Here is a 56142-nt window from a genome sequence, read left to right on the forward strand (position 1 = left end):
CACTCCGGCGAAGCACCTCAGTGAGGTGCTCGGCGCTGGCGGCCTGGGGCATTGGGAGCGTCATTGTCCTCCATTGTGCCGGAGCGACCGCAGCCGGTAAATTGCGGCATGAACACATTGAACGGCATGCCCGGTCCCACCTCCCGGGTCTTCTTCTCACAGCGTCTGCGTTTGCATTACATCGATTGGGGCAATCCCGAAGCGCCGCCGCTTCTGCTCGTCCATGGCGGCCGCGATCACTGCAGGAACTGGGACTGGGTCGCTCAGGCGCTGCGCAAGGACTGGCACATCATCTGCCCGGACCTGCGCGGGCACGGCGACAGCCAGTGGTCGCCGGACGGCAACTACTCGATGGCCGCCTACATCTACGATCTGGCCCAGCTCATCCATCAACAGAACCTGGCACCGGTGACGATCGTGGCGCATTCGCTGGGCGGCAACATCTGCCTGCGTTACACCGGTATCCATCCCGACAAGGTGCGCAAACTGGTCGCGATCGAAGGCCTCGGGCCGTCGCCCAAGGTCATCGCCGAGCGCGGTGGCAAGCCGATGAGCGAGCGCATGACCGACTGGATCGACGAGCAGCGCAAACTGTCGGCCCGTGCGCCGCGCAAGTACCCAACCATCGAGGATGCCTTCAAGCGCATGCAGGAGGAGAACAAGCATCTCTCCGCCGCGCAGGCGCGACACCTGACCGAGCAGGGCGTCAACCAGAACGAGGACGGCACCTATAGCTGGAAGTTCGACAACTATGTGAGGGTCAACCAGCCGTACGACATGAGCTATCCCGAGATCGAGACGCTGTGGTCGCAGATCACCTGCCCGACCCTGCTGGTCTACGGCAAGGAGAGCTGGGCCTCGAACCCGGAGAAGGACGGCCGCATCAAGCATTTCAAGACCGCCGAGGTCGTGGAGTTCGAGCGCGCCGGCCACTGGGTGCAGCATGACCGTCTCGACGACTTCGTCGCCACCACACGGGAGTTCATCAAATGAAGGCAGCCGTTCTCCGCGGCGGCGACATCGTCGTCGCCGACGTCCCGGCGCCCGTGCCGGCGGCGGGGCAGGTGCTGGTCAGGACGCTGTGCTGCGGCATCTGCGGCTCGGACCTGCACTATGCCAGGCACGCGCCGCACATGGTCGAGCTGTCCAAGCGCATTCCCGGACGCCAGCCGCTCGACCTGTCGCGCGACGTCGTGTTCGGCCATGAGTTCTGCGGCGAGGTGCTGGACTATGGCCCCGGCACCGAACGCAAGCTGAAGCCCGGCGCGCTGGTCTGCTCGATGCCGGTGATCCCACAGGCGGACGGCCATCGCACGGTCGGCTACTCCAACGACTTTCCCGGTGGCTATGGCGAGCAGATGGTGCTGGCCGCACCGCTGTTGCTCGAAGTGCCCAACGGCCTGTCGGCCGATCATGCGGCACTCACCGAGCCCCTCGCGGTCGGTATCCACGCTGTCGAGAAGGCGGCGCTGCAGGAGAATGACGCGCCGCTGGTCGTGGGCTGCGGGCCGGTCGGCCTCGCGGCCATCGTCGGCCTGCGGCTGAAGGGCATCCATCCGATCATCGCGGCGGACTTCTCTCCGAAGCGGCGCGAGCTGGCGGCAAAGATGGGCGCCGACATCGTGATCGATCCCAAGGTCGAATCGCCCTATGCGAAGCTCGCGCCCGGCAAGCGCGCCGTGATCTTCGAATGCGTCGGCGTGCCGGGCCTGCTGCAGCAGGTCTTCGAGGCAGCACCGCGCGACGCACGCATCGTCGTGGCGGGTGTCTGCATGGAACCGGACCGCATCGAACCGCTGTTCGGAATCGTGAAGGAACTCTCCATCCAGTTCGTGCTGGGCTACACGCCGGAGGAATTCGCGCGCTGCCTTCGCCTGCTGGCCGAAGGCCAGGTCGAGGCCGATGCGCTGATCACCGGCAAGGTCGGGTTGGCCGAAGTGAAGGGTGCGTTCGTGGAGCTGGGCAATCCCGAAAACCACACCAAGATTCTCGTGGAGCCGTGGCGCTGACTTTGATAGCGCTTCAGGTCTTCACGGGAGGAAATGAAAGATGAAGTTCTATAATTCGATCGGCCCCAACCCGCAGATGGTTCGCATCTTCATGGCCGAGAAGGGCTTCGACGTGCCGCGGGTCGAGGTCGACCTGCGCGGCGGCGAGAACCGGCGCGAGCCCTATCTCAAGGTCAATCCGTCGGGCCAATGCCCCGCGCTCGAACTCGACGACGGCACGGTCATCGCCGAGATCACTGCGATCTGCGAGTATGTCGACGAGGCGAAGAAGGACACGCCGTCGCTGATCGGCGACACGCCGGAGGAGCGCGCGAAGACCCGCATGTGGGTGCGCCGCATCGACCTCAACATTCTCGAACCGGCGCTCAACGGCTACCGCTTCTCGCAGGGGCTCAAGTTCTTCCAGGATCGCGTCCACTGCATTCCGGAAGCCGCGGATGGCCTGAAGGAGACGGCGAAGAAGAAGCTGGCCTGGCTCGACGGGCTGCTGGGCTCGAAGCCGTTCATTGCCGGCGACAAGCTCACCATGGCCGACATCCAGCTCTATCCTTTCCTCGAATTCCTGGCCAAGGTCGGCCAGCCGCTCGATCCGGCGAACAAGAACCTGACCGCGTGGATGGAGCGCATGAAGGCCCGCCCGAGCGTGTCGGCCTGATCGGACGCGCGTGAAGGACTGGACCCTCGCGGCGGCCCTCAACAACGCACGCTGGTGCGACGCGGTCTGCCGCGCGCACGGCCATGCCGGCCGCATGCTGCCGCACATATGGGTCAATGCCTCGACGGTGCCGCGTTTCTATCCGAACGCGGTCACCCTGGCGGTCGGCGACGCCGCGCTGGAAGAGCAGCGGACCACCGTCGAGATCCTGCAGAAGTCGAACCTGCCGGGGCGCTGGTCGGTGAAGGACAGTTTCAACACGCTCGACCTGTCGCGCCGCGGTTTCGACCTGCTGTTCGATGCGCAGTGGATCCGTGGCGGCATGCCGGCCGCGGGACCGGAAACGGACATCGTCTGGCAGCGTGAGGAGAAGGGCACCGAGAAGTGGCCGTTCGACGATCCGGGCTTCGCGATGTTCAAGGGGCGGCGGGGCTTCAAGGTCGTGGCGGGCTTCATGCTTTACCGCGCCGAGGATGTGGTCGGTGTTTCGAATGTCGTCGCCGAAACGGCCGATGCAGCAGCCGTATGGCGCTCGCTGACCCTGCTGTCGGCGCAGACGTTCCCGCGCCTGCCGTTGGTCGGCTACGAGTCCGGCCGCGAACTCCAGGCCGCGGTGGATGCCGGCTTCGAGGCCGGCGACACGCTCAGGGTGTGGGTGACGGCTCGGGATTGAAGCCGCAGGCCTTCAAGGCCGCCAGCATATGCGCGGGTGGCGGCGCAGTGACGACGACCGGCGGCTTGCTCTTGGACAGCGGCAGGACGATGCCGTGCGACTGCAGGTGAAGCTGGTTGTTCGGCTCGGCCCGGCCATAGAGCCGGTCGGCGATCACCGGGCAGCCAGCGGCGGCACAGTGCACGCGGATCTGATGGGTGCGGCCGGTCTCGGGCTTCAGTTCCAGCCACGTCATGCCCCCACCTGACATACCCGCCGCGCGGCCCATCACCTTGTAGCGCGTCACCGAAGGCTGGCCCTTGTCGGAGACCTTTACCGACCAGCCGCTGCGCGTGTTCACCTTCAGCAGCGGCATGTCGAACACGCCTTCGTCGGCCGGTGGCGCGCCTTCGACGACGGCCCAGTAGGTCTTCTCGGTGTCGCGGCCGGAGAACAGTCGCCCGAGCTTGGCCAGTGCCTTGGGATGACGCCCCAGCACCAATACGCCCGCCGTGTCGGCATCCAGCCGGTGGGCGAGCGCCGGCGGACGCGGCAGGCCGTAGCGCAGATCGTCGAAGCATTCTTCCAGATTGGGCGCACCGCTGGGGCCGGCATGCACGGCCAGGCCGGCCGGCTTGTCGATCACCAGGATCAGCCCGTCGCGATGAAGGACGCGCGCCTGGATCTGCTCGGCGGTCAGCGGCGGCGGGCGCCTTCTCAAAGGTCCGGCCATCGGTCGAGCCAGCTCTCGCTCGCCTCGTAGAGGGCCGCCACGCGCAGCACCGAGGCCTCGTCGCGGAAGCGGCCGACGATCTGCAGGCTGATCGGCAGGCCTTCAGAATCGTAGCCGTTGCAGATGCTGAGGGCAGGGTGGCCCGTGATGTTGAACGGCATCGTGTAGGGGAACCAGTTGCGCCGGAGCTCGCCCGCCTCGGCGCCGTCGATGGTGATGGGATCGAACAGGTCCTGGTCGATCGGCAGCGCCGTGCGCGAGGTCGTGGGCGTGACCAGGAAGTCGGCCTTCTCGAACCAGCCCTGGACCATGCGGAAGAGATCGGCGCGCTGGAACATGGCGCGCTGATAGTCGGCGCCCGACCAGTCCGCCGCCTCGGCCACCTGACGCACCAGCGAGGGCGTCATGCGATTGCCGTCGCGGCGGATCATCTCGTCGAAGCGCGCCTTCCACGTGGTGTGGTTGATCACCTTCCAGGCCGTTCCCATGTCGGGCAGCGCATCGGTGAGTTCGACCAGCTCGGCGCCCAACTCGCGCAGCCGCACGAGCGACGTCTCGAAAGCGGCGCGCACGTCCTTGGCGACCATCGTGTTGCCCAAGGTGGCGCTGTAGAGGATGCGCTTGCCCTTGAGATCGCCCTCGGCGCGAGCCGCGGTGAGATAGTCCTTCGGCTCGACGCCGATCGACCACGGGTCGGAGGGATGCGGTCCGGCCATGGCCTGCAGCATAAAGGCCGTGTCCATCACCGTGCGGGTCATCGGCGTCACATAGGTGTAGTTGCCGAAGGCGTCGGCCACCTGGCTGTGAGGGATGACGCCGTTGCTCTGCTTCAAGCCGACCATGCCGTTGATCGCGGCGGGAATGCGGGTCGAGCCGCCGCCGTCGGTCGCGATGCCGATGGGTCCGATGCCGGCTGCGACGGCAACCGCCGCGCCTCCGCTCGATCCACCGGACGTATGATTCGCACTCCAGGCGTTGCGCGTGCGTCCAAACAGCGGCGCGTCGGTCAGCGCCTTGTGCCCGAACTCCGGTGTCGTCGTCTTGCCGAACAGGATGCCGCCGGCTGCCTTCACCCGCGCCGCACAGACCGCGTCTTCCTTCGGCACGTTGTTCTCGTAGAGCAGCGAGCCGAAGGTGGTGCGCACGCCGGCCGTGTTCACGAGATCCTTGGCGGCGAACGGAATGCCGTGCAGCAGGCCGAGTGGCTTGCCCTGCATCACGGCGTCTTCAGCGACCTTTGCCGCCGCGCGAGCCTGTTCGGGTATCAGGGTGATGAAGCAATTCAACACCGGCTGCAGCTTCTCGGCGCGTGCCAGTACGGCGTCGGTCAGTTCGACGGGTGAGACTTTCTTTGTCGCAATCAGTTCGGAAAGGTCGGAAGCGGGCAGGCGGGTAAGGTCGGTCATACTCTTTCCGTATCAACGCAAAAGGCCACGCGCAGCAAGGTTACGCATCAGGGCGCCCGCGCCGAATGTCCACGGCGCGATCTTGTCGCAATGGGCCACCTTGTTGGTGAGGGTGCCGAGCTTGGGCGAGCGGATGGAGACGAGGTCGCCCACCATGTGCGTGAAGCCGGTGCCGCCCGGCTTGCGCGGCTCGGTTGGCGCGAACAGCGTGCCGGTCATCAGCACCATGCCGTCGGGATATTGATGCGCGCTCATGGCCTGCGCCACGAGGTCCGTGGGATCACGGCTGATCCTCGAAAGATCGCTCGATCCGCGCAGGCGGAACTGGTCGGGGCCCGTCACTTCGAGATCGACCTTGGCCTTGCGCACGTCGTCCAGCGAGAAGGTGTCGTCGAACAGGCGGATGAAGGGGCCGAGCGCGCAGGAGGCGTTGTTGTCCTTGGCGATGCCCAGCAGGAGGGCGCTGCGGCCTTCGATGTCGCGCAGGTTCACGTCGTTGCCCAGGGTCGCACCGACGATCTTGCCCTTGGCGCTGACGATCAGTGTCACCTCGGGCTCGGGATTGTTCCAGTCGGAGTCCGGCCGGATGCCGATGTCAGCGCCGTACCCGACGGCGGCCATCGGCGGCGCCTTGGTGAAGATCTCGGCATAGGGACCGATGCCGACCTCGAGGTAGGGCGACCAGGCGCCGCGCGCCATCAGCGTCTTCTTCAGCGCCTCGGCCTCGGGCGAGCCCGGCTTGATGGCGCTCACGTCGGCGCCGATGATCGAGTTCAGCTCGCCGCGCACCTGCTCGGCGCGGGCGGGATCGCCCTTGGCATGCTCCTCGATCAGGCGTTCCAGCAGGCTGACGGCAAAGGTGACGCCGGCGGCCTTGAGCGCCTGCAGGTCGACCGGCGCCAGCAGGTCGCGGACGAGGTCCTGCAGCGCGCCGATGCGTTCGCCGGGCGAATTGCGGGCGAGCGCGGCCGGATCGGGCGCATTGCAGAGGTCCGCCATCGTGGGGACGGTCGAGGACAGGTCGAAAACCCCGTCATTCCGCACGGCCACGACCGCGGGGCCGGCCGGGTTTCCCGCACGCCATACGCGGCCGACCAGGGTGCCGGTCGTGCCGTCCTCGGGCAGAATTTCGCTAAGAGATGGTGACACTGGACGTCTCCGGCGCTTCGTTGCAGAAAAGGCGCGCCATTCCCGGGAGAAATAAGATCATGGCCGCAGCACGGATCAAAGGCGTTCTTTCGCCCGTCGTCACGCCCTTCAAGCGCGACCTGTCGCCCGATGTCGGCCGCTTCATCGCGCACTGCAAGTGGCTGATCAGCCAGGATTGCGGCCTCGCGGTCTTCGGCACCAACTCGGAAGCCAACTCGATGTCGGCCAAGGAGCGCATGAGCCTCCTCGAAGCCGTCGTCGCGTCCGGCGTGCCGACCGAGCGCATGATGCCCGGTACCGGCGCCAGCTCGATCAGCGAGGCGGCCGAGGTCAGCGCGCATGCGGTGAAGCTCGGCGTCGGCGGCGTGCTGATGCTGCCGCCGTTCTACTACAAGGGCGTTCCGGAGGAGGGGCTGTTCCGCTTCTTCTCGGAGGTGGTGCAGCGGGTCGGCGACGACCGCCTGCGCGTCTATCTCTATCACATCCCGCCGGTCTCGGCCGTGCCGATCACGCACAAGCTGGTCGAGCGCCTGATGAAGGCCTACCCGAAGCAGATCGCCGGCATGAAGGATTCGTCCGACGACTGGCCCCACACCAAGAGCATGATCGACGCCTTCGCCAAGGACGGCTTCGACGTCTTCTCCGGCAACGAAAAGCCGATCCTGGAGAACCTCAAGGCGGGCGGCGTCGGCTGCATCAGCGCCACGGCCAACATCAATCCGGGCAAGATCGCCGAGACGATCAAGGCCTACGGCACGCCGGAGGGTGACAAGCTCCAAGCCTGGATCAATGAGGTCCGCGGCGTCATGCAGGGCTACGTCATGATCCCGGCGCTGAAGTACGTGATCGCGCACTACGGCGCCGACCCGCAGTGGAACCCGGTGCGCCCGCCGCTCGTCGAGATCGACGAGAAGACGGGCAAGGACATGATCGAGAAGCTCGACAAGCTCGGCTTCACCATGCCCGGCCTCAAGCAGGCGATGGCTGTCGCGGCGGAGTGACGGCCTGAGGCGACCTCTACTGAGAGTTGTTTATTGACCTTGTAGATCGCCGATCTGCTCTTTAGTCTCCCCGCGTCAAGAACGAGAATGACTTGGGGGAATGATGAGTTTCACGCGTATTTTGCGAGCCGCGCTGGTCATTGGCGCGGCCGCGTCGCTTGGCGCTTGTGCGGACGGATGGGCCACGACGCAGGTGACGCCGACGGCAGCGGCGGCGGGACGGACGGCGACCCCCGTCGACAAAATCCAGATCATCGAAGGCGATGTTACGGACCGGCCGTACAAGTCGCTGGGCGATGTCTCGGCGACCGTCAACAAGACCACGCTCTTCAATGCCGATCCGACGCGGGAGATGGTCAACAACAGATTGAAGGCCGAGGCGGCGAAGCTGGGCGCCGATGCGGTGATCCAGGTCCGCTATGGGACGGTCGGCATGGGAGTGGTCAGCTGGGGCTCGCTGGACGGCAAGGGGCGGGCGATTGCCTATGACCAGCAGTAAGGCGGCCGCGCTGGTTTTCGCATTGGCGTTGGCCGGGTGCGCCCGCAATGCGCCGCAGTTGCCACCCGATCTCAGCCACCTTCCGCCGGAGCAACGCCTTCTCGTCGGCGATCAGGAAAGTGCGGAGGGTAAGCTGACCTGTCCGGAGCTGAAGGAAGAGGCCGTAAAGGCAAATGCCGCCAGCCGCCAGCTTGAGGGAATCATCGCCTCGAACAGGGGGTACAATACGGCGATCATCTATGTGAGCGGCTTCCTGCCGCCCCTGGCGCTTGCCGCACGCACGGATGAGGAAGCGAAGACTTCGCTCGACAGTCTCCAGGTGCGCCGCGACCGCATCGACCGACTGGCCAAGGCAAGGAACTGCGGCGCGATGCCGGCCAATTGACAGACCTGCGACCAGAAGCTTATAAAATACCCATGCGCACGACCCTGTCCCACAACGCTTGGTATTTTACGCCCCTGACATAGGCGGCGCGAAGGGTCATGACTCAACGAAGCCGCCGCATCCCGGCGGCTTTCGTGTTCTAGGATCAGGCCTCCGGGCCGCGGCGGAAACCGCAAACCGGAGGACGATATGTCGATCATCGAAGCAGAAGTTGAACCGCATCAGTTGCCCCTCGCCATCCGCGTGAGGCTGGCGGGGCCGCGCGACATCGAGGATCTCACCGATCTTCTCGACAGTGGCGAGAATGGCCGCGAGCAGGTGCTCACATGGCTCGAAACACCCGGCACGACGCTGCTGGTCGCCCAGAGCGAGATAGGCGTGCTGGCGGTCGCCGTGCTGATGACGCGGCTGGTGCCGCTGGAGGGCGGGAGCGTCCACAAGGTCATCGAAGTCGACAATCTCGTCGTGCGCGCCGACCAGCGCGGCCGCCGCATCGGTCGGCGCCTGCTGGCCGCCGCCGTCGAATGGTCGCGCCAGCGCCGCGCGGTGCAGGTCGAGGCCATGGTGGGCGAGGGCGCGGCCAAGCGTTTCTACGAGAATTTCGGCTTCGCGGTCGCCAACGATCGCCTGGTGCTGGCGGCGTGACCGTATCGGTGCGCCCGGCGCGTCTCGACGACTACGAGACGCTGTGCACCCTGTTCGACGAGCTGGACGAATTCCACCGCCAGGCGCGGCCGGATTTCTTCCGCCCGTTCGACGGTCCGGCGCGTACGCGCGAACAGGTCGAGCGATGGTGCCGCGGTCCCGATACCGCGGTTCTGGTGGCGGAAGGAGATGGCGAGGTTGTGGGACTCGCAGTCCTGCTGACGCGCACCCCGTCGGCGTTTGCCGGCGCCGTACCGCGGCACGTCATCGAGCTCGACAATCTGGTGGTGCGTGCGGATTGGCGTAGCCGACAGGTCGGGCACCGCCTTCTGAAGGCGGTGAGACGATGGTCCTGCGAGCAAGGGGCCACGCACGTCGAGGTTGGAGTCCACAGCTTCAACCGGGACGCCCGGCGATTTTACGAGCGTTTAGGGTTCTTTCCTTCGATCGACCGGCTGGTGCTGGCGGTCTGATTTCCGGGTTTCCGCGATGTGAACAATCGGGTTGCAGGTCGAACAATGTGGTATGGTGAATTTTCTTGCACACGCAGTGCCGGACAAATGTGCAGGAGTAACACGTGGCCAAAAATCACAAGCCCGCGCCCGAGAAAGCACCCGTCGCCGTCAAGCAGACGATGACCAAGCCGGTCTCCAGCTACACCGATTCCAGCCAGCTGCGCACATTGATGGAGAACGCCAAACGGATGGGCCGCGAGGACATCTGGCGTGAGGCGTTCGATCGGCTGTGCTCGCTCGAGGGGGCTGACAAAGAGGATCCGCTGGAGCGGGCCTTCTACGGGACGCTGGCGGCCTACGAACAGCTGCTGACGCAGAAGAACCGCCGTGCCACGCGCGCCAGCCGGACGCGCCTCAAGCTGAAGAGCAAGGGCGTGATCGCTTGCCTGGAGGATTGGGCCAGGAGCAAGGAAGCGCCGGAGTCGTTCGACCTGTTGGTCGCCAACGGCATGGTCGAGCTGACGGGCGAGCAGCTCGTGCTGACCTATCCCGACCGGTTCTCGGCCGAAGCGATCGCGGGCGCCACGGCGCGTCTGGCGACGCTGACGAAGGCGGCGCCCGCGAGCTGATCTCTATGCCGGCTCGGCGTCGCGGTCGGCCCACATCTTCTTGAAGGCCGGACGGGCCTGGCAGGCGGCGAGCCAGGCCTTCACCTTGGGCGCGCCCTCGAACAGGTCCGGGGCGGCCAGGGCGTAGCGCACGATTTCGGCGGCGTTGATGTCGGCCACGGTGAAGCGGTCGCCGACCAGCCAGCCGCTCTCGGCCAGCGCCTTTTCGAGCACGGCGAACGGACCCTTGAGCGCTTCGACGGCGGCGTCGGCCACCTTCGGATCCTTCACGCCACTCGGGTTGCCCAGGCGATGATAGAGGACGTTGATGGCGTGCGGCTCGACCTCGGTTGCCGCCCACAGGGACCACATGGCGAGCTGGCCTTCCTCGGCGATGTTCGCGGCGGCCACGGGGCCTCCGTGCTTGCGGGCGAGGTAGAGGTTGATGGCCAGCGATTCGTGCAGTACCAGCCCGTCATCGTCGATCGAGGGGATGTGGCCGTTGGGATTGACCTTCAGGAACGCGGGCGAGCGCGTGTTGATCGGCGCGTCGGGCGCCAGGGCGTCGGGAAGTCGGTAATGCGGGATCACCGGCACGCTCTTGAACGGGATGCCGAGCTCCTCGGCCAGCCAGATGTTGCGCGACGCGCGCGAGCGGTAGACGCCGTAGATCGTAAGCATTGAAAATCCTGGGTTAGCCAACTGTACTCTTGACGAGGTCGGGCCCGTTCTTAAGGCTTGCCGGGTCCAAGGCACAGTAAAAACCGGACCAGGCTCTCCGGCAGGAGGATCGACGATGTCGGCACCCAGGACACTCGAAGCCGTGAAGGATGCCAGCCACCTCTACGAGGTCGAGCGGCGCGCCTACCATCTGCAGCGGCCGGGCTTCCGCATCGCCGAGCTGCAGCTCTCGCCGACGCAGAAAGTGCCGTGGCACTTCCACAACAATATCAGCGACACGTTCTACGTGGTCGAAGGGACGATGCGTCTTTTTCTGCAGAAGCCCAAGCAGGAAGTGATCCTGAAGCCCGGTGACAATTTTGTGGCCGTCGCGGGGAGGCCGCATCTCGTGACCAACGGCGGCGACGTGTCGCTCACCTTCCTGATCATGCAGGGCGTGGGTGAGTACGATTACGTTCCGCTGGTTTGATGCCTAGCTGATCGCCGGCACGTTCTGTCCGACGAACTGCGTGCGCAGTTCGCGTTTCAGCACCTTGCCGGTGGCGTTGCGTGGCAGGGCGTCGACGAAGGTGACGGACTGCGGCACCTTGAACTTGGCGAGCCGCGTGAGGCAGTGCTGGATCACGTCGCCCTCGACAAGGGCCTGGTCGGGTTTGCGCACGATGATCGCCAGGCCGACTTCGCCCCAGCGGTCGCTCGGCACGCCGATGATCGCGGCGTCGGCGACGGCGGGAATCTGGAACAGCACGTTCTCGACCTCGGCGGGATACACGTTCTCCCCGCCGGAGATGTACATGTCCTTCCAGCGGTCGACGATGTAGACGAAGCCTTCCTCGTCCAGCCGCGCAGCATCGCCGGTGTGCAGCCAGCCGTCGGTGAAGCTGCGGTCGGTGGCCTCGGGATTGTTCCAGTAGCCCGGCGTGATGTTGGGACCCTTGATCAGCAGTTCACCGATGCCGTTCGTTGCGACGTCGTTGCCCTCGTCGTCGACCACGCGGATGGACGTGTGCATCATCGCCTTGCCGGCCGAACCCAGCTTGGTGATCGCGTCGGCGGCATCGAGCATGGTGCCCGCCGGGCTGGTCTCGGTCATGCCCCAGCCCTGGACGAGCGGCACGCCGCGGGCGATCCAGGTTTCGAGGATCGCCAGAGCACAAGGTGCCCCGCCGACACCGGCGATCCGCAGGCGCGAGAGGTCCGCGCTCTGGAACTTCGGATGCTGCATCATGAATTGATAGGGCGCGGGAACGGCGAAGACGTGGGTGATGCCCAGCGACACGTCGGAGATGCAGTCGAGCGCCTGGCCGGGATCGAAGGTGCGCATGACCACGATCGTGCCGCCGGCATGGAGCACCGGATTGGCGTAGCAGTTGAGGCCGCCGGTATGGAACAGCGGCAGCACCACGAGCTGGACGGTCTCGGGCGTGATCAGCGCCGGAATGCCGAGGTTCACGCAGTTCCAGAAGACCATGCCGTGCGTGATGATCGCGCCCTTTGGATGCCCGGTGGTGCCCGACGTGTACATCACCATGCCGATGTCGTCGTGAGTCAGCGGCACGGAAGAGGGCGCCGGGCCAGCCTTCGCCAGCGCGATCTCGTAGGTGCTGTCGGCGCGCTCGGGATCGATCTCCAGCCGGGTGGCCGACAGCATCGCGGCCTGGGCCGCAAAGTCCTTGTCGTGAACGAGCAGCTTGGGGCTCGAATCGCTCAGGATGTATTCCAGCTCCGGTACCGTGAGCCGCCAGTTGAGCGGCAGCATGATGGCGCCCAGCCGGCCGCAGGCGAATTGCAGCTCGAAGTATTCCGTGCCGTTGGGAGCCAGCAGGGCGATGCGATCGCCCTTCTTGATGCCTCGAGCCTTGAGGACTGAGGTCAACCGGGCAATGCGCGCGTCGAGCTCGGCGTAGGTGAGCTTCCGCCCCGTATGAAGGTCGTGGATGGCGAGCTTGGTTGGACGCCGGCCTGCATGGTGGGCGATCCAGTCGTAGTGGGGAATGATCGGCATCAGTTCACGGCCCTGGCGAGGCCCTTCCAGTAAGGTTCGCGCAGTTCGCGCTTCAGGACCTTGCCCGCACCGGAGAGCGGCAGGGGCGTGTCGCGGAAATCGACGCTGCGCGGACATTTGTAACCCGCGATCTGGTCGCGGCAATGCTCGATCACGTCCTCCGCGCTGAGGGTCGTTCCCTGCTTCGGGACGACGATGGCATGGACGCGCTCGCCCCATTGGTCGTCAGGAACGCCGATTACTGCCACCTCGGCGACGCCGGGATGCATAGAGATCGCGTTCTCGACCTCGGCGGAATAGACGTTCTCGCCGCCGGAGATGATCATGTCCTTCAGCCGGTCGACGATGAAGACGAAGCCTTCCTCGTCCATGTAGGCGCCGTCGCCGGAATAGTACCAACCGTCCTCAAGCACGGCCTCGGTCTCGGCTGGCTTGTTCCAGTAGCCCTTCATGACATTGGCGCCGCGCACCGCGAGTTCGCCCGTCGTGCGGCGCGGCACTTCCAGCCGGTCGGCATCGACGATCCTGACCTCGCACCCGTGCACCGCCTGGCCGCACGATTTGAGCCGGCCGGCATGGGGACCGTCGAGCACCGTGTAACGCGGGTCAAGCAGGGTGACGATGGGGGCGGCCTCGGTCATGCCGTAGCCGTGCATCAGGCGGACATGCGGCATCATCTCGATCGCCTTGCGCAGTGTTCCCTCGGGCATCGGCGACGCACCATAGAGGATGAAGGCGAGCGTCCCGATGTCGAACTCGCCGAACCGGCTGTGATTGACCAGCATGTTGATCATGGTCGGCACGAACTGGGCGTGCGTGACCTTCTCGGTCTGGATGGTCAGCAGTACTTCCATCGGCTCGAAGCGCGGCACGAAGGCATGGCGGCCGCCGGACAGGGTGACGCCGAAGGTCGAGGCGCCGTCGGCCAGATGGAACATCGCGCCGGAATGGAGGTAGGCCGTGTCCGAGGTGAAGCCCATGCCGGCCACGCCGTTGAGCGCATTCACGACCAGGTTGGTGTGGGTGAGCATCACGCCCTTGGCGCGCCCCGTCGCGCCGCCGGTGTAGAAGAGGCCCGCCAGGTCGTCGTCGCTCGCGCCGACATCGTCCATAGCCTCGTAGCTGGTGAGATCCTCGTAGTGGAGGATGCCTTCAGGACCGGCGAGGTCGTCGAGCCAGATGACCTCGCGGACCGAAGGCGTCCTGCCGTCGAGCGCCGTCAGGTGGTGCGACATGCCGGTGTCGACGAACAGGGCCACGGCGCCGGAATCGTTCAGGACGTACTCGATCTCCGGCGCGGCCAGCCGCGTGTTGACCGGCACCATGACCGCGCCCAGCCAGGGCAGGGCGTACATCAGCTCCAGGTATCGGTCGGAATTCAGGGCCAGGATCGCCACCCGGTCGCCGCGGCGCACGCCCAGTGCGGAAAGGGCGCCGGCGACCCGGCTGATCCGGTCGGCGCTCTGCTGCCAGGTCCGGCGGCGACTGGCGAAGCAGGTGGAAGGACCGTTGGGGCGGGTCTGGACGGCGCGGCGAAGTCCCTGGGTCAGTGCAAACATGGGTCGATGCTAGGGGCTCGTTCGTTCGCGCGGCAAGGGGCTTCGTGGTAAAGGATAAGGATGGATACCATCGCCCCGCCGACCGCACCTGCGAAGGACCTCGCGTTCAACCCGCTCGATCCGGCCTTCATCGCCGATCCCTATCCGTTTTACCGACGGCTGCGCGAGGCGGCGCCGGTCCTGAAGACGCCGCAGGGCTTCTGGCTGATCACGCGCTACGAGGACATCGCGCTCGTCCTGCGCGACAAGCGCTTCGGCAAGGACTTCGCCGGCAACATGCGCCGCCGCTATGGCGAGGACCGCATGAACGAACCCGCCGTCGCCAGCCTGGCCAACACCATGCTGGTGCAGGATCCGCCCGATCACACGCGGCTGCGCGGGCTGGTTACGAAGGCTTTCACCGCCCGTCGCGTCGCCGACATGCGACCGCGCATCAAGGCGCTGGTCGACCAGCAGCTCGACCGCGTCGCCGACAAGGGCGAGATGGATGTGATGCGGGACCTGGCTCATCGCCTGCCGGTCATCGTGATCTGCGACATGCTGGGAATTCCCGAAGAGCATCGCGCGCCGTTCCTGGCCGGCAGCAACGTCAACGGTCGTATCCTCGAACCGGTTCCCATGACGCGGGAAGAGCTCGACCTGGCCAACCGCAACACCCAGATGTCCGGCGTCTATTTCAACCAGCTCTGCGAGCTGCGCCGCCGCGAACCGCAGGACGATCTCACAACCGAGCTGGTGAGGGCCGAGGAAGCGGGCGACAAGCTCTCCGCCGAGGAGCTTCAGGCGAATATCGGACTGCTGTTCGGCGCCGGGCACGAGACGACCACCAACCTGATCGGCAACGGCCTGCTGGCGCTGCAACGCAATCGCGACCAGTGGGAAAAACTGAAGGCCGACCCGTCGCTGATCCCCAACGCGATGGACGAGCTGCTGCGCTACGACTCGTCGGTCCAGCTCACCGGCCGGGTGACCCATGCCGAGGCCGAGCTGAGCGGCGTGAAGCTCGGACCGCAGGAGAGCGTCGTCTGCCTGCTGGGCGCGGCCAACCGTGATCCCGAGCAATATCCCGATCCCGATCGTCTCGACGTCGAGCGGCAGAACATACGGCCGATGTCGTTCGGCGGCGGCATCCACTATTGCCTGGGCGCCCAGCTCGCGCGCCTCGAAGCCGAACTGGTCTTCACCGCCCTGATCGAGCGGATGCCTAATCTCAGGCTGCCCGAGATCGATACGCCCGCCTGGAGGCGCAGCTTCACCCTGCGCGGTCTCAGTAAGCTCCCGGCCGTCTGGCACTAGAAGGTTTGACACTGGACATGGCGACGCGGTGGCGGGGCGAGGGCGGCCAGCATCAGGGCGCCCGCCCTTACCAGGAAGATAGTTGGCGTCTCGCGACGCTGGGCGACGGCTCGCTGCTGGCCGTGGTGGCCGATGGCATGGGGGGTCATGCGGGCGGCGCCGTCGCCAGCCGGCTTGCCGTCGATGCCTTCGTCCATGCAGTCGAGCAGGGTGGTGGCCTCACCGACGGGCTGACCGACGCCAACGCTGCGGTCGGTAAGGGCACGAAGGGCCACCCGGAACTCAACGGCATGGGGGCAACGCTCGTCGCGGTGCATCTGCGCGGCGACGAGGTGCGCTGGATCAGCGTCGGCGATTCGCCCTTCTTCCTGATCGAGGCCGGCCAGATCTCGCGTCTCAATGCTGATCACTCGATGGCGCCGCAGATCGACGCGCTGGTGGCGCGCGGCATGCTGTCGGAAGACGAGGCCGAGCATCATCCCGGCCGCCATACGTTGCGAGAAGCGGTGATGGGCGAGCCGCTGACCCTGATCGACAAGGGCAGCCGCCGGCTGGGGCCGGACGCGCGCCTGCTGGTCTGCAGCGACGGCGTCCACAGCCTGAAGAACGAACAGCTTCTGGCGCAGGCGTCGCTGCCGGTCGATCGCATCATCGCGGCGGTTTTGGCGACCGCCAAGGAACACCAGGACAATATCACCGTGATCAAGCTGGAGCGCGCGCGATGAGCCGGGGCCCTGTCGTCATCGAAGTCACCCGCGGCCCGGTCGTCGAAAGCCGGCACGAGGGCATCGCCGCGGTCGTGAAGGCCGACGGCACCGTCGTCGAATCCTGGGGTGACATCGACGCGGTGATCCTGCCGCGCTCGGCCAACAAGCCGATCCAGGCCATGGCCTTCGTCGAAAGCGGCGCGGTCGAGCGCTTCGGGCTGGGCGACGAGCATGTCGCGCTGTCCTGCGCTTCGCACAGCGGCGAGACACGTCATGTCGAGACGGTTCGTGCGTGGCTCGCCAAAGTGGGACTCAGCGAAGCCGACCTCGAATGCGGCACCCACGCGCCGCGGCTCCAGACGAGTATCGAGGCGCTGGCGCACGAAGGCGCCTTGCCGACGGCTGCGTTCAACAACTGCTCAGGCAAGCACAGCGGCTTCCTGACGACGGCCGTCCAGTATGGCGAGCCGACCAGGGGCTACATCAAGTACGACCATCCGGTGCAGCGCCGCTTGCGCGAGACGATGACCGACCTGTGCGGCCTCGACGCCAACAGCTTTGCCCACGGCACGGACGGATGTGGCATCCCGACCCTCGCGACGCCGCTGAAGAGCCTCGCCCAGGCGATGGCCTCGATGGCCGATCCGTCGCGTCTGTCGAGCAAGCGGGCCGATGCCGCGAACCGTATCCGCAAGGCGATGAACGCCGAGCCATTCATGGTCGCTGGCAGCGGCCGCTTCTGCACGCGCATCAACGAGGCGGCGCCCGGCGTGATCCAGGTGAAGACCGGCGCCGAGGGCGTGTTCTGCGGCATGCTGCCGACCCTGGGTCTCGGCGTGGCGCTCAAGGTCTGGGACGGCGCGGGACGAGCCGCCGAGGTCGCGATGGCGACCTTGCTCGACCATCTCGGTGTGCTGCCGGCCGGCCAGCGCGACGAGGTGCTGCATCCGCCGATCAAGAACGTCGTCGGCCTGCTGGTCGGCGAGATGAGGCCGGCGAAGAGCTGGCTGGGCTGAGGCCCCCCGGGATCATATCGTGAGTATTACGCTCGACATCCTGGAGGTCGGCGCCCGCGGCGACGGTGTCGCCGAACTCGAGGGCAAGCGCTATTTCGTGCCCTACTGCCTGCCCGCCGAAACGGTCGAAGCCGAGCCGCTCGACAAGCGCGGAGATGGCATCGCCTGCGACCTGCTCGAAGTGCTGTCGCCGTCGCGTCATCGCGAGACGCCGCCGTGTACCCATTTCGGAACCTGCGGCGGCTGCGTGCTGCAGCATTGGCGGTGCGACATCTATACTAATTGGAAGAGCGAACTGATCGCCAAAGCCTTGGCGCAACGAGGCGTGAAGGCGCCACGCTTCGAAGCACCGGTCACCTGCGAGCCGGCCGAGCGCCGGCGGGCCGACATCGTGCTGCGGTGCCAGGGACGGCGAATCCTTGCCGGCTACCATGAACGGGCGAGCCAGAACGTCGTCGATGTCGGCACCTGCGTCGTCGCCCGCCCGAAGATAAATGCCGCCATCGTGGCATTGAGGTCGGCGATGAAGGCCATCCTTCGGGATGGTACCTCGGCCGACGCCGTGGTCAACGAGACCGATACCGGGCTCGACGTGCTGATCCGGCCGCACAGGAAATTCGACCTGACGCTCGCCATCCGTGAGACGCTGATTGCATTGGCCGAGAGCGCCGACATGGCGCGGGTGAGCTGGGGCGACCGTGCGACCGCCGAGCCGGTGATCGTGCGCCGAACGCCGCAACTGATCCTGGGCGACGTGAGCATCGAGCCGCCCCCGGGCGCCTTCCTGCAGGCAACGAAGCGCGCGGAACTGGTCATGCGCGCCGGCGTCAACGCATGGGCCGGCGAGGCAACACATCTCGCCGACCTGTTTGCCGGCATCGGCGCCCTGTCGCTTGGCAAGCCGGGCAGACTGAGCCTCTTCGAATATGACCGGCCGTCGGTCGCCGCCGTCGATGCCGCCGCGCGCAAGCTCGGCGGCAACCGCGTGACCGTGCAACTCCGCGATCTCTTCCGCCGGCCGTTGAGCACGAAGGAGCTCGAAGCCTTCGACGCCGTCGTACTCGACCCGCCGCGCGCCGGCGCATCGGCGCAATGCGCCGAACTCGCGGCGTCGAAGGTGAAGCGCGTGGTCTACGGATCCTGCGACCCTGGCAGCTTCGCCCGCGACGTGCGCACCTTGCAGGATGGCGGATACCGACTGGAGAAACTCATGCCTATCGACCAATTCCTCTGGTCGGCGCATGTTGAGCTCATTGCATTGCTGACCAAATGAATCGAGGAGACGACGGATGATGTTCGACCTTTCCGGCAAGGTGGCCGTCGTGACCGGCGGCAGCCGCGGCATCGGCCGCTCGATCTGCGAGCAGATGGCCGCACACGGCGCCAAGGTCGTCGTCTCCAGCCGCAAGCTGCCGGCCTGCGAGGAAGTGGTGAAGGCCATCAAGGAGAAGGGCGGCGAGGCGACGGCGTTCGCCGCCAGCATCTCCGACAAGGCCCAACTCGAGAACCTCGTCGCCGAGGCCCGCAAGGCCTATGGCCGCATCGACATCATGGTCTGCAACGCCGCGTCCAACCCGTATTTCGGCCCATTGACGGGGCTGAAGGACGAGGTGTTCCAGAAGATCATGCAGAACAACGTGATGTCGAACCTCTGGCTGATGAACATGGTCGGCCCTGAGATGGCGGAGCGCAAGGACGGTGCCTTCATCATCGTCTCGTCGATCGGCGCGCTGGTCGGCTCGGCCCATATCGCGGCCTACAACATGAGCAAGGCGGCGGATCTCTCGCTGGTGAAGTCGCTGGCCATGGAGTGGGGCAAGCACAACATCCGCGTGAACGCGATCGCGCCCGGCCTGATCCAGACCGACTTCGCCAAGGCACTGTGGGACAATCCGCAGATCCGCGCGGCGCAGGAAGGCAAGGCGGCGCTGAAGCGCATCGGTCAGCCCGACGATATCGGCGGCGTGGCCGTGTTCCTGGCTTCGAAGGCCGGCAACTTCATTTGCGGCCAATGCATCATCGCCGACGGCGGCGTGATCGGCGCCGGCGCGGAGTAGCTCAGCTACGCCGCGACGTCGAGCTCGCACCAGACGGGGACGTGATCCGACGGCTCCGTCTTGCCGCGCTCGGCCTTGTCGATGCCGACCGCGGTCAGCCGGTCGGCGGCCTGTGGTGACAGCAGCAGGTGATCGATCCGCAGCCCGTTGCCCTTGGGCCAGGCGCCGGCCTGGTAATCCCAGAAAGTGTAGCACTCGCCGTCGGCATGGAAGGCGCGGACGGCGTCGGTCAGGCCGAGATTGAGCAGCTTGCGCAGCGCCGCGCGCGACTCCGGCTGGCAGAGCGCGTCGCTGGCGAAGGCCTTGGGATCGTAGACGTCCATCTCGGTCGGACAGACATTGTAGTCGCCGCACAGCGCGAACATCTCCTCGCGCGCCAGCAACTCGCGGGCATGGGCGAGCAGCCGCTCCATCCAGGCGATCTTGTAGGTGAACTTCTCGGTGCCGATCGGATTGCCGTTGGGCAGGTAGAGCCCGCCGACCGTCAGCGGCCCGCGCGGCGTGAACACGCGACCCTCGACATAGCGCGCCGGCTCATCCTCGGCATGGCCGGGCAGGGCGCGCTCCGTCACGTCGAACGCATGCCGCGACAGGAACGCGACGCCGTTGAAACCCTTCTGGCCGACGATGGCGCACTTGTAGCCGGCCGCTTCGACCTCGGCCGTGGGGAACTGCGGTTCCTGCGCCTTGATCTCCTGCAGCACGACGATGTCCGGCTGGGCGCTTTCGAGCCACGAGACCAGATTGCCGGTCCGCTTACGGACGGAGTTCACGTTCCAGGTCGCGATCTTCATTTGGACAAATTATCTCGATAGTTCAGATGGTCAATAAGGACCGACCTTGTCCTTGTCCGCACTGATCCGGTCGCTAGAGTGAAATGAACCTAAATGTGGGAATTTCAAAATGAGAAAATTCCTTCTTTCTGTGTTCATGCTCGCCGCAGCGTTCACGGTAGCCGGTTGCGTATCGAGCACTGAGGGCGGCCCGGCAGATGGCCGATACGCTGACCATGACGGGGGCCGCGCCAATTTCCGTGGTGGTGGCTGATTGGGTGCCCGTACGGCACTTTAGTCCGACTTAGGGTCCTTCGAGGAAGAACTACTGACTGGCGGGTGGAAGTTGCCTGTCAAAAGCCGGCTCGTAAGGGCAACTTTGAACGGCCACGGAACATCCTTCGGCGTTCGACCTATAAACCATCAAAGCCGCGCCTTTTTTGAACGTTTTCCACGATTGCGAATGATGTCTCGACGGCTCTTGCTGCCAACCAAGCTGAGCAAGGTCCTCGTTCACTCGGGCATTTGGAATGCACCTGCTTTTGTCTCCAAATGTATCCGGTCGCCATTGTATCCTGGCGGAGCTGTACGATTGCTTTGCGCTGACAATGGCGATGAGAAAGCGCTCTCCGTGGATTGAAAGAATGTGCTGCACGAGCCCGGCCGATATTTCTCTAACCCCGGGAAGCATCAGGCCAATGACCTGCTCGAACTGTTCCTTGGATATCTTTCCATCGGTCTCGCGAAGAAGCTCGAGCCATCGGCTCCATAGCTCCTCGGAGCTATTTGGTGGAGAACGCAAGGAGGGGGCTTGTTGCGGATCAGCTGGCTGTTGAGCCAACTCCAGCAGACAGGCTGTATCGGCCCTCGCGTGATCTGCCGAGAAAATCCCAGACAAAAGCAATACCGCGGCAGCGGTAAAGCGCCTAGCCGACAAGAGCCGGGTCAGACGCTGAAGGAGTTGCCGCAGCCGCAAGAGGACGTCGCGTTCGGGTTCTTTACCTGGAACGCCGAGCCGACCATTTCCTCGACATAGTCGAGCTGGCTGCCCTTGAGGAATTCGAGCGACGTGGCGTCGACCAGGACGGCGGCGCCGTCGTGCTCGATGACGAGGTCGTCCTCGTTGCGCGCTTCCTCGAACGAGAAGTTGTACTGGAAGCCCGAGCAGCCGCCGCCCAGGACCGCCACCCGCATCATGACGGGCTTGGGCTCCTTGGAAGCCAGGAAGGCGATCCGCTTGGCCGCGTTGGGGGTGACGGAGAAGGTGGTGTCGGTCATAGCCACAAGATGTGGTTGGCGGGGCGATTCGTCAATCCCGACAAAAACCCTAGGAGATTAGGGCTTTTTGCGCTGTCGCGCCCTGATCCGCTCGCGGTGGAGGATGTAGAGGCCGGAACCCATGACCAGCGGCAGGCCGTACCAGACGGTCCAGGAGGGCTGTTCCCTGAACCAGAGGTAACCGAAGGCCACGGCCAGGACGATCGAGGTGTAGTCGAAGGGCGCCAGAACCGCGGCCGGGGCCAGCCGCCAGGCACGGGTGATCAGGATCTGGGCGACGCCGCCCAGCAGGCCCAGGGTCAGCAACCAGACCCAGTCGAGCAGGGGCGGCCATTTCCATTCGGGGATGGCGCAGATGAGCGACACGCCGCTGCCCACGATCGCGAACCAGAACAGCGTTACGACGTCGGGATCGTGCCGGCTGAGCAGGCGGACCAGCACGGTCGAGAGGGAATAGCAGAAGGTCGCCGCCAGGATGATCAGCGAGACCATGTGGAACTCGATCGCCCAGGGATCGAGCATGATCAGCACGCCGGCAAAGCCCACGCCCACGGCGGTCCAGCGCCGCCAGCCGACCGGCTCGCCGAGGATCGGCACGGAAAGCGCCACCATGAAGAGGGGGGCGGCGAAGGAGATGGCGTAGGCATCGACCAGCGGCATGCGCGGGAAGGCGTAGAAGAAGCCGAACATGCTGCCGAAGCCGATGCCGACCCGGAGCGCCTGCAGCCACGGCCGGTTGCTGCGCACCACCTTGAGGCCGCCGGCATGCCAGATCAGGACGGCGACCGGCACCAGGGCGACGGCGCTGCGGAAGACCATGAGCTGGAAGGAGCCGTAGGTGCCCCCCAGCCCCTTCACCATCGCGTCCATCGTGCAGAAGAGCACGAGGGCGCTCATCTTGAAGTAGATGCCGTGCAGGGCGGTCTGGCTGGGTGCGTGCGGCAAGGTCGCGCTATTTGGCTCGCGCATCATCCCCTGTAAAGTGAAGTTCGTGGGGGAGCAGAGGGTCAAAGGCGCATGAACTGGTTGCTGCGCTGCATCAACGCGCCGCGAGCGCCGGTCTTCGTGGCCTTCGTCGTGCTGCTGGGCGCCCTTGCGCTGCGCTTTACCGATCCTACGGCTGTTGCCCGGCTTCGCGACTTCGCCTTCGACAGCTACCAGCGCATCGAGCCGCGCATCTACAATCCCGAGACGCCGGTGCGCATCGTCGACATCGACGAGGCGGCGCTCCAGGAATACGGCCAATGGCCGTGGCCGCGCACGATCGTGGCGCGGCTGGTCGACAAGCTCACCGAGAAAGGCGCCGTCGTCGTGGCCTTCGACGCGGTGTTCGCCGAGCCGGACCGGTCGTCGATCAGCCGCATGGTGCGCGACCTCGTGGCCTTCACCGATCCCGAGACGGTCCAGAAGCTGGCGGCGGCGATCCAGGACAATGACAGGGTTCTGGCTGACGCGATGGCGCAGTCGAGGGTCGTCACGGGTTTCGGCTTCGACGTGAAAGGGACCGGCAAGCCGCCGCGCACCTTCCACGGCGTCGCCTTCGCCGGCGACCAGCCCAGCCAGTTCCTGCCGCAGCAGGGCGGCACGGTGAAGTCCATCGACCTGCTGGAAGCCGCCGCCAAGGGCAATGGCAGCGTCAACACCGATGTCGACAGTATCGTGATCCGCCGGGTGCCGATGCTGTTCCGCGTCGCCGGCTACGAAGGTCTTTTCCCGGCGCTGTCGATCGAGGCGTTGCGGGTGGCGCAAGAGGCATCTTCCTATCTGATCAAGTCTTCCGGTGCGAGCGGGGAGATGTCGTTCGGCGAGAAGACCGGCATCGTCGCCATCAAGACCGGTAATCTCGAAGTGCCGACCGACGCAAAGGGCAGAGTCGGCCTCTACGACACCGGCCACAAGGAAGAACGCTTCATCTCGGCCCGCGCCGTTCTGAAGGACGAAGTGCCGCCGGAAAAGATCGAAGGGCACATCATCTTCGTCGGCACCAGCGCCATCGGCCTCAAGGACCTGCGCAACACGCCGGTCCAGGACGCCGTGCCGGGTGTCGAGGTGCATGCCCAGCTCGCCGAGCAGATGCTCGAGCAGAAATTCCTTGCCCGGCCCGACTATGCCGACGGTGCGGAGTTCCTCTATCTCGCGGTCGTCGGCCTGCTGCTCGTCGTGCTGTTGCCGCGGCTGTCGGCCGGCAAGATGGCCTTCGTCGCCGCAATCTTCATCGCCATCGGCCTGATCGTGCCGTGGATCGCCTACTCGAAACACCACCTGCTGTTCGACCCGATCTATCCGCCGGTCACCTTCGCGGCGATCTATGTCGGCGGCACGGCGCTGGCCTTCATGCGCACGGAGCGGGAGCGGGCGGAGATCCGCGGCGCCTTCGGCATGTACCTGTCGCCCGACCTCGTCGAGCAGCTCGCGCGCAACCCGAGCCTGCTGCAGCTCGGCGGCGAGCAGCGCGAGATCACGGTGATGTTCACCGACGTGCGCGGCTTCACGACGATCTCCGAGCAGTTCGACCCGCATGGGCTGACGCGGTTCATGAACCGCTTCCTGACACCCATGACGGATCTGATCCTGGGCCAGCGGGGCACGATCGACAAATACATGGGCGACGCCATCATGGCGTTCTGGAACGCGCCGCTGCCGGTCGAGCGCCATGCCGCCCATGCCTGCGACGCGGCCCTGGCCATGCAGGCCCGGCTTGCCGAGCTGAACGAGGAATGGAAGGCCGAGGCGGAGGCCGAGGGGCGCAAGCACATTCCGGTCAATATCGGCGTCGGTCTGAACACGGGTCCCGCCTCGGTCGGCAATTTCGGCTCGACCCAGCGCTTCACCTATTCCTGCCTGGGCGACGACGTGAACCTGGCGTCGCGCCTCGAAGGCCAGTGCAAGACCTACGGCGTCGGCATCATCATCGGCCGCAAGACGCGGGAAGAGGTCGAGGATTATGCGACGCTGGAGATCGACCTCGTCACCGTGAAGGGCAAGACCGAACCCGAGCGCGTGTTCGTGCTGCTGGGGGATTCCCGTGTTGCGCAGTCGCCTGCCTATACGGCGCTGCTCAAGCAGCAGGACGAGTTCCTCGAGCACTACCGCAGCGGTGGTTTCGCCGAGGCCATCGACATGCTGGAAGCCTGCGAGGCGGCGGCAGCGGCGGCGGGATGGCGCCAGAGTTACTATCGGATGATGCGTGGACGGCTCGACGACCTGATCGACGATTCGCCGCTGGACTGGAAGGGTGTCTATGTCGCCAAGGACAAGTGAGCAGGACCGCCGCATCGCCGACATCGAGGCGCTGGTGTGCCGCGATGTCGGCCGCAAGACGCAGGAACTGATCGACGCCAACCGCGGCGGCCTGGCCGAGGCGGCGACGTCGCTGGCAACGGCGGTGCGTGTCGGCTTGATCACCGGCTTCTTCGTGCCGCGCGGCGATGTTGCGGCGCCGGAGACCGACGGCCCTGTCGGAACGGCCCTGCTCGCGGCGGCCCTCGCGGCCTGCGGGGTGCCGACGCGCATCGCCGTCGATACGCCCAGCGTCGAGGCCGTGCGCTCGGCGGTCAGGGCGACCGGAGAGACGGTGATTGTCGACGAGATCCCGCTCGGCGACGACCGCGCGATCGACGAGCAGGCGAGGATCTGGCGGCAGGACAGGCTCACCCACGTCGTTGCCATCGAGCGCTGCGGGCGCAGCGCCGACGGCAAGCCGCGCAACATGCGCGGCGTCGACGTCTCGCCCTGGACGTTGCCTTTGGATGCGCTGTTCGAGGGCGGCGATTGGGCGAAACTCGCGGTCGGCGACGGCGGCAACGAAGTCGGCATGGGCAAGCTGCCGCCCGGCCTGATCGCGCAGCACGTGCCCAACGGCGCCGAGATCGCCTGCGTGACCTCGTGCGACCACCTCGTGGTCGCCGGCGTCTCGAACTGGGGCGCCTACGGGCTCATGGCCGCGCTTGCTGTCCTGCGTCCCGACTGGGCGCCGACGATCGCGAAATTCCTGACGGCGGAACGGGACTTCTTCGTGACCGACACGATCGTCAAGGAAGCGGGCGCGGTGGACGGCGTGACGGCGCTGCGGCAAGCCACCGTGGACGGATTCGGGCCGGAAATTCACGGGCCGCTGGTCGACAAGCTTGGCCGCATTGCGTGGGGAGAAGGCGCGCATTAGCTTGCGCGCCATGGAAAATCCCTACGCTCCGACCCATCCCGAGATCCGCGACGCGGTTCGCCAGCTCTGCCTGAAGTTCGACGGCGCCTACTGGCGCGAGCTCGACCGCGAGCGCGGCTATCCGACGGCATTCGTGAAGGCACTGACCGAGGCGGGCTGGCTGTCGATCCTGATCCCCGAGGAATATGGCGGCTCGGGCCTCGGCATTTCGGCCGCGAGCGCGGTGCTGGAGGAGATCCACAAGGCCGGCTGCAATGCCGCCGCCTGCCATGCCCAGATGTACATCATGGGCACCGTGCTGCGGCACGGGAACAAGGAGCAGAAGGAACGTTACCTGCCGAAGATCGCCACCGGCGAGCTGCGCCTGCAGGCCTTCGGCGTCACCGAGCCGTCGAGCGGCACCGATACGCTGAGCCTGCGCACCACGGCGGTGAAGAAGGACAACAGCACCTACGTCGTGAACGGCCAGAAGGTGTGGACCAGCCGCGCCGAGCATTCCGACCTGATGCTGCTGCTCGCCCGCACCACGCCGCGCGACCAGACCAAGAAGAAGACGGACGGCCTGTCGGTGTTCCTGGTCGACATGCGCTCGGCGCTGGGCAAGGGCCTCACCATCCGGCCGATCCGCACGATGATGAACCACAACAGCACCGAAGTGTTCTTCGACAACATGGAAGTGTCGGCCGAGAACCTGATCGGCGAGGAGGGGCAGGGCTTCCGCTACATCCTCTCCGGCATGAACGCCGAGCGCGTGCTGATCGCCTCGGAATGCATCGGCGACGGCAAGTGGTTCATCGAGAAGGCCGTGAACTACGCCAAGGAGCGCAAGCTGTTCGGCCGCCCGATCGGCCAGAACCAGGGCGTGCAGTATCCGATCGCGCGCGCCTACACGCAGATCGAGGCGGCCGACCTCATGGTGCGCAAGGCGGCCTCGATGTACGAGGCGGGCATCAATGCGGGCGCCGAGGCCAACATGGCCAAGATGCTGGCGTCGGAAGCCTCATGGGCCTGCGCCGAGATGTGCGTGCAGACGCATGGCGGCTTCGGCTTCGCCGAGGAATACGACGTCGAGCGCAAGTTCCGCGAGGCGCGGCTCTACACGGTGGCGCCGATCTCGACCAACATGGTCCTGAACTTCGTCGCCGAGCACGTGCTCGGGCTGCCGCGGTCTTATTAGCTTTTTTCTGTCATCCCGAGCGCAGCGAGGGACCTTTGTACGGCGGCAGTAAAGGTCCCTCGCTGCGCTCGGGATGACAACGGTTTTGCGTTTACGAATCTGCGCCCACCGCATCCACGATCATCTTCTGGAAGTGGATGACGAGGTGCTCGCTGTTGGTCAGGAACCTGCCTGTGTCGGGCAAGCCCCCCAATAGCCCGCGCTGGACGGAGTCCGTCAGCGCATCGTCTTCTGCCGCGACCTGCTTGTTGAAGGCGACGAGCGACTTGGCGAAGTCGTCGCTCACGCCGGGGCCGAAGAACTGCTCGGAGAAACCCCGGGTCGCGTTCGGGCCATCGGGTGTCCAGACATCGATCGACAGGTTCGGGAAACCCGGATTGATGTTGATCGTCACGTTCGGCCACAGGAAGTGATACTGCGACTGCGTCACCGCACCGGTGACGTCGTACAGCTCGATCTTGCTCTTGCCCTCGAGCGCCGCCGGACGGACCTGGCCGCTCTGGCTCGAGAAATAGCCGTGTGATTTCAGCGTATAGACGTCCGGCCGCACGTCGATCGCGGCATTGAAGCCGGGATGGGCGACGGCGCAGTGATAGCATTCGAGATAATTCTCGAGCATCGTCTTCCAGTTGGCGTTCGAGCGCCATTCCTCGCGGCTGTAATGCAAGAGCGTGTCGGGCACGACGCCGCTCTCGGCGATCAGGTCGAGGATGGGGCCGTAGCAGGACGCAGCCGTCGGCGCATCGGCGTCGAGATTGACGAAGACGAACGGCCCCAGCGCTTCGGCCCGGATCGGCAGCAGGGGCCAGTCGGCGAGGTTGAAGTTCGGCTCCGACGCCGAACGAGGCACGCGCCGCAGTCCGCCCGTCAGATCGTAGGTCCAGGCATGGTAGCCGCATTGCAGGCTCCTGGCGTTCCCGCGGCCTTTCAGGACCTCATGGCGGCGATGGCGGCAGACATTGACGAAACCCGCCAGGCCGTTCTCGTTGCGCACCACGGCGACCGGCACGCCGCCGGCATAGCCGGTGACATAGTCGCCGATCTCCGTGAGCTGAGAGAGGGGACCGACATAATTCCAGCTCTTGCGGAAGACCTGCGTGATCTCGCGGTCGGTGATTCCAGGATCGGTGTACCAGCGGGCCGGGAGAGACTCGCCGCGCTCGAGGGCGGCAAGCAGGCTGGGAGAGGTATCGGCAAGCAAGGTCATGGCGGCAGCTCACGGTTGATCGCTAGCCGAAGATAATCCCTCGCAGGGTCGAAATTGCGGCCACGATTGCGGCATGGCCGACCATGAAGAGAAACACCGTCCAGCAGGCGGTAATCACCGTCAGGAGCCAACCCAGTATCGCCATTAAACCGTCATCTTCGATAAGGGCGAAACAGAAGAAGAGAATGGCCCAGGCCGGGAACAGATTGTCGAAGGGGATCGGCAGAGCGAGGATCACGATGTTCATCGACCAGGCCAGCAGCAGCAGCCGGCGCGGCATGCCGTTGACCCACCATTCGTAGCGCGCGTGCACCGTGTTCTCGAGCCAGCGGATGAAACGCCGCGCGCGATCGAGGAAATCCTGGAGTTTGCCGCGGGGCAGGCCGCGCTTGCCGATCATGAGCGGCAGTGACGGCACCGGCCGGCCGGCGAAGTATTGCGCCAGAAGGTAGAGCATCGGCACGCCCGTGATCGTCGACAACCACGGGATGCCGGTCGGAATCGCATTCACGATGTTCAGCGCCAGGACGGCGAAAGCGTAGGAGCGGCCTTCCAGCGCTACGAGGAACTCGTTCAGCGTGAGGATAGACCGACTGTCTCCGCTGAACAGCCGGTCGAGCGTGTCCAGAAGGCCGAAATTGTCCTTCATCCACCCTTCCGCGCGACCAGGCGGCGGGCGAGCACCAGATGCGGCTTGTCGAGCATCTTGCCGTCCATGGTGAGGACGCCGGCGCCCGGATTGCCCTCGAAGGTCGCGATGACGCGATTGGCCCAGTCGATCTCCGCCTCGGTCGGCGTGAAGACCTCGTGGATGATCGCGACCTGGTCGGGATGGATGGCGATCTTGCCGCCATAGCCCATGCGCCGAGCATCGCGCGCTTCGGCGCGCAGGCCCTCGACGTTCCTGATGTCGGGATAGACCGTGTCGTATGCCGTGACGCCGGCGGCGACCGAGGCCATCAGGTTGACCGTGCGCGCCATCCTGAACGTGTCGTCGTAGACGCCGGGTGAGGGACCCTTCGCCAGCGCGCCGAGGTCGGCCATCAGATCCTCGCCGCCCCAGGAATGGCCCATCAGGCGGGCGTGCTTTGCCGGCGCCGCCGTCAGCGCCAGGATCGCCGCCGCGCTTTCGGTCGCGATGGTCAGGATGCGCGTCGCGCCGCGCTCGATGCCCTCGCGCGCTTCCAGCGCATCGAGGTAGTTCGACATCAGGTCGAGATCGGCCTGGCCGACGCATTTCGGGAAGACGATGCCGTCGGGCTTGCCCTGCATGACGGTGGCGAGGTCGCCCAGGGTCAGGCCGGTATCGAGCGCGTTGACGCGCACATAGAGCTTGGGGCCGGCGCGGTTGGCGTTCTTGAGATAGGCGAGTGCCATGTCGCGCGCGACCATCTTGCGATCGGTCGCGACCGAATCCTCGAGATCGAGGATCAGCCCGTCGGGACCGGAGGCGGGACCCTTGGCGAGCTTGCGCTCGGAATCGGCGGGAACGAACAGGAAGGAACGCATCTCTTCAGTCCTTGGGCTTCTTGCGCATCAGCGCCTGGCGGGTGCACTCGGCGACGGTCTCGCCGCGCTGGTTGATCGCGGTGTGGGCGAACTCGACGATGCCGGCATCCGGCCGCGACTTGCTTTCGCGCAGGCTCAGCACGCGGGTACGCACATGCACCGTGTCGCCGTGGAAGACCGGCTTGGGGAAACGCACGTCGGTCATGCCGAGATTGGCAATGGTCGTGCCGAGCGTCGTGTCGTTGACGGTGATGCCGATCATCAGGCCCAGCGTGAACAGGCTGTTCACGATGCGCTGGCCGAACTCGGTCTTCGAGGCGAATTCCTCGTCGAGGTGCAGCGGCTGCACGTTCATGGTGAGCGAACTGAACAGGACATTGTCCATCTCGGTCACGGTGCGCGTCCATTCGTGCTCGAACACGCGGCCGACGGTGAAATCCTCGTAATAGAGCCCTGCCATCTTTCTCCTCGCGGAAGTCGAGCCTTCCTAGCATGGATGGACGCTGGCCGGCCCGCCATCGTATCAATGTCGCCACAGGACGAAACACGAGAACGGGGAGCGAGACGATGCGCGCAATGCTGAGCGAACTGCCGGGCGGGCCGGAGAGCCTGAAGCTGGTGGAACTGCCGTCCAAGCCGGTGGGCAAGGGCCAGGTGCGTGTCGCCACGAAGGCGGCCGGCGTCAACTTCCCCGACACGCTGATCATCCAGGACAAGTACCAGTTCAAGCCGCCGCGTCCCTTCGCGCCCGGCCACGAGATCGCGGGCGACATCACCGAGGTCGGCGAGGGCGTCACCGGCTACAAGGTGGGCGACCGCGTGATCGGCATGATCGGCAGCGGCGGCTATGCCAGCGAGGCCGTGGTCGACCAGATCCAGCTCCTGCCGATGCCCAAGAACATGAGCTACGAGGATGGTGCCGCGTTCACCATGACCTACGGCACCTCGTACTACGCGCTGAAGCAGCGCAGCAGCTACAAGCCGGGCGAGACCCTGCTGGTGACGGGTGCCTCGGGCGGCGTCGGCCTCACCGCCGTCGAGCTGGGCGCGTTGATGGGCCTCAAGGTCATTGCCGCCGTCGGCTCCGACGAGAAGATGGAGATCTGCAGGAAGTACGGCGCCACGATGTTCGTGAACTACGCCAAGGAGAAGATGCGCGACAAGGTCAAGGAACTGACCGGCGGCAACGGCGCGGACATCATCTACGACGCGGTCGGCGGCGATGCTTTCGACGAGTCGGTGCGCTGCATCGCCTGGTACGGCCGCCTGCTGGTGGTCGGCTTTGCCGCGGGTCGCATCCCGTCGCTGCCGGCGAACCTGGCCCTGCTGAAGAGCTGCGACGTGCGTGGCGTCTTCTACGGCGCGTGGCGCGGCCGCGAGCCGGCCGAGGCCCGCAAGAATTTCGACGAGATGCTGGCGTGGTACGGCGAGGGCAAGCTGAAGCCGCACATCTCCATGCGCTTCCCGCTGGAGAAGGCGGCCGACGCCATGAACGCCCTGCTGTCGCGCAAGGCGACCGGCAAGGTCATCATCGAAGTCGCCTGAGGCGACGGAGGCATCCATGGGCAGACTGGCCGGCAAGATCGCGATCGTGACGGGCGCCGCTTCGGGTATCGGGGCGGCGTCGGCCAAGCTGTTCGCCGAGGAGGGCGCGCAGGTGCTGGCGGTCGACCGGCCGGAATCGGCGATCGACACGGTCCACGTGGGCAACACGGCGATCGAGGCCTTCGCGGCCGACATCACCGGCGAGGACGCGCCGAAGACGATCGTCGCGGCCGCGCTCGGCCGGTTCGGCGGCCTCGACATCCTGTTCAACAATGCGGGCGTCAGCGGCCGCGCCTTCGTCGAGGAAATGACCGACGAAATGTGGGACCGCGTGAACGCGGTGAATGTCCGCGGCATGTTCCGCCTCTGCCGAGAGGCCATACCGGCCCTGAAGCTTCGGGCGAGGGAGAAGGGCCGCGCCCGCATCGTCAACACCGCCTCGGTCATGGCCTTCGACACCGATTACGGCCTCGCGGCCTATTGCGCCTCGAAGGCCGGCGTCGGCGGGCTCACGCGGACGCTGGCGCTGGAACTCGGCAAGTTCAACATCACCGCCAACTATGTCTGCCCGGGCGCCATCTACAGCGGCATGACGCGCACCAATTTCGACAAGCCCGAAATCCGCGAAGTCTGGGAGAAGAAGGCGGCGCTGCGCCGGCTCGGCCAGCCGATCGACATCGCCCGCGGTGCGCTGCTGCTGGCCTCCGACGAAGCCGACTTCATCACCGGTCACGAGCTGGTGGTCGATGGCGGCCTCACTTTGCGCACCTGAGACGCAGGCCAGAAGAGTAGTCGCAAAAGGCGCATCATGAAGTCGCAGCGCCGGCACAATAGGTGAACCGAGCGCTATTGCGACCAGCAATGTTAAGCAAACGCACGGCTACGAAGGCGGCGAAGCTTTTTTAATGGCCTACTACTGCGCGGCGCCATCCGGTTACGCCATGGAGGGCCGGGTCGGGACCCGCAAGCACCGGAGCCTTCAGCTCCTCCAGCTGATCAGCCCGACAGAGCCAGCGGACGACCGCTGCGCTTGGCATCGCTCAACCCTCCGACACCGTCGTGATTATAGCGGCGAACCCAAGTCGCGCAGCGTCTGACGATTCATCCCGCAGGCCTCCGCCGCCTACGCGCGCGACCATCCCCAGCACCATCGTCATCGCTAGGACCCGGCCAGAAACACATAGCCGATAGCAGTATCGAGTCCGATCGTCGGTTCGCGTCGAGATTTGACGCTTGCATATCCAAAGTCCGGCTCATCAGTAACTCAAGGGCTCGCTTCTCACAGGAGAGATGGCTTTGAGAACATCTGACGCCCCCGGCGATGATACTGCCTATTCCCTCGTCCTCGTCGCCCCTGTTGCCGCGTGCCTTGTCGCGGCCATTGAGCACGATCACCCGGAAGGCTGACCTCGCGGCGTAACTGCCGACCGTCGCATCAACCGGGTCGAGCGCGCCGAAATCGCCGGCCACCGAGCAGACGATGACCGGGGCTGTCCGGGCGGCGGAGCCGCTTTCCATTTCGATGGCACGCGACGGCAACAGCGCCCTCCAGGCCCCGATTGGCCGCTGAACGGAGACGAACATGGTAAGCATCATGACGGAAGGGCTGCTCTCGGCAGCGCCAGCCGCGGAACCATGGCCGCGCATCGAGCTTGGGAACGACAGCGCGCGCGGACTTCAGGTCGACGAGATGTTCGCGCGCCAGCTCGACACCGGGTTCGCGGGCGAGGTGCGCGGCCTGGTGACCGATCCGGTGACGGGTCTCGCGGGCCGCGACCCCGAGCGCGCGCTAGCCGGGATCGCCGAGACCACCCGGCTTCTGGGTGCGCTGAAGGACCGCTATCTGGCGCAGGCGAAAGGCCCACGACAGAAGGCGCTGCTCGAACCGCTGATCGAGCGGCGTCTCGAGCGTGCCGGCGGCGACCTCGGGCGGATCGCGGAGCAGGCGACGTCGGTGCTGGACGACCGCATCGTGGCCGAGCGCCTCGCCGATCTGCAGCAGGATGCGGCGCTGTCCTGGCAAGACCCGGCCCATCTGCGCACGCTGGGCCGCACCGCGGTGGGCGAGCTGCGCTACCAGGGCGAACGAAAGGGCTGGGACGCAAGCAGGACCGACACGGCGGTGCGCACCAGCCTGAGCGATCTCTATGCCGGCGCGGTCGAGGCCGCGATCAGCCAGAATCCCGAGCGCGCGGCGAAACTGTACGACCACGCACGCGACGTGATCCAGCCGGAGCGGCGGGCGGCGGTCGAGCGCAGGATCGAACAAGCGCGCGAGGAGCGTCGCGTGACGGAGATCGTCGGGGGGCTGGCCGACACGCCGGACGATCCGACACGACGCCCGGAGCTCGACGACTACCAGGCGCGCGCCGCCGAACTGACACCGCCGGACGCCTCGCCCGAGGTGCGGGCGCAGGTGTCGAGGATGGCGCGGATCGAACAGGCGCGCGCCGACCGGGCGTGGCAGGCGGCGCGGGGACGTGCGGCCACGGGCGCGCTCGATTGGCTCGGCGCCAATTCCGCGGCGTCCCTGATGGCGATGCCTGCGGAGCTGCGCGACGGGTTGAGCCCGGAGCAGATGGAGGCGCTCGACCGGACAGCCATGAACGGCGGCCGCGTCGTTACTGATCGCGACCTTTACGAGAAGCTCGACGACCAGGCCGTACGCGACCCGGAAAGCTTCGTCGGCGTCGACCTCACGCAATACCGGCTGTCGCTCGGCGACAGCGATTACGACCGCTTGACCAAACTCCAGAAGACTCTCACCGAAGGCAAATCCGATCCCGCCTTCGAGCGCCACCGTCTCGGCCGCCTGTTCCTGGAAGAAGGATTGCGCGCTGCCAACCTCGATCCCGACGGCGATGAGGCCCGGACCGCGCGGCAGCAACTCGACAGGCTCCTAGGCGCCTTCGAATCCGTCGAGGGCAAGCCGCCGACGATGGCCGACATTCGCGGCTTGGTCGGCGACGTGCTGCCGCGCGTGGAAGACGATCCAAATATCGTCCGGGTCGGCGATGAGTCGGTCGAAGCGCTGCCGCCAGAGCTTGAGGCGAAGGACGCCCTCGATGGGGGAGAGCCCCGCATTGCCCATCATGACGACGGCAGCGCGAAGATAGGCGAAGCCTTCGATCCGCAGAACATCATTCTCGCGCAAGCCGGAGGTGGCGGCGCTCGCGGTGGCGGAGCCGGTCGCGTTCCCTCACCACCCCGCCCGCCCGGGACACCAGCCCAACAGCCCGCACCAAGCATCGGGCACAACCGGCCGCCGGTGGAGTCTGGACTGCCAACGGCAATCGAGAAGTTGCGGCGTTGGTTTCCGCCCTCGCCCCAGCCATCGGGCACGCAGCCTGCACCCGATACGGCTGGAGCGGCAGCCGCTGCTGAACAGAAACCATCGCCTCAAGCCTTCGGTGATTGGTTGGGGGAGAGAGCCCAACGGGCCGAAAGGGACCAGTACGTTGGCGCCGACGGCATCGACACGGCAGCCCGCATTAAACTCGATCCCCGTGTTGGCGAGCCGGCGGCAGGGCGTGATTACTTGCCCGACAACGAGAGCCATCTCAAGGGATTGCGCGGAGAGTACGGGCTGGCCAACGACATCGCGCAGCATTTCCCCGACCACACGGTGATCGACTTCGGCAGGAAGGCGGGCCAGCGGGGCCCGGATGTAATCTCGGTGAAGAGCGACGGCGAGGTCACCTTCTGGGATTCCAAATGGCGTAGCTCGGACACCTCGATCGGTCCTGGCGGACGGGCACACCAGTCAAAGAAGTCATTCGAGGATGCTCAGGAGCATGGGGAACGCGGCATACGAGCTGCGATGGCGAGCGGACGCCTGTCGCCCGAAGCCGGCGTTAAGGCGATAAAGAATTTGAAGAACGCGAACCTGACAATCGTCACGGTGGGGACTGGAAGCGCGCGTAATGGCGTGGTTGAACAAATCGTGGGCGGTGAGCGTGCCGTCGTCCACCCGTAGAGGAGGCCGTGATGCCGGGAATTTCCGAGCCCGAGAAGAGTCGCCAATTCTATCTGGACTTCCTCCTGCCGATTGCGATGGAGTTCGAACCGGAAAAAACCGGACCGTTCAATCGATCACACTATATGAGAAGTACGCTGCACTACCTGATTGAGGCGTACTTACTGGGCTTGCGCGATCGGGTGTTGCCGCTGGCGCAGACGGCCGTGACCTGGATGGAGGCGCAGCCTGAGCCGGTCGAGGGCAAGGATACCGACGAATGCTTCCGCGCCTATCAGTGGTGGCAGACGTTGGGGCTATGCAAGTGGCTGATCGATGGCGATCCAGCGGTGGCCGAGTTCAGCCGCGCAAGCGAAGCCGACTGGCGGCAGTGGGACCGGTTCGACCGCCTCGAGCCCAACGGCGCGAAGCTGTTGATGCGGGAAGGGCTCGAACGCTCGCTGCCGCTGAACCTGGCGGCGCAGCGTCATGACGTCGGCCTGAAGCTCTGTCAGGAGGCGGGACTCAGCCCCAAGGCCTCATCGGCGCCGGCCATCGTGCGGGCGGAACTGATGTACGGGCAATGGGCCTGCCGTCATCTCGCTGACGGTGGCAAGCCCGACGCGGCTTATGTCGCCAAGGGCGAGGAGATGCTGCGCAAGGTCATGTCGGAACGCTTCATCGAGAACGGCTACTACACGAGGATGGCGCTGTGGCTGAAGGCGATCTACCACGACAGTGGCGTTACACGGACGCCGGAGGAGACCATACTCAAGGCCTACGACACAATGACCGGCGTTGAGAAGCCGGCTTTCGCCAAGATCTGACGTTGGGAAGAGTTTAGGGGTGCCTTCGCCGGCTTCCTCGACACCGGTGAAGTGAGCCAACTCTGTCCCTCTGACTGGAAGAATCGCGGTGGGCGGATCGCGGAGCAGGCGACGTCGGTGCTGGACGACCGCATCGTGGCCGAGCGCCTCGCCGACCTGCGGCAGGACGCGTCGCTGTTGTGGCAAGACCCGGCCCGTCTGCGCACGCTGGGCCGCACCGCGGTGGGCGAGCTGCGTTACCAGGGCGAACGAAAAGGCTGGGACGCAAGCCGGACCGATACGGCGGTGCGCACCGGCCTGAGCGATCTCTATGCCGGAGCGGTCGAGGCCGCGATCGGCCAAATCCCGAGCGCGCGGCGGCGCTCTACGACCACGCACGCGACGTGATCCAGCCGGAGCGGCGGGCGGAGGTCGAGCGCAGGATCGAACGGGCGCGCGAGGAGCGTCGCGTGACGGAGATCGTCGGCGGCCTGGCCGACACGCCGGACGATCCGACACGGCGGCCCGATCTCGACGACTACCAGGCGCGTGCCGCGGAGGCGACGCCGCCGGACGCCTCGCCCGAGGTGCGGGCGCAGGTGTCGAGGATGGCGCAGGTCGAACAGGCGCGTGCCGATCGGGCATGGCAGACGGCGCGGGGCCGCGCCGCCACAAACGCTCTCGACTGGCTCGGAGAGAATCCCGCGGCACCGCTGATGGCGATGCCGACGGCGCTGCGCGACGGGTTGAGTCCGGAGCAGACGGACCGACTGGAGGCCGCGGCCATGAACGGCGGCCGCGTCATCACCGATCGCGAACTTTACGAGAAACTCGACGACCAGGCCGTCAACAAGCCGGAAAGCTTCACCGGCCTCGATCTCACGCAATACCGGCTGTCGCTCGGCGACAGCAACTACAGCCGCCTGACCAAACTCCAGAAGACTCTCGCCGAAGGCAAATCCGATCCGTCCTTCGAGCGTCACCGTCTCGGCCGCCTGTTCCTGGGAGAGGGCTTGCGCGCTGCCAACGCCGATCCCGACGGCGAGGAGGCACCGACCGCACGGCAGTAACTCGACACGCTCTTAAGCGCGCTCGAGCCTGTCGAGGGCAAGCCGCCGACGATGGCGGACATTCGCGGCTTGGTCGGCGACGCGCTGCCGCGCGGGGAAGGCGATCCGAACATCGTCCGGGTCGGCGGAGGCGAGCCGGCCGAAGCGCTGCCACCAGAGCTTGCGGCGAAGGACGTGTTCAAGGAGCAGGGCCCCACATTGCGCCAGTGGATGCCGTATCGACGCCCTCACCCAGCGAAGACGTGGTAGTAGAAGAATCGACAGGCTCCAAGGCGATCGAAGCGGCACCTACGACGCCCCCTGCGCCCGAGATCACGCAGTTCGACGACGGCACCAGGCTGGTCACGCGCCGTGGCGTCGATACCGAACGTGGCAAGGCCGATGTCACGGAAGCCTACGACGAGCAGCATCGCATCATCTCGACCGATGTCACCTTCGCCGATGGCTATCGTGTGGAAAGCCGGCGGTCTTATCCTGTCGAAGGCCACTGGTCGCAAGTCGATACCGTACGCGATTCCGACGGCACCACTCTGGGCACGATCACCACGACGTTCGACGGTGAGCGCGCGACGCGCACCGTCGAGCCGACGGACGGAGCGCCACAGACCGACATCCGGGACAAGGACGGTCCCGTGGCGACGGCGCAGAACGTCTCGCCCGCGTTGGCCATCCCCTTCCTGCTGGAGTTCGCGGCGATCGGGGCAGCGATTATCGGAAAGGCGATAGGCGACACGATCGCCCGCCAGGGCGCGGCCGGCGTTTTCGGCGGCAGCGAAATGGCTGGCCCAACCGACGGGAAGCCGGGCACAGGCCACAACGGCCCACCGGAGCCGATCGACAAGGAGCAGCCGGTCGACAAGGGCAAATCCTCATCTTGGCCGCCTTTTGGGGCACCGGTGCCGCCAACTAATCCCAGAGAAGGCGAGCACAAAGCTCCCGCTGTGGTCAGTCCGGGAATTCCGCCACCCGAAGGGCCCAACCACAAGAAACTCGAGGCCATTGCTAGTTGGGCTGACCGATAGGCACCTCCAGGCCGGCAAGGGCAAGTACCCGGGAGCCGACGGCATCGACACGGCCATCGGAGTCCGACTTGATCCCCGCGTCGGCGAACCGGCGGCAGGGCGCGATTACCTGCCGGACCACCCGAGCCATCGCAAGGGATTGGAGGGAGAGTACGGGCTGGCCAACGACATCGCGTGGCATTTCCCAGACCACACGGTGATCGATTTCGGCAGGAAGGCGGGCCAGCGAGGGCCGGACGTGATCTCGGTCGACCGCGACGGAGAGATTCACTTCTGGGATTCCAAATGGCGTAGCTCGGACATCTCGATTAGCCCGAGCGGGCGGGCGCATCAGACGAAGCAATCATTCGAGGGTGCTCGGGAGCATGCGGCATACAGCATACAAGCTGCGATGACGAGCCGACGCTTGTCGCCCGAAGCCGGCGCCAAGGCGCTGAAGAATTTGAAAAGCAGGAACATGACTATCGTCACGGTGGGTACTGGAAGCGCGCGCAAGGGCGTGGTTGAACAAATCGTGGGCGGTGAACGCGCCGTTGTCCATCCAGAGCGGAGGCCCTGATGCCGAGAGTTTTCGAACCTGAAAAAAGTCGCCAATTCTATCTGGACTTCCTTCTGCAGATTGCGATGGAGTTCGAGCCGGAAAAAACCGGCCCGTTCAATCGAGCAGGCTATATGGCAAGTACGCTAAGTTACCTGATTCAGGCTCACTTACTGGGCTTGCGCGATCGAGTGTTGCCGCTGGCGCGGGCGGCCGCAGCCTGGATGGAGTCACAACCGGCGCCGCCAGAGGGCAAGGATACCGACGAATCCTTTGACACTTATCAATGGTGGCAGACGCTGGGCCTTTGCAAGTGGCTGATCGATGGCGATCCGGCGGTGGCCGAGTTCGGCCGCGCGAGTGAAGCCGACTGGCGGCAGTGGGACCAGTTCGACCGCCTCCTGCCCAACGGGAAGAAGCTGCTGATGCGGGAGGGGCTCGAACTTGCGCTGCCGCTCAACCTCGCGGCGCGACGCCATGACGTCGGCCTGAAGGTCTGTCAGGAGGCGGGACTCACCTCCAAGGCCTCGTCGGCGCCGGCCATCGCGCGGGCGGAACTGATGTACGGGCAATGGGCCTCCCGTCATCTCGCCGACGGTGGCAAGCCCGACGCGGCCTATGTCGCCAAGGGCGAGGAGATGCTGCGCAAGGTCATGTCGGAACGCTTCATCGAGAACGGCTATCATACGAAGATGGCGATGTGGCTGAAGGCGATCTACCACGACAGCGGCGTCACGCGGACGCCGGAGGAGACGATCCTCAAGGCCTACGACACGATGACCAATGTCGAGAAGCCGGCTTTCGCAAAGATCTGACGTCCCTCTAATTGGAAGGATCGCGGTGAGCGGATGTCTTCAGATCTAGCACTCTACGACTGGGGATGGCGCAGCATCGACCGGGGACTCAAGATCTTGAGGATGACAACCCACTAGACCTCCAGGCAATCGGGCCCCGCCAGAAGGCGCTGCTCGAACCGCTGATCGACCGGCGTCTCGACCGCGCCGGCGTCGACCTCGGGCGTATCGCGGAGCGGGCGACGTCGATGCTGGACGACCGCATCGTGGCCGAGCGTATCGTCGACCTGAGGCAGGACGCGGCGCTGTCCTGGCACGACCCGGCGCATCTGCGCGCGCTGGGCCGCACGGCGGTTGGCGAGCTGCGCTACCAGGGCGAACGAAAGGGCTGGGACGCGGGCCGGACCGATAGGGCGGTGCGCACCGGCCTGAGCGATCTCTATGCCGGGGCGGTCGAGGCCGCGATCGGCCAGGATCCCGAGCGCGCGGCGAAGCTTTTCGACCACGCGCGCGATGTGATCCAGCCGGAGCGGCAGGCCGCGGTCGAACGCAGGATCGAACGGGCGCGCGAGGAGCGTCGCGTGACGGAAATCGTCGGCGGCCTGACCGACATGCCGGACGATCCGACGCGTCGCCCCGACCTCGACGACTACCAGGCGCGCGCCGCCCAACTGACTCCGGCGGACGCCTCGCCCGAGGTGCGGGCGCAGGTGACCCGGATGGCGCAGATCGAACAGGCGCGCGCCGACCGGGCGTGGCAGGCGGCGCGGGGACGTGCGGCCACAAGCGCGCTCGACTGGCTCGGAGAGAATCCCGCGGCGCCGCTGATGGCGATGCCGACGGAGCTGCGCGGCGGGTTGAGCCCGGAGCAGACGGAGGCACTCGACCGGACGGTCATGAACGGCGGCCGCGTCGTCACCGATCGCGACCTCTACGACAGGCTCGATGATCAGGCCGTGAGCGAACCGGAAAGCTTTGCGGCCATCGATCTCGCTCAACACAGGCTGTCGCTCGGCGACAGCGACTACAACCGCCTGACCAAGCTCCAGAAGACCCTCGCCGAAGGCAAATCCGATCTGGCCTTCGAGCGCCACCGTCTCGGCCGCCTGTTCCTGGGAGAGGGACTGCGAGACGCCAACGTCGATCCCCACGGCGAGGAGGCCCGGACCGCGCGGCAAAGCCTCGACAGGCTTTTAGGCGCCTTCGAGTCCGTCGAGGGCAAACCGCCCACGATGGCCGACATTCGCGGCCTCGTCGGTGACGTGCTGCCGCGCGTAAATGGCGATCCGAATATCGTCCGGGCCTCGGGCGGCGAGCCTGCCGAGGCGAACGGCAATACGGAAATTACGCCGCCGCAAGAGCCAACCAAGGCACCGCGAGGGATTGCGCCGCCAACGGAGCCGGCTCCGGGCAGTCCGGAATTCCGTGCGGCTCTAGAGACTGTCGGTGAGGTCGCGCGTTTGCCGGATGGCACGGCAATACCGGACAAGAACTCACCGACTGGATATGTGATGTCTCCCAATACCGATCTTGCCAGAGTGGCTGCGGATGGCCGCCGTATTGGAGAACAATACGCCTCTATGCGCTCCAATTCCGATCCGGCCGCTGACCTAAAGCTGATGATAAGTCTCGGCACGCTTGTCGGGCATGCTGGCGCCTATGACTACCAGCGGAAAGGAAGCTTTTTCACGGGATATACCCAGCTTCGGCATTTCAGGAACATCTCCAATATCAATGTCGGCCTGATCGATCAGCAGGCAGGACTGACGCTGCATGAGCTCCTGACGATCTCTGGAAGATTTGCGAAAAATCTTTCCTCCAATTCGGATCCCGCGGATGAGTATGGGCTTTCCAAGCAAACGAGAGACTATATCGAAGAAGGCTATAAAATCGGCAGCAGCGGCATGTATGGCCCGGCAGCATCTATTCCCGGCCAACGTTAGGACGCTCTGCGTCGTCGTGTCAGCGCGATAACTGTCCAGAGGATAGTGACGATCAATGCCAATGACAGGATTGTAAAAAGGCGAGGATCGTAGCCCGCTTCAAGAAGACGAGCATCAAATCCTTCGGCAAGACTGGGGTCGTAACCGTCTTCGTCAGTAATCCGAATGAACAGAAGAAAGGGAGCGAAGTACAGAAAGATGACACATGAATAATCCCAGTCACCAGAACACCTGTAGAGGATGATTGCTGCCGAGTAGATGTACCAGGTTGCCAGGAGCGAGACGAAACCTCGGGCTAAAAGGCAAACGAGGGCCAAAATCGCTTTGCGGACAACAGCGCCAATTATCTTGAGGGTCACGTCAAGCCTCTACACCTCGGAAGCAGTGGATTGAAGAACCGAGATTCAAACTCGGGATTCATCGATACATAACAGTTCCATAGGGATCGTCGATTGTCGGCCATTCCTTTGCGACGGCGACAACGAAGAGTGTAGAAGAAAGAGTCTATAGACAAGCAACTATAAATTGTATCACGTGCCAACGCATGTCGCGGCAGGAACGCCCTTCAGGCCTCGATGAACCGCTGAACGGAGGCCGACGAGATGTTCGCGCGGCAGCTTGACACCGGGTTCGCGGGCGGGGTCCGCGGGCTGGTGAACGACCCGGCGACTGGCGCGACGGCAAGAACGCGCTTCACGTCGCGATGGGCCGTTGAACGGAGACGAACATGACAAGCATCCAGTCTTTCGCAACGTCGTGCTCAAGCCCATCGATCTCAACCCATGAACTAGGCTAATTTGGTATGTGTTCGCCGTGTCTCCCTCTCAAACAACAGGGAGGAGTCTGACGGCGTCTTGGAAATGTGTGAAGCTTTGGACAGAGGTATCGGCGACCATGAACAACATTGCCTCCTTCGCCGCCGACTACAGCGAGGCGCGTGACAAGTTCCTGGCCGCGGCAAAGCTCGCCGATGCCCAGACCTTCCGCTACGACAACCCGACCAAGGGACCGAAGGGCGAATCCCTGTCGACGGACGTGGCCTGGGTCGGGCCGACGGATGCGTCGAAGGTGATGGTCGCGATCTCGTCGACGCACGGCGTCGAAGGCTATTGCGGCTCGGGCTTCCAGGTCGACTGGCTGGCCTCTATCGGACCGGCGGGCCTGCCGGCCGGGACCGCGGCGCTGTTCGTGCACGCGATCAATCCCTACGGCTTCGCCTGGACGCGGCGCGTGACGGAAGAGGGCAACGACCTCAACCGCAACCATGTCGACCATTCCAAGCCCTATCCGGTGAACGAGGGCTATCTCGAGATCGCCGACGACCTCATCCCGGCGGATTTCAGCGAGGCCGGGCAGGCGGCGGCCGACGCGAAGCTGGCGGCCTATCGGCGCAAGGTCGGCGATGTGGAATTCTTCCGCGCCGTCTCGGGCGGGCAATACAGTCACGCCGACGGCATGTTCTTCGGCGGCGGCGGGCCGGCCTGGTCGAACCGCACGCTGCACGCCATCGTCGACCGCTACCTGAAGGGCCGCGACGACGTGGCCGTGGTCGATTTCCATACCGGACTTGGTCCTTATGGTTACGGCGAGCCGATCACGCACTACGACATCGGCACCGGCGGCTCGCGCCGGGTGCGGAATTTCTGGGGCGAGTCGGTGACCGAATCGAAGAGGGGCCAGACGGCCTCCCAGGCGCGCGACGGGCTGGGCCACTACGGGCTGAACCGCGTGCTGAAGGAGCCGCAGACCCGACTCACCATGTGCACGCTGGAATACGGCACCTTCGATCGCGAGAGCGGCCAGAAGGCCTTCCGGGCCGATCACTGGCTGCACAAATACGGCGATCCCCTGGGCAAGGAAGCCGAAGCCGTGCGCAAGGCGATGCGCCGCCAGTTCTACCCGGAGACCGACGACTGGAAGGAAGCCGTGCTGTTCCGCGGCCACCAGGTCGTGCGCCAGGCCATCGCCGGCCTGCAGCGGGGTCCTCTCTAGGTTTTGGGGACAAGCCCTCGAAAAGCCATACGTCCGCTCAGCGATCCTGCTACAAGCCTCCCCATGCGTGCACTCGTGGCGCTGCTGGCTTTCGCGGTCGTAGCGGCTCTCAATTTCCTGTGGTGGTGGTATCCGAACCGGCCGGTCGACATCGCCGGCTGGAGCGCCGCACCCCTTCAGAGCGTCTCGTTCGCTCCCTACCGGCCGGGCCAGAGCCCGCTTACGCGTACTTTCCCGACGCCCGAGCAGATCGATTCCGATCTCAAACGGATGCAGGGCAAGGTCAAGTCGGTGCGCACCTATTCCTCGGGCGAAAACCTCGAGGCGGTGCCGCAATACGCCGGCAAGTACGGGCTCAAGGTCTGGCACGGCGCCTGGCTGAACAACAACGAGAAGGAAAACCTCGAGCAGATCAACCTGCTGATCGACCATGCCAACAAGTACAAGGACACGATCGAGCGGGTGATCGTCGGCAACGAGGTGCTGCTGCGCAAGGACCTGACGGCGAACGAGCTGCGCCGCTACATCCGGCAGGTGAAGCAGCGGGTCACCCAGCCGGTGACCTACGCCGACGTCTGGGAATTCTGGCTGCGCAATCCGTCGCTGGCCGACGAGGTCGACTTCATCACGATCCACATCCTGCCCTACTGGGAGGACGAGCCGATCGGGCTGGAGCGCACGGAGGCCGACGGCAAGCTCGCCATCGAGAAGCACCTGGTCGACATCTACAAGAAGGTCCAGGAGCGCTTTCCCGGCAAGAAGATCGTGATCGGCGAGACCGGCTGGCCGAGCGACGGCCGTATGCGGTCCGATGCGCGGCCGGGCCGGGTCGAGCAGGTAAAATACTTCTCGATCTTCCGGCAGGCCGCCGAGCGCGAAGGCTTCGACTACAACGTCATCGAGGCCTTCGACCAGTACTGGAAGGCGCGCCAGGAGGGCACCGTCGGCGCCGCCTGGGGCCTGCTGGACGCCCAGCGCCACGACAAGTTCGAACTGGGCAAGCCGGTGACGGCCGAGCCGCACTGGCCGCTGCTGTACACGATCTCGACCATCGTGGGCGCGCTGCTGCTCCTGGCCTATGCCACGCAACGGAAGGCCGGCCACTGGAAGGGCATCCTGATCTTTGCGCTGTTCGCGCAGCTCGTTGCCACTTGCTACGTCGAGGCGACCTGGGTCGACTATACGCGCGCCTTCTATTTCGAGCGGACGGTCGGTGTTGCCTTCTGGGCGATCCTGCTGGCCCTGTTCAGCTATGCCCTGCTGCGGGGTATTTCGGACAGCCTGACCGGCCAATCGGCCGACCCATCGCTCTACAGCGCCCGGGTGCGCGAATCCTGGCGTGCCTGGCGTGAACTGCCGCGTTACCGCATCCTGCAGCGCGCCGACCTGCTGGCGCAGGTGCTTTATCTCGCGCTCACGATCCTCTGCATCTTCTACCTGATCGTCATCAGCATCGACTGGTACGACGGGGTGATCCGCATCGGCGACTGGTTCCGCCAGATCGCCATCGACGGCCGCTACCGCGACTTCCCGATCTGGAGCTTCGTGATCCCGAGCATCGTGCTGATGCTGTGGAAGACCATCACGGTCCTGCGCAGCGAGCCGGTGGCACGCGACCATCGCCTCGCCCGGGCGCTCTCGTTCGGCCGCCTGCTGGGCTACGACGGTAGCCGCGGCTTCGTGCGCATGGACCGCCGGCTCAGCCGCTTTGCGCCGGTCTGGCCCGAGATATTCTTCGCCGCCATGCTGATCTTCTGGGCCGTCGTCATGGTCGTAACCGAGGGCGCCATCAAGTTGCACGATGGCGGCGCCGGCGGCTTCGTCTCGGCGGACGGCGGGCGCTGGGTCATCCGCACGCTGTTCTGGAACACCCAGGCGAACTGGTTCGCGTGCCTGGCGCTGTTGATGGCCGTTCCTTACATCGCCACCATCTACCTCTCGGTACGCGAGCCACTGGCAGAATTGCCGCCGGACTCCTATACCAACAAGTGGTAGGCGCAGAGCCGGGAGTTACGACATGGAAATCAAGGGCGAATACAGGATCGGTGCGTCGCGCGAGAAGGTCTTCGCGGCGCTGAACGACCAGGCCATTTTGCAGGCCTGCATTCCCGGCTGCGAATCGCTGGAGATGCTTTCTCCCACCGAGATGACGGCCAAGGTCCGCCTGCGCATCGGCCCCGTCAGCGCGGCGTTCGGCGGCAAGGTCACGCTCTCCGACATCGACCCGCCGAACGGCTACAGGATCACCGGCGAAGGGCAGGGCGGTGTCGCGGGATTCGCCAAGGGCGGCGCAGTCGTGACGCTCACGGAAGACGGCAGTGACACGATCCTGAAGTATGACGTGGATGCCCAGGTCGGCGGCAAGATCGCGCAGGTCGGGGCGCGCCTGATCACGGGCACGGCCAAGAAGCTGGCGGACCAGTTCTTCGGCAAGTTCGCGGAGAGCGTCGGCGCACCGCCGCCGGTCGCGGCTGCCTGATCGTGGCGCCGTCAGGCGAGCTTCCGCCGCCCGTGCCGTCTGCTGCAGCGCAGCGTGGCTTCAGGCACTGGACGATCATCGGCGTCGGTGCCGTCTTTCTGATTCTGGTCTTTCTTGCGAGTCGTTAGCAGTTAGCGACAGAATCCTGCAATTCCCTTGACCGGAATGTAGAGGGCTTGCGAGAGTCGGGCCAACGCCCGGCGGACGCGCGTAGTTGGCGCAGCCGCGAACCAATACGTGAGGGGAGAATTAAGTATGACCATTTCCGTCGCCATGACCGTCAACGGCAAGTCCGTCTCGGGTAAGGTCGAGGCGCGCACGCTGTTGGTTCAGTTCCTGCGCGAGCATCTCGGCATGACCGGGACCCATGTCGGCTGCGACACCAGCCAGTGCGGCGCCTGCGTCGTCCATGTGGACGGCCAGTCGGTGAAGTCCTGCACCATGCTCGCGGTCCAGGCCGTCGGCGCCAACGTCACGACGATCGAAGGCCTGGCCGAGAGCGCCGAGAAGCTGCACCCGATGCAGGAAGCCTTCCGCGACAACCATGCCCTGCAGTGCGGCTTCTGTACCCCCGGCATGGTGATGAGTGCTATCGACATGGTGAAGCGTCACAACTACCAGCTCGACGAAGCCACGGTGCGCCGCGAGCTCGAAGGCAATCTCTGCCGTTGCACCGGCTACCACAACATCGTGAAGGCAATCCTGGCCGCTGCGCCGGCTATGAAAACCGCAGGGGTGTAAGCCATGACCTCCGCTACCGGAATCGGTGCCCGCGTTCTGCGTACGGAAGACAAGCGCTTCCTGACGGGAACCGGTCGCTATGTCGACGATCTGCCCCTCGCACGGGCGACCTACGCGTATTTCCTGCGTTCGCCGCATGCCCATGCGAAGATCAAGAGCATCGACATTTCGGCAGCGGAGAAGAATCCAGGCGTCGTCAACATCTTCACCGGCAAGGATCTTGCCGATGCCAAGGTGGGCGGCCTGATCTGCGGTTGGGTGGTGAAGGATAAGAACGGCGAGCCGCACAAGGCGCCGCCGCATCCGGTCATGGCGGTCGACACCGTCCGCTATGTCGGCGACACCGTCGCCATGGTCGTGGCCAACAGCCATGACGAGGCGAGGGATGCAGCCGAGGCCATCAAGGTCGACTACGAAGTCCTGCCGGCCAATGTCGACCTGGCCAAGTCCTTCGACAAGGACGCGCCACAGGTCCACGCCGAAGCGCCGGGCAACCTGATCTACGACTGGGAGATCGGTGTGAAGGCCGATGTCGAGGCGGCGTTCGCCAAGGCGGCGCACGTCACCAAAATGGACATCGTCAACAATCGTCTGATCCCCAACGCCATGGAGCCGCGCGCGGCGGCAGCGGACTACGACAAGGGCACGGGCAACTACACGCTCTGGTCGACCTCGCAGAACCCGCACGTGCTGCGCCTGATCCTGTCGGCCTTCGTACTGGGCATCCCCGAGCACAAGCTGCGGGTCATTGCCCCCGACGTGGGCGGCGGCTTCGGCAGCAAGATCTTCTGCTACGCCGACGAGACGATGGTCTGCTGGGCGGCCTCGCGGGTCGGCCGGCCGATCAAGTGGACGGCCGAGCGCAGCGAGTCCTTCCAGACCGACTGCCATGGCCGCGACCATGTCACCCATGCCGAGCTGGCGCTCGACAAGGAGGGCAAGTTCCTCGCCCTCAAGGTCGAGACGATCGCCAATATGGGCGCGTACCTGTCGACCTTCTCGACGGCGGTGCCGACCTATCTGTACGCGACCCTGCTGGCCGGCCAGTACACGACGCCGGTCATCTACGCCAACGTGAAGGCGGCGGTGACGCACACGGCGCCGGTCGATGCCTATCGCGGCGCCGGCCGTCCCGAGGCGACCTTCGTCATCGAGACGATCGTCAGCAAGGCGGCGGCCGAGCTGAAGATGGATCCGGCCGAGCTGCGCCGGAAGAACTTCATTCCGTCGACGGCCTTCCCGTACCAGACGCCGGTGGCGCTGCAGTACGATTCGGGCAACTACCCGCCGATCATCGACGAGGCGATGAAGATCGCCGACTACCCGGGCTTCGAGGCCCGCCGGGCCGAGGCCAAGGCGCGCGGCAAGCTGCGCGGCATCGGCTTCTCCTCCTACATCGAGGCCTGCGGCCTGGGACCCTCGCGGGTGATCGGCCAGCTGGGTGGCGGCGTCGGCCAGTGGGAGTCGGCGCAGATCAAGTTCAACCCGACGGGCAACGTCCAGGTCCTGACCGGCGCCCACAGCCACGGCCAGAGCCATGAGACGACTTTCGCCCAGCTGATCTCCGACAAGCTCGGTGTACCGATCGAGAATGTCGAGGTCATCCACGGCGACACCGCGACCACGCCGTTCGGCATGGGCAGCTATGGCTCCCGTTCGCTGGCGGTCGGCGGCTCGGCGATCATGAAGGCGGCCGACAAGGTCATCGCCAAGGGCAAGAAGATCGCGGCCCATCTGATGGAAGCCGACGTGGCCGACGTCGTGTTCGAGCAGGGCACCTTCAAGGTGGCCGGCACGGACAAGAACGTGCCGCTGGCGCAGGCGGTGTTCGCCGCCTACGTGCCGCACAACTACCCCCTTGAGGAACTCGAGCCCGGCATGGACGAGAACGCCTTCTACGACCCGTCCAACTTCGTCTATCCGGCCGGCACGCAGATCTGCGAAGTCGAGATCGATCCCGACACCGGCATCGTCGAGGTCATCGCCCATACCGCGGTCGACGATTTCGGCAACATCATCAATCCGATGATCGTCGAGGGGCAGGTCCATGGCGGCATCGTCCAGGGCGTCGGCCAGGCGTTGTTCGAGGGCGCCGTCTACGACAAGGACACCGGCCAGCTGCTCAGCGGCTCGTTCATGGACTACACCATGCCGCGCGCCGACAACTTCCCGTCGTTCAAGCTCGGCTCCAAGGTCACCCCGTGCCCGCACAATCCGCTGGGCGTGAAGGGATGCGGCGAGGCGGGGGCGATCGCGGCTCCCGCGGCCGTGATGAACGCAGTCCACAACGCGCTGGCGCCGATCGGCGTCAAGCATGTCGAAATGCCCGCCACGCCGCTCAACGTGTGGCAGTCGATCCAGGGCGCCCAACACGCGCCCGCCGAGTAAACGGAGGAAATCCAGATGTACGATTTTGCCTATCACCGCCCGAAGTCGGTCGCAGACGCCGTCAAGCTGCTCAAGGGCAACGAGGAAGCCCGCCCGATGTCGGGCGGCATGACCCTGATCCCGACGCTGAAGCAGCGCCTGGCGCGGCCGAGCGATGTCGTCGATCTCGGTGACGTCAAGGAACTGGTCGGCATCAAAGTCGAGGGCAACAACGTCGTCATCGGCGGCATGACCAAGCATGGCGATGTCGCCACCTCGGCCGACGTGAAGAGCAACATCCCGGCGCTGGCCGACCTGGCCGGCCATATCGGCGACCCGCAGGTCCGCAACCGCGGCACGATGGGCGGCTCGGTGGCCAACAACGATCCGGCGGCGGACTATCCGGCGGCCGTCGTGGCCCTGAACGCCACGGTGACGACGAACACCGGCACGCACACGGCCGACAGCTTCTTCAAGGGCCTGTTCGAAACGGCGCTGGGCGACGGCGAGATCGTCACCTCAATCAGCTTCCCGAAGGTCGAGAAGGCTGCCTACATGAAGTTCCCGAACCCGGCCTCGCGCTACGCGATGGTCGGCGTGTTCGTCGCCAAGACGGCGTCCGGCGTGCGAGTCGCCGTGACCGGCGCCGGCCCCTGCGTGTTCCGGGTGAAGGCGATGGAAGAGGCCCTGTCCAAGAACTTCTCCTCGGACGCCATCAAGGACATCAAGGTACCGGCCACGGACCTCAACAGCGACATCCACGGCAGCGCCGAGTATCGCGCCCATCTGGTGGGCGTGATGGCCCGCCGCGCGGTCGACAAGGCCAACAAGTAGCCGTTCGGCATTCGAAGGACTAACGTCGGGGCGCCCCTAACCGGGCGCCCTTTCGTTTGAGGAAATTGCATGCGTGCGTTGGTGACAGGCTTCGATCCGTTCGGCGGCGACAAGGTCAATCCCTCGTCCTTGGCGGTGAGCCGGCTGAAGAAGAAAATCGGCAAGGTCACCGTGGTGACCGCGGTCCTTCCGACTTCCTACGCCAAGTCCGCCAAGGCGCTGCGCGAGGCGATCGACAAGGCCAAGCCCGACATCGTGCTGTGCGTCGGCCAGGCCGGCGGCCGCACCGAACTCTGCCTCGAGCGGGTCGGCATCAACGTCCAGGACGCGCGCATCCCCGACAACGATAGGAAACAGCCGATCGACGTGCCGGTGCGCGCGGACGGTCCGGCGGCCTACTTCTCCAATCTGCCGATCAAGGCCTGCGTCGCCGAGATGCGCAAGGCGGGACTGCCGGCCGTCGTGTCGAACACCGCCGGCACCTTCGTCTGCAATCACATCCTCTATTCGCTGATGGACATCATCGAGAGCCACGCGACGAAGATGCGCGGCGGCTTCCTGCACATTCCCTACGTGCCCGAGCAGGCGGCGCGGCTGGGCGGCGCGCCGTCGATGGCCGTCGACGACATCGCCCACGGCATCGAGATTATCGTCGCGACCAGCGCTGCGCGGACGACGGACATCCAGACCGCCGAAGGTCGGATCTCCTGATCACTCCGCCGCGATGGCGAGCGGCGGCGGGACGTGGCGGGCCGGTGCCGTCTCCGTCGCGGCAACCGGCTTCTTCACCCTGAACCACGCCGCATAGAGCGCCGGCAGGAAGAGCAAGGTGAGGGCGGTGGCGACCAGCAGGCCGCCCATCAGGGCGACGGCCATCGGGCCCCAGAAGACGCTGCGCGACAGCGGAATCATGGCGAAGATCGCGGTGCCGGCGGTCAGCAGGATCGGGCGGGCGCGGCGCACGGTGGCGTCGATCACCGCGTCCCACTTGGCATGGCCGGCGGCGATGTCCTGGTCGATCTGGTCCACCAGGATCACCGAGTTGCGCATGATCATGCCCGCGAGCGCGATCACGCCCAGCAGCGAGACGAAGCCGAAGGGCTGGTTGAACAGCAGCAGGAACAGCGACACGCCGATCAGGCCGAGCGGGGCGGTCAGCAGCACCAGCGCGAGCTTGGAGAAGCTCTGGAGCTGCAGCATCAGGAATAGCACCATCAGGAAGGCCATCAGCGGCATCATCTTGAAGATCGACGCCTGGCTCTTGGCCGACTCCTCCTGGTCGCCGCCGACCTCGATGCGGTAGCCGGGCGGCAGGGTGGCGCGGACCGGCGCCAGCGCCTTGTCGATGCGGGCGGCCACGTCGGGACCCTGCACGCCGTCGGCCACGCCGGCGCGGACGGTCATCAGCAGGTCCTTGTTGCGCCGCCAGAGGATCGGCTCCTCCAGCTCGAACTTGAGCGTCGCGAGCTGGGCCAGCGAAACGACGCCACCCGTCGAGGTGCGCATGTTGATCGCCTCCAGCCCCTCGACGCTCAGCCGCTCCGGCGCGACGGCGCGGGCGACCACGTCGATCGATTCGGTGCGCTCGCGATACTGGGTGACGTTGATGCCCGTCAGCAGGGTCTGCAGCGTGTTGCCCAGCGCCTGCGAATCGACGCCCAGCGCGCGCGCCTTGGCCTGGTCGACCTCGAGGCGCACCGTCTTGGCGAGCTCGTTCCAGTCGAAGTTGACGTCGCGCGTCGCGGGATCGGCCTTGAAGACCTGCCGCACCTGTTCCGCCACCTTGCGAACCAGCTGCGGATCGTCTCCCAAGACGCGGAACATCACGGGGTAGCTGACCGGCGGGCCGTTCTGCAGGCGCTGCACGCGGGCGCGCACGGCCTCGAAGTCCTGCTTGAAGAGGCTGTCGAGCTCGGCCACGACCCGCTCGCGCGCCACCAGATCCTTGGTCATGACGATGATCTGGCCGAAGTTGGCGTTGGCCAGCTCCGGTACCGTCGGCAGGTAGAAGCGCGGGCTGCCGGCGCCGACATAGGCCGTGTACGAGGCCACGTCAGCGTTGTTGCCGAGCCACGTTTCGAGCCTGGCGACCTCGGCGTCGGTGGCGCTCCACGAGGCGCCCTGCGCCAGCTTGAGGTCGACGATCAGCTCCGGCCGGTTGGCGGTCGGGAAGAACTGCTTGGAGACCAGACCGAACGCCGCGAGCGAGCCCACGAAGGCCAATGCCGTGATGGCAATGGTCGTCTTGCGCCAGGTGACGCACCAGGTGACCAGCTTGCGGAAGAACGTATAGAGGCGGCCGTTGTATGGATCGTGATGCTGGACCTTGGGCGTCGGCAGCAGGTGGTAGCCCATCCACGGCGTGAACAGGACGGCCACGAACCACGAGATGATCAGCGACAGGCCGACGACCCAGAAGATCGAGTTGGTGTATTCGCCGGCGCCGGAGCGTGCGAAGCCCACCGGCACGAAGCCGATGGCGGTCACGAGCGTGCCTGTCAGCATGGGGAAGGCGGTCGAGGTGTAGGCGTAGGTGGCGGCCTCGAGACGGCTCGCGCCCTGTTCCAGCTTAACCATCATCATTTCGACCGCGATGATGGCGTCGTCGACCAGCAGGCCCAGCGCAATGATCAGCGCGCCGAGCGAGATGCGCTGGAAGTCGATGCCCAGCAGCAGCATGCCCACGAAGGTGATGGCCAGCACCAGCGGCACCGACAGAGCCACGATGACGCCGGTGCGGATGCCGAGGCTGATGAACGAGACCACCAGCACGATGGCCAGTGCTTCGAGGAGCGAGGAGCTGAACTCCTCGAACGACTTTTCCACGACCTCGGGCTGGTTGGCGATGCGATGCACCGTGATGCCGACCGGCAGGCCGGCCTCGACCTCTTTCATCGTCTTGTCGAGGGCGGCGCCCAGCTTCTCGACATTGCCGCCCGGGGCCATCACGACGCCGAGGCCGATCACCGACTTGCCATTGAAGCGCATGGCGAGCTGTCGCGGGTCCTGGTAGCCGCGCTTGATCTCGGCGACGTCGCCTAGAGTCAGGGTCTGGCCGTTGGCGGTGAAGGGGAGCGCCAGAAGCTGTTCGGCCGAAGTCGGCGCGCCGTCGACGCGGACGGCGACGCGCTCGCCCTTGGTCTCGACCGTGCCGGTCGCCACGATGGCGTTCTGGCGGCGCACGACCTCGAGAATCTGGTCGACCGGGACGCCCAGCATGGCCAGCCGCGTATGGCTGAACTCGATGTAGATCTTCTCGTCCTGGAGGCCAAACAGGTCGGCCTTGGTGACGTCGGGCACGCGCAGCAGGCGCTGACGCACCGCCTTGGCGATCTCCTTGACCTCGGCCGGCGAGAAACCGTCGGCCTCGAAAGCCCAGATCAAGGCATAGGTGTCGCCGTATTCGTCGTTGAAGAACGGACCGACCACGCCCTGCGGCAGCGAGTTCCGGATGTCGCCGACCTTCTTGCGCACCTGATACCAGAGGTCCGCCACCTTGCCCGGCGGCGTGTCATCCCGCAGCGAGACGTAGATCACCGTCTCGCCGGGCTTGGTGTAGCTCTGGACGTTGTAGAAATAGGGGAGTTCCTGCAGCTTGGTTTCGATCTTCTCGGTGACCTGCTGCTCGACCTCGCGCGAGGTGGCGCCGGGCCAGGCGGCCGACACGACCATCTGCTTGATGGTGAAGGGCGGATCCTCGGCGCGGCCGAGATTGAAGAAGGCGTAGAAGCCCGCAAGCGTCAGCGCGATCATGAAGAACACGGTGAGCGTGCTGTACTTCAGCGCCAGCGCCGACAGGTTGGTGCGCGTCGTCATGGATCGTCTCCCCGCCGATAGAGGGCGTTAGCGCGCCGCCTGTTGCTGCTGTTGCAGCGGCTTCACCTTCTGGCCGGTCTCCAGCTTGTGCACGCCCGCCGTGGCGATCAGCTCGCCGTCCTTGACGCCGGAGGCGATGGCGGCGGTGTCGTCGCGCCAGCGCGCGATCGTGACGGGCCGCAGTTCCACCGCGCCGCTGTCGCGATCGACGACCCACACGGCCGGCTGCGTGCCGCGCTGGAAGATGGCGGACAGCGGCACTTCGGCGACCGGTGCATTGTCGGGACGCGCGAAGCCCAGGGTCGCCGTCATGCCGAGGCCGATGAACTCTGGCGGCTCGATGATGCTGAAGCGGGCTGCGTAGGTGCGGGTCACGGGATCGGCACTGGGCGAGAGCTCGCGCAGCCTGGCCGCATGGCGCTTGCCGGGATCCGACCACAGCTCGAAGGTGGCGGTCGGGTTTTCACGCACGACCTTCAGGCGATGCTCGGGCACGCCGACCACGATCTCCAGCTCGTTCGTGCGGGCAACGCGCACCACGCCCTGGCCCTGCGCCATGACCTGGCCGACCTCGGCCTGCACCGCGGTGACGACGCCCGCCGTGTCGGCCTGGAGCACCGTGTAGGCAAGGTTGTTCTCGGCCGAGGCGAGTTGGCTCTTGGCCTGGTCGACGCGGGCGAGCGCGGTCGAGGCGATGGACTGACGCTGGTCGAGGGTCTGCGGTACGAAGGCGGTGCTGCCGCGCAGGTTCAGGTAACGCTCATGGTCGGCCTTGGCGCGGGCATAGTCGGCTTCCGCGGAAGCGAGAGCGGCGCGGGCATTGTCGACGGCGAGCTTGTAATCCGCCGGATCGAGCGTCGCGATCACGTCGCCGGCCTTCACCACCGCGCCGACATCGACCGAGCGCTGGACGATCTTGCCCGAGACGCGGAAGCCCAGCGTGCTCTCGATGCGGGGAACGACGGTGCCCGCCAGCAGCAGCGCCTGGCTCTGCTTCTTGTAGGCGATATCGGCGACGCGGGCAGGCCGCAAGACCGGTTCGCTGTTGGCCGCGGGACGGCTGGCGTTCGCATGGAAGGAGAAGGCGGCGAAGGCGCCTCCCGCCAGAATCACGCCGGCTGCGCCCAAGGCGGCCAGCTTCGCGGGAAACTTGGCGGGGAGCTGAACGTTGGGGAGACGCATGGCGGGCCTTCCTTCGGACGTTTACAATGGGACAGTGAATCTAAACGCCGTTAACTTACCATTGATAACTTATCTGTGTTAATATAAGAGTCAAGGGCAGGAGAACCCGAGTGAACGCTTTTTCAACAGCGGCGACAGGCGGTCGGAAGAAGCGCGGCGAGGGCCATACCCGCCGCGACGAGATCCTCCAGGCCGCCAAGGAACTGTTCCTGGAGCAGGGCTACGAGGCCACGACGATCCGGCGCATCGCCGATCGCGTCGGCGTGTCCGCGCCTGCGCTGTATCTCTATTTCCTCGACAAGGAGCAGATGATGCTCGCGCTCTGCGATCAGACCTTCGGGTACCTGATCGAGAGCATCACCGAGATCGAGAGTTCCGTCAGCGATCCGCGCGAGCGCATCCGCCGCTTCGGCGAGGCTTATCTCAAGTTCGGGCTCGCGCACCCCGACGAGTACAAGCTGATCTTCCTGGGCTCGAACATCCCGGAATCGATCCGCAAGCTCGGCCACAAGATGCCGACGGACGACCCGACGCGGCCGGGTATCGGCGGCGCCATCGTGTTCCAGCGGCTGGTGGCGATCTTCGTCGAGGCCAAGCAGGGCGGCCTCAAACTCAACTATCCGCCCGACACCTGTGCCGAACTCTGCTGGATGGGCATCCACGGCGTTGTCTCGGCGCTGATCCTGAAGCCCGACTTCCCCTGGTCGAACCGCGACCTGCTCGGAACCGGTATGCTCGACATCGTGCTGAAGGGCGTCATCGCCGCCACCTGACGTTCAGCCCGCTCAGGCGGGACCGGTGGCCGCCTTCTTTGCCGCCGCCCGCGCGTGCATCAGCTTCGCCAGCCCCCAGGTCGCGGCAACGCCGGCCACCAACACGCCGATGCCGATCAGCGGCCGGTACCATAGCCAGCCGACCGCGATCACGACCGGCGCGATGGCCATGGTGCAGACCAGCGCCACCAGGAACGTGCCGGCGGCGATCACGTCGCCCAGCAGCGGGATCACACTGCCCGCGACGGCGAGCGGCCGCAGCACGAGGGCGAAGCCCACCAGCATGAAGATCACGCCGATCAGGCGCAGCATCCAGGTCATGGTGACGTTCTCTTCCTGCGCATGCTGGAACATGATCTTGGCATCGACGATGCCCGGCGAGATCAGCTCGACCGTGGTGCCGGTGTTGGTGGGGAAGGGTGCGAAGCCGGATCCGGCCCCTGATCCGGATTGGGCGGCGACCACACTGGCGTTCTGCAACGGCACTTCCGAGAAGGAGATGCGCATGTCGCCGATCGCCGGCTGCGATGGATCGCGGCCGGCATAGAGCACGCCGTCGTTCAGCGAGACGGGCTTCTCGACACGGTTCTGCAGTGCGTTGACCTGGGCGTCCGTGGCGGGCAGGCGCTTGGCTTCACCGAAGCCGTGCAGCAGCGTATCG

The 56142-nt window shown here is 65.6% G+C and carries 55 protein-coding genes (2 of these 55 only partly in view); 37 read left to right on the top strand and 18 right to left on the bottom strand.

The window, feature by feature from the left end:
- Positions 1-52 carry the 5' portion of a protein kinase family protein gene (locus AC1ROX_RS06955; RefSeq protein ID WP_493123793.1) on the bottom strand. 980 nt of this gene lie to the left of the window's left edge, so 52 of the gene's 1032 nt are visible here — the first part of the coding sequence; it begins with the start codon at positions 50-52; its stop codon lies off the left edge, out of view.
- Between the two features lie 56 nt (positions 53-108).
- Between AC1ROX_RS06955 and AC1ROX_RS06960 the strand changes: the two genes are divergently transcribed.
- From AC1ROX_RS06960 to AC1ROX_RS06975, 4 genes are read left to right on the top strand one after another with little or no spacing between them, the layout of a single operon-like run.
- Positions 109-993, top strand: coding sequence for an alpha/beta fold hydrolase (locus AC1ROX_RS06960; protein ID WP_493123795.1), 885 nt, complete (start codon positions 109-111; stop codon positions 991-993).
- Complete coding sequence (locus AC1ROX_RS06965) at positions 990-2009, top strand: zinc-binding dehydrogenase (protein ID WP_493123798.1); 1020 nt, start codon at positions 990-992, stop codon at positions 2007-2009. Before AC1ROX_RS06960 ends, AC1ROX_RS06965 begins: the two co-directional genes overlap by 4 nt.
- Before the next feature lie 40 nt (positions 2010-2049).
- Entirely contained in the window at positions 2050-2664 is a 615-nt protein-coding gene (locus AC1ROX_RS06970) for a glutathione S-transferase family protein (RefSeq protein ID WP_493123800.1), read from the top strand.
- Between the two features lie 10 nt (positions 2665-2674).
- Positions 2675-3337: a hypothetical protein gene (locus tag AC1ROX_RS06975; RefSeq protein WP_493123802.1), complete on the top strand. Its 663-nt coding sequence runs from the start codon at positions 2675-2677 to the stop codon at positions 3335-3337.
- Here AC1ROX_RS06975 and AC1ROX_RS06980 read toward each other — a convergent pair.
- The 3 genes from AC1ROX_RS06980 to AC1ROX_RS06990 are packed head-to-tail and all read right to left on the bottom strand — an operon-like array spanning position 3309 to position 6604.
- On the bottom strand, positions 3309-4049 hold the full coding sequence (locus AC1ROX_RS06980; RefSeq protein WP_493123804.1) for an RluA family pseudouridine synthase: 741 nt from the start codon (positions 4047-4049) through the stop codon (positions 3309-3311). The two genes, AC1ROX_RS06975 and AC1ROX_RS06980, sit on opposite strands and share 29 nt — an antisense overlap.
- Positions 4034-5455: an amidase gene (locus AC1ROX_RS06985; protein ID WP_493123806.1), complete on the bottom strand. Its 1422-nt coding sequence runs from the start codon at positions 5453-5455 to the stop codon at positions 4034-4036. The genes AC1ROX_RS06980 and AC1ROX_RS06985 overlap by 16 nt, the downstream gene beginning before the upstream one ends.
- Positions 5456-5467: 12 nt before the next feature.
- The gene (locus AC1ROX_RS06990; RefSeq protein WP_493123808.1) at positions 5468-6604 is read right to left on the bottom strand and encodes a fumarylacetoacetate hydrolase family protein; all 1137 of its coding nucleotides are present in this window, start codon (positions 6602-6604) and stop codon (positions 5468-5470) included.
- Positions 6605-6663: 59 nt separating this feature from the next.
- Here AC1ROX_RS06990 and AC1ROX_RS06995 point away from each other — a divergent pair, with 59 nt between their 5' ends.
- From AC1ROX_RS06995 to AC1ROX_RS07020, 6 genes are all read left to right on the top strand, one after another.
- On the top strand, positions 6664-7605 hold the full coding sequence (locus AC1ROX_RS06995) for a dihydrodipicolinate synthase family protein (protein WP_493123810.1): 942 nt from the start codon (positions 6664-6666) through the stop codon (positions 7603-7605).
- 100 nt (positions 7606-7705) lie between these two features.
- Positions 7706-8104: a hypothetical protein gene (locus tag AC1ROX_RS07000; RefSeq protein WP_493123811.1), complete on the top strand. Its 399-nt coding sequence runs from the start codon at positions 7706-7708 to the stop codon at positions 8102-8104.
- Complete coding sequence (locus AC1ROX_RS07005; RefSeq protein WP_493123813.1) at positions 8091-8489, top strand: hypothetical protein; 399 nt, start codon at positions 8091-8093, stop codon at positions 8487-8489. The genes AC1ROX_RS07000 and AC1ROX_RS07005 overlap by 14 nt, the downstream gene beginning before the upstream one ends.
- Positions 8490-8678: 189 nt before the next feature.
- On the top strand, positions 8679-9134 hold the full coding sequence (locus tag AC1ROX_RS07010; RefSeq protein WP_493123815.1) for a GNAT family N-acetyltransferase: 456 nt from the start codon (positions 8679-8681) through the stop codon (positions 9132-9134).
- Positions 9131-9607, top strand: a complete 477-nt coding sequence (locus tag AC1ROX_RS07015) for a GNAT family N-acetyltransferase (RefSeq protein WP_493123817.1) — start codon at positions 9131-9133, stop codon at positions 9605-9607. Before AC1ROX_RS07010 ends, AC1ROX_RS07015 begins: the two co-directional genes overlap by 4 nt.
- Before the next feature lie 104 nt (positions 9608-9711).
- The gene (locus tag AC1ROX_RS07020; RefSeq protein ID WP_493123819.1) at positions 9712-10218 is read left to right on the top strand and encodes a hypothetical protein; all 507 of its coding nucleotides are present in this window, start codon (positions 9712-9714) and stop codon (positions 10216-10218) included.
- A gap of 3 nt (positions 10219-10221) precedes the next feature.
- Here the strand turns inward: AC1ROX_RS07020 and AC1ROX_RS07025 are convergent, their stop codons facing one another.
- Positions 10222-10878: a glutathione S-transferase family protein gene (locus tag AC1ROX_RS07025; protein ID WP_493123821.1), complete on the bottom strand. Its 657-nt coding sequence runs from the start codon at positions 10876-10878 to the stop codon at positions 10222-10224.
- Positions 10879-10993: 115 nt separating this feature from the next.
- Between AC1ROX_RS07025 and AC1ROX_RS07030 the strand changes: the two genes are divergently transcribed.
- Positions 10994-11347 carry a cupin domain-containing protein gene (locus AC1ROX_RS07030; RefSeq protein WP_493123823.1) on the top strand — a complete coding sequence of 118 codons (354 nt, stop codon included), beginning with the start codon at positions 10994-10996 and terminating at the stop codon, positions 11345-11347.
- Between the two features lie 3 nt (positions 11348-11350).
- Here the strand turns inward: AC1ROX_RS07030 and AC1ROX_RS07035 are convergent, their stop codons facing one another.
- Positions 11351-12883, bottom strand: coding sequence for an acyl-CoA synthetase (locus AC1ROX_RS07035; protein WP_493123825.1), 1533 nt, complete (start codon positions 12881-12883; stop codon positions 11351-11353).
- Positions 12883-14442: a long-chain-fatty-acid--CoA ligase gene (locus AC1ROX_RS07040; protein ID WP_493123827.1), complete on the bottom strand. Its 1560-nt coding sequence runs from the start codon at positions 14440-14442 to the stop codon at positions 12883-12885. Before AC1ROX_RS07040 ends, AC1ROX_RS07035 begins: the two co-directional genes overlap by 1 nt.
- A gap of 60 nt (positions 14443-14502) precedes the next feature.
- Here AC1ROX_RS07040 and AC1ROX_RS07045 point away from each other — a divergent pair, with 60 nt between their 5' ends.
- From AC1ROX_RS07045 to AC1ROX_RS07065, 5 genes are read left to right on the top strand one after another with little or no spacing between them, the layout of a single operon-like run.
- Positions 14503-15738 carry a cytochrome P450 gene (locus AC1ROX_RS07045; RefSeq protein ID WP_493123829.1) on the top strand — a complete coding sequence of 412 codons (1236 nt, stop codon included), beginning with the start codon at positions 14503-14505 and terminating at the stop codon, positions 15736-15738.
- A 17-nt stretch (positions 15739-15755) separates the two neighbouring features.
- Complete coding sequence (locus AC1ROX_RS07050) at positions 15756-16463, top strand: PP2C family protein-serine/threonine phosphatase (RefSeq protein ID WP_493123831.1); 708 nt, start codon at positions 15756-15758, stop codon at positions 16461-16463.
- A complete protein-coding gene (locus AC1ROX_RS07055) occupies positions 16460-17461 on the top strand; it encodes an asparaginase (protein ID WP_493123833.1) in 1002 nt (333 codons plus the stop codon). The genes AC1ROX_RS07050 and AC1ROX_RS07055 overlap by 4 nt, the downstream gene beginning before the upstream one ends.
- Before the next feature lie 19 nt (positions 17462-17480).
- Positions 17481-18734, top strand: coding sequence for a class I SAM-dependent RNA methyltransferase (locus AC1ROX_RS07060; protein WP_493123835.1), 1254 nt, complete (start codon positions 17481-17483; stop codon positions 18732-18734).
- A gap of 16 nt (positions 18735-18750) precedes the next feature.
- Complete coding sequence (locus tag AC1ROX_RS07065; protein WP_493123837.1) at positions 18751-19518, top strand: SDR family NAD(P)-dependent oxidoreductase; 768 nt, start codon at positions 18751-18753, stop codon at positions 19516-19518.
- A gap of 5 nt (positions 19519-19523) precedes the next feature.
- Here the strand turns inward: AC1ROX_RS07065 and AC1ROX_RS07070 are convergent, their stop codons facing one another.
- The 3 genes from AC1ROX_RS07070 to AC1ROX_RS07080 form a co-directional block, all read right to left on the bottom strand.
- Positions 19524-20312: an exodeoxyribonuclease III gene (locus AC1ROX_RS07070; RefSeq protein WP_493123839.1), complete on the bottom strand. Its 789-nt coding sequence runs from the start codon at positions 20310-20312 to the stop codon at positions 19524-19526.
- A gap of 924 nt (positions 20313-21236) precedes the next feature.
- Positions 21237-21569 (bottom strand): iron-sulfur cluster insertion protein ErpA, encoded by a 333-nt coding sequence (erpA, locus tag AC1ROX_RS07075; RefSeq protein WP_493123840.1) that lies wholly within the window; start codon positions 21567-21569, stop codon positions 21237-21239.
- A 57-nt stretch (positions 21570-21626) separates the two neighbouring features.
- The gene (locus AC1ROX_RS07080; protein ID WP_493123842.1) at positions 21627-22514 is read right to left on the bottom strand and encodes a DMT family transporter; all 888 of its coding nucleotides are present in this window, start codon (positions 22512-22514) and stop codon (positions 21627-21629) included.
- A 72-nt stretch (positions 22515-22586) separates the two neighbouring features.
- On the opposite strand from AC1ROX_RS07080, the gene AC1ROX_RS07085 reads away from it, so the two are divergent.
- Genes AC1ROX_RS07085 through AC1ROX_RS07095 form a run of 3 tightly spaced genes read left to right on the top strand, consistent with a single transcriptional unit; the run spans position 22587 to position 26908 of the window.
- Positions 22587-24830 (top strand): CHASE2 domain-containing protein, encoded by a 2244-nt coding sequence (locus AC1ROX_RS07085; protein WP_493123844.1) that lies wholly within the window; start codon positions 22587-22589, stop codon positions 24828-24830.
- Positions 24811-25731: a glutamate cyclase domain-containing protein gene (locus AC1ROX_RS07090; RefSeq protein ID WP_493123846.1), complete on the top strand. Its 921-nt coding sequence runs from the start codon at positions 24811-24813 to the stop codon at positions 25729-25731. The genes AC1ROX_RS07085 and AC1ROX_RS07090 overlap by 20 nt, the downstream gene beginning before the upstream one ends.
- A gap of 10 nt (positions 25732-25741) precedes the next feature.
- Positions 25742-26908, top strand: coding sequence for an acyl-CoA dehydrogenase family protein (locus AC1ROX_RS07095; RefSeq protein ID WP_493124501.1), 1167 nt, complete (start codon positions 25742-25744; stop codon positions 26906-26908).
- 91 nt (positions 26909-26999) lie between these two features.
- Here the strand turns inward: AC1ROX_RS07095 and AC1ROX_RS07100 are convergent, their stop codons facing one another.
- The 4 genes from AC1ROX_RS07100 to AC1ROX_RS07115 are packed head-to-tail and all read right to left on the bottom strand — an operon-like array spanning position 27000 to position 30084.
- Positions 27000-28115: an aromatic ring-hydroxylating oxygenase subunit alpha gene (locus AC1ROX_RS07100; RefSeq protein WP_493123848.1), complete on the bottom strand. Its 1116-nt coding sequence runs from the start codon at positions 28113-28115 to the stop codon at positions 27000-27002.
- Between the two features lie 22 nt (positions 28116-28137).
- Complete coding sequence (locus AC1ROX_RS07105; protein WP_493123850.1) at positions 28138-28764, bottom strand: exopolysaccharide biosynthesis protein; 627 nt, start codon at positions 28762-28764, stop codon at positions 28138-28140.
- Positions 28761-29624 (bottom strand): HpcH/HpaI aldolase/citrate lyase family protein, encoded by an 864-nt coding sequence (locus AC1ROX_RS07110; RefSeq protein WP_493123852.1) that lies wholly within the window; start codon positions 29622-29624, stop codon positions 28761-28763. Before AC1ROX_RS07110 ends, AC1ROX_RS07105 begins: the two co-directional genes overlap by 4 nt.
- 4 nt (positions 29625-29628) lie before the next feature.
- On the bottom strand, positions 29629-30084 hold the full coding sequence (locus AC1ROX_RS07115; RefSeq protein ID WP_493123854.1) for a MaoC family dehydratase: 456 nt from the start codon (positions 30082-30084) through the stop codon (positions 29629-29631).
- Between the two features lie 107 nt (positions 30085-30191).
- On the opposite strand from AC1ROX_RS07115, the gene AC1ROX_RS07120 reads away from it, so the two are divergent.
- The 10 genes from AC1ROX_RS07120 (at position 30192) to AC1ROX_RS07165 (ending at position 41297) form a co-directional block, all read left to right on the top strand.
- A complete protein-coding gene (locus tag AC1ROX_RS07120) occupies positions 30192-31169 on the top strand; it encodes an NADPH:quinone oxidoreductase family protein (RefSeq protein WP_493123856.1) in 978 nt (325 codons plus the stop codon).
- 16 nt (positions 31170-31185) lie between these two features.
- A complete protein-coding gene (locus tag AC1ROX_RS07125; protein WP_493123858.1) occupies positions 31186-31941 on the top strand; it encodes an SDR family NAD(P)-dependent oxidoreductase in 756 nt (251 codons plus the stop codon).
- Between the two features lie 810 nt (positions 31942-32751).
- Entirely contained in the window at positions 32752-35145 is a 2394-nt protein-coding gene (locus tag AC1ROX_RS07130) for a hypothetical protein (RefSeq protein ID WP_493123860.1), read from the top strand.
- Positions 35146-35153: 8 nt separating this feature from the next.
- Positions 35154-35951: a hypothetical protein gene (locus AC1ROX_RS07135; protein ID WP_493123862.1), complete on the top strand. Its 798-nt coding sequence runs from the start codon at positions 35154-35156 to the stop codon at positions 35949-35951.
- A 117-nt stretch (positions 35952-36068) separates the two neighbouring features.
- Positions 36069-36338 carry a hypothetical protein gene (locus AC1ROX_RS07140; protein ID WP_493123864.1) on the top strand — a complete coding sequence of 90 codons (270 nt, stop codon included), beginning with the start codon at positions 36069-36071 and terminating at the stop codon, positions 36336-36338.
- Positions 36335-37000, top strand: a complete 666-nt coding sequence (locus AC1ROX_RS07145) for a hypothetical protein (RefSeq protein WP_493123866.1) — start codon at positions 36335-36337, stop codon at positions 36998-37000. The genes AC1ROX_RS07140 and AC1ROX_RS07145 overlap by 4 nt, the downstream gene beginning before the upstream one ends.
- A 206-nt stretch (positions 37001-37206) precedes the next feature.
- Entirely contained in the window at positions 37207-38022 is an 816-nt protein-coding gene (locus AC1ROX_RS07150) for a hypothetical protein (protein ID WP_493123868.1), read from the top strand.
- Entirely contained in the window at positions 38000-38581 is a 582-nt protein-coding gene (locus AC1ROX_RS07155; protein ID WP_493123870.1) for a hypothetical protein, read from the top strand. The genes AC1ROX_RS07150 and AC1ROX_RS07155 overlap by 23 nt, the downstream gene beginning before the upstream one ends.
- A 203-nt stretch (positions 38582-38784) precedes the next feature.
- A complete protein-coding gene (locus AC1ROX_RS07160) occupies positions 38785-39375 on the top strand; it encodes a hypothetical protein (protein ID WP_493123872.1) in 591 nt (196 codons plus the stop codon).
- Positions 39376-39440: 65 nt separating this feature from the next.
- On the top strand, positions 39441-41297 hold the full coding sequence (locus tag AC1ROX_RS07165) for a hypothetical protein (protein WP_493123874.1): 1857 nt from the start codon (positions 39441-39443) through the stop codon (positions 41295-41297).
- Here AC1ROX_RS07165 and AC1ROX_RS07170 read toward each other — a convergent pair.
- The gene (locus tag AC1ROX_RS07170; protein WP_493123876.1) at positions 41294-41656 is read right to left on the bottom strand and encodes a hypothetical protein; all 363 of its coding nucleotides are present in this window, start codon (positions 41654-41656) and stop codon (positions 41294-41296) included. The two genes, AC1ROX_RS07165 and AC1ROX_RS07170, sit on opposite strands and share 4 nt — an antisense overlap.
- Before the next feature lie 535 nt (positions 41657-42191).
- Between AC1ROX_RS07170 and AC1ROX_RS07175 the strand changes: the two genes are divergently transcribed.
- The 7 genes from AC1ROX_RS07175 (at position 42192) to pcp (ending at position 50421) form a co-directional block, all read left to right on the top strand.
- Positions 42192-43289, top strand: a complete 1098-nt coding sequence (locus AC1ROX_RS07175) for a M14 family metallopeptidase (protein ID WP_493123878.1) — start codon at positions 42192-42194, stop codon at positions 43287-43289.
- A 63-nt stretch (positions 43290-43352) separates the two neighbouring features.
- Positions 43353-45284, top strand: coding sequence for a glycoside hydrolase family 17 protein (locus tag AC1ROX_RS07180; RefSeq protein ID WP_493123880.1), 1932 nt, complete (start codon positions 43353-43355; stop codon positions 45282-45284).
- A 22-nt stretch (positions 45285-45306) separates the two neighbouring features.
- Positions 45307-45768, top strand: coding sequence for an SRPBCC family protein (locus AC1ROX_RS07185; protein WP_230548651.1), 462 nt, complete (start codon positions 45307-45309; stop codon positions 45766-45768).
- A 255-nt stretch (positions 45769-46023) separates the two neighbouring features.
- Positions 46024-46509: a (2Fe-2S)-binding protein gene (locus tag AC1ROX_RS07190; protein WP_493123882.1), complete on the top strand. Its 486-nt coding sequence runs from the start codon at positions 46024-46026 to the stop codon at positions 46507-46509.
- Positions 46510-46512: 3 nt separating this feature from the next.
- Entirely contained in the window at positions 46513-48897 is a 2385-nt protein-coding gene (locus AC1ROX_RS07195; protein ID WP_493123884.1) for a xanthine dehydrogenase family protein molybdopterin-binding subunit, read from the top strand.
- A 15-nt stretch (positions 48898-48912) separates the two neighbouring features.
- Positions 48913-49710, top strand: coding sequence for an FAD binding domain-containing protein (locus AC1ROX_RS07200; RefSeq protein WP_493123886.1), 798 nt, complete (start codon positions 48913-48915; stop codon positions 49708-49710).
- Between the two features lie 69 nt (positions 49711-49779).
- Positions 49780-50421: a pyroglutamyl-peptidase I gene (gene pcp, locus AC1ROX_RS07205; RefSeq protein WP_493123888.1), complete on the top strand. Its 642-nt coding sequence runs from the start codon at positions 49780-49782 to the stop codon at positions 50419-50421.
- Here the strand turns inward: pcp and AC1ROX_RS07210 are convergent, their stop codons facing one another.
- Together AC1ROX_RS07210 and AC1ROX_RS07215 are read right to left on the bottom strand one after the other, a co-directional pair.
- Entirely contained in the window at positions 50422-53526 is a 3105-nt protein-coding gene (locus AC1ROX_RS07210; RefSeq protein ID WP_493123890.1) for an efflux RND transporter permease subunit, read from the bottom strand.
- 27 nt (positions 53527-53553) lie between these two features.
- A complete protein-coding gene (locus AC1ROX_RS07215) occupies positions 53554-54708 on the bottom strand; it encodes an efflux RND transporter periplasmic adaptor subunit (protein WP_493123892.1) in 1155 nt (384 codons plus the stop codon).
- A gap of 110 nt (positions 54709-54818) precedes the next feature.
- Between AC1ROX_RS07215 and AC1ROX_RS07220 the strand changes: the two genes are divergently transcribed.
- The gene (locus AC1ROX_RS07220; RefSeq protein ID WP_493123894.1) at positions 54819-55481 is read left to right on the top strand and encodes a TetR/AcrR family transcriptional regulator; all 663 of its coding nucleotides are present in this window, start codon (positions 54819-54821) and stop codon (positions 55479-55481) included.
- 12 nt (positions 55482-55493) lie between these two features.
- On the opposite strand, the gene AC1ROX_RS07225 is transcribed toward AC1ROX_RS07220, so the two are convergent.
- Positions 55494-56142, bottom strand: partial view of a TMEM43 family protein gene (locus AC1ROX_RS07225; RefSeq protein WP_493123896.1) — the 3' portion only. 551 nt of this gene lie beyond the right edge of the window; only the last 649 of its 1200 coding nucleotides appear in the window; its start codon lies off the right edge, out of view; the stop codon is at positions 55494-55496.

It is taken from the genome of Reyranella sp. GW821-FHT14A01 (assembly GCF_058803965.1).

Excerpts from the sequence above, each read along its gene's own strand:
- AC1ROX_RS07185 (WP_230548651.1), top strand. The coding sequence starts at position 45,307 with ATGGAAATCAAGGGCGAATACAGGATCGGTGCGTCGCGCGAGAAGGTC.
- AC1ROX_RS07070 (WP_493123839.1), bottom strand. The coding sequence starts at position 20,312 with ATGAAGATCGCGACCTGGAACGTGAACTCCGTCCGTAAGCGGACCGGC.
- AC1ROX_RS07200 (WP_493123886.1), top strand. The coding sequence starts at position 48,913 with ATGTACGATTTTGCCTATCACCGCCCGAAGTCGGTCGCAGACGCCGTC.
- AC1ROX_RS07000 (WP_493123811.1), top strand. The coding sequence starts at position 7,706 with ATGATGAGTTTCACGCGTATTTTGCGAGCCGCGCTGGTCATTGGCGCG.
- AC1ROX_RS07160 (WP_493123872.1), top strand. The coding sequence starts at position 38,785 with ATGGAGTCACAACCGGCGCCGCCAGAGGGCAAGGATACCGACGAATCC.
- AC1ROX_RS07050 (WP_493123831.1), top strand. The coding sequence starts at position 15,756 with ATGGCGACGCGGTGGCGGGGCGAGGGCGGCCAGCATCAGGGCGCCCGC.
- AC1ROX_RS07115 (WP_493123854.1), bottom strand. The coding sequence starts at position 30,084 with ATGGCAGGGCTCTATTACGAGGATTTCACCGTCGGCCGCGTGTTCGAG.
- pcp (WP_493123888.1), top strand. The coding sequence starts at position 49,780 with ATGCGTGCGTTGGTGACAGGCTTCGATCCGTTCGGCGGCGACAAGGTC.
- AC1ROX_RS07025 (WP_493123821.1), bottom strand. The coding sequence starts at position 10,878 with ATGCTTACGATCTACGGCGTCTACCGCTCGCGCGCGTCGCGCAACATC.
- AC1ROX_RS07065 (WP_493123837.1), top strand. The coding sequence starts at position 18,751 with ATGATGTTCGACCTTTCCGGCAAGGTGGCCGTCGTGACCGGCGGCAGC.
- AC1ROX_RS07195 (WP_493123884.1), top strand. The coding sequence starts at position 46,513 with ATGACCTCCGCTACCGGAATCGGTGCCCGCGTTCTGCGTACGGAAGAC.
- AC1ROX_RS07125 (WP_493123858.1), top strand. The coding sequence starts at position 31,186 with ATGGGCAGACTGGCCGGCAAGATCGCGATCGTGACGGGCGCCGCTTCG.
- AC1ROX_RS07100 (WP_493123848.1), bottom strand. The coding sequence starts at position 28,115 with ATGACCTTGCTTGCCGATACCTCTCCCAGCCTGCTTGCCGCCCTCGAG.
- AC1ROX_RS07040 (WP_493123827.1), bottom strand. The coding sequence starts at position 14,442 with ATGTTTGCACTGACCCAGGGACTTCGCCGCGCCGTCCAGACCCGCCCC.
- AC1ROX_RS07030 (WP_493123823.1), top strand. The coding sequence starts at position 10,994 with ATGTCGGCACCCAGGACACTCGAAGCCGTGAAGGATGCCAGCCACCTC.
- AC1ROX_RS06970 (WP_493123800.1), top strand. The coding sequence starts at position 2,050 with ATGAAGTTCTATAATTCGATCGGCCCCAACCCGCAGATGGTTCGCATC.
- AC1ROX_RS07035 (WP_493123825.1), bottom strand. The coding sequence starts at position 12,883 with ATGCCGATCATTCCCCACTACGACTGGATCGCCCACCATGCAGGCCGG.
- AC1ROX_RS07005 (WP_493123813.1), top strand. The coding sequence starts at position 8,091 with ATGACCAGCAGTAAGGCGGCCGCGCTGGTTTTCGCATTGGCGTTGGCC.
- AC1ROX_RS07210 (WP_493123890.1), bottom strand. The coding sequence starts at position 53,526 with ATGACGACGCGCACCAACCTGTCGGCGCTGGCGCTGAAGTACAGCACG.
- AC1ROX_RS07085 (WP_493123844.1), top strand. The coding sequence starts at position 22,587 with ATGAACTGGTTGCTGCGCTGCATCAACGCGCCGCGAGCGCCGGTCTTC.
- AC1ROX_RS07165 (WP_493123874.1), top strand. The coding sequence starts at position 39,441 with ATGGCGCAGCATCGACCGGGGACTCAAGATCTTGAGGATGACAACCCA.
- AC1ROX_RS07045 (WP_493123829.1), top strand. The coding sequence starts at position 14,503 with ATGGATACCATCGCCCCGCCGACCGCACCTGCGAAGGACCTCGCGTTC.
- AC1ROX_RS07105 (WP_493123850.1), bottom strand. The coding sequence starts at position 28,764 with ATGAAGGACAATTTCGGCCTTCTGGACACGCTCGACCGGCTGTTCAGC.
- AC1ROX_RS07055 (WP_493123833.1), top strand. The coding sequence starts at position 16,460 with ATGAGCCGGGGCCCTGTCGTCATCGAAGTCACCCGCGGCCCGGTCGTC.
- AC1ROX_RS06985 (WP_493123806.1), bottom strand. The coding sequence starts at position 5,455 with ATGACCGACCTTACCCGCCTGCCCGCTTCCGACCTTTCCGAACTGATT.
- AC1ROX_RS07130 (WP_493123860.1), top strand. The coding sequence starts at position 32,752 with ATGGTAAGCATCATGACGGAAGGGCTGCTCTCGGCAGCGCCAGCCGCG.
- AC1ROX_RS07175 (WP_493123878.1), top strand. The coding sequence starts at position 42,192 with ATGAACAACATTGCCTCCTTCGCCGCCGACTACAGCGAGGCGCGTGAC.
- AC1ROX_RS07095 (WP_493124501.1), top strand. The coding sequence starts at position 25,742 with ATGGAAAATCCCTACGCTCCGACCCATCCCGAGATCCGCGACGCGGTT.
- AC1ROX_RS07010 (WP_493123815.1), top strand. The coding sequence starts at position 8,679 with ATGTCGATCATCGAAGCAGAAGTTGAACCGCATCAGTTGCCCCTCGCC.
- erpA (WP_493123840.1), bottom strand. The coding sequence starts at position 21,569 with ATGACCGACACCACCTTCTCCGTCACCCCCAACGCGGCCAAGCGGATC.
- AC1ROX_RS07190 (WP_493123882.1), top strand. The coding sequence starts at position 46,024 with ATGACCATTTCCGTCGCCATGACCGTCAACGGCAAGTCCGTCTCGGGT.
- AC1ROX_RS06965 (WP_493123798.1), top strand. The coding sequence starts at position 990 with ATGAAGGCAGCCGTTCTCCGCGGCGGCGACATCGTCGTCGCCGACGTC.
- AC1ROX_RS06995 (WP_493123810.1), top strand. The coding sequence starts at position 6,664 with ATGGCCGCAGCACGGATCAAAGGCGTTCTTTCGCCCGTCGTCACGCCC.
- AC1ROX_RS07180 (WP_493123880.1), top strand. The coding sequence starts at position 43,353 with ATGCGTGCACTCGTGGCGCTGCTGGCTTTCGCGGTCGTAGCGGCTCTC.
- AC1ROX_RS07215 (WP_493123892.1), bottom strand. The coding sequence starts at position 54,708 with ATGCGTCTCCCCAACGTTCAGCTCCCCGCCAAGTTTCCCGCGAAGCTG.
- AC1ROX_RS06960 (WP_493123795.1), top strand. The coding sequence starts at position 109 with ATGAACACATTGAACGGCATGCCCGGTCCCACCTCCCGGGTCTTCTTC.
- AC1ROX_RS07090 (WP_493123846.1), top strand. The coding sequence starts at position 24,811 with ATGTCGCCAAGGACAAGTGAGCAGGACCGCCGCATCGCCGACATCGAG.
- AC1ROX_RS07110 (WP_493123852.1), bottom strand. The coding sequence starts at position 29,624 with ATGCGTTCCTTCCTGTTCGTTCCCGCCGATTCCGAGCGCAAGCTCGCC.
- AC1ROX_RS07120 (WP_493123856.1), top strand. The coding sequence starts at position 30,192 with ATGCGCGCAATGCTGAGCGAACTGCCGGGCGGGCCGGAGAGCCTGAAG.
- AC1ROX_RS06980 (WP_493123804.1), bottom strand. The coding sequence starts at position 4,049 with ATGGCCGGACCTTTGAGAAGGCGCCCGCCGCCGCTGACCGCCGAGCAG.